Annotated in this window: 56 protein-coding genes and 1 tRNA gene (1 of these 57 running past the window's edge); 39 read left to right on the forward strand and 18 right to left on the reverse strand. The window is 54.2% G+C overall.

The window, feature by feature from the left end; genetic code table 11:
- The 4 genes in view from ABLU67_RS08795 to ABLU67_RS08810 are tightly spaced (each overlapping or abutting the next) and all read left to right on the forward strand, a layout consistent with a single transcriptional unit that may run on beyond the window.
- A protein-coding gene (locus ABLU67_RS08795; RefSeq protein ID WP_014226821.1) for an ECF transporter S component crosses the window boundary here: on the forward strand, positions 1 to 476 show its 3' portion. 103 nt of this gene lie to the left of the window's left edge; 476 of the gene's 579 nt are visible here — the last part of the coding sequence; its start codon lies beyond the left edge, outside the window; it ends in the stop codon at positions 474 to 476.
- Positions 476 to 1183 (forward strand): energy-coupling factor transporter transmembrane component T, encoded by a 708-nt coding sequence (locus tag ABLU67_RS08800; RefSeq protein ID WP_014226822.1) that lies wholly within the window; start codon positions 476 to 478, stop codon positions 1181 to 1183. Before ABLU67_RS08795 ends, ABLU67_RS08800 begins: the two co-directional genes overlap by 1 nt.
- Positions 1171 to 1848, forward strand: coding sequence for an energy-coupling factor ABC transporter ATP-binding protein (locus tag ABLU67_RS08805; RefSeq protein ID WP_348852254.1), 678 nt, complete (start codon positions 1171 to 1173; stop codon positions 1846 to 1848). Before ABLU67_RS08800 ends, ABLU67_RS08805 begins: the two co-directional genes overlap by 13 nt.
- Positions 1842 to 2498: an ATP-binding cassette domain-containing protein gene (locus ABLU67_RS08810; protein WP_348852255.1), complete on the forward strand. Its 657-nt coding sequence runs from the start codon at positions 1842 to 1844 to the stop codon at positions 2496 to 2498. The genes ABLU67_RS08805 and ABLU67_RS08810 overlap by 7 nt, the downstream gene beginning before the upstream one ends.
- A 129-nt stretch (positions 2499 to 2627) precedes the next feature.
- On the opposite strand, the gene tkt is transcribed toward ABLU67_RS08810, so the two are convergent.
- On the reverse strand, positions 2628 to 4619 hold the full coding sequence (gene tkt / locus ABLU67_RS08815) for a transketolase (protein ID WP_049084510.1): 1992 nt from the start codon (positions 4617 to 4619) through the stop codon (positions 2628 to 2630).
- A gap of 278 nt (positions 4620 to 4897) precedes the next feature.
- On the opposite strand from tkt, the gene ABLU67_RS08820 reads away from it, so the two are divergent.
- Positions 4898 to 5656, forward strand: a complete 759-nt coding sequence (locus ABLU67_RS08820) for a M48 family metallopeptidase (RefSeq protein ID WP_014226826.1) — start codon at positions 4898 to 4900, stop codon at positions 5654 to 5656.
- 167 nt (positions 5657 to 5823) lie between these two features.
- Here the strand turns inward: ABLU67_RS08820 and speB are convergent, their stop codons facing one another.
- The 4 genes from speB to ABLU67_RS08840 form a co-directional block, all read right to left on the reverse strand.
- On the reverse strand, positions 5824 to 6744 hold the full coding sequence (speB, locus tag ABLU67_RS08825; protein ID WP_004105690.1) for an agmatinase: 921 nt from the start codon (positions 6742 to 6744) through the stop codon (positions 5824 to 5826).
- A 211-nt stretch (positions 6745 to 6955) separates the two neighbouring features.
- Positions 6956 to 8932 (reverse strand): biosynthetic arginine decarboxylase, encoded by a 1977-nt coding sequence (gene speA / locus ABLU67_RS08830; protein WP_014226827.1) that lies wholly within the window; start codon positions 8930 to 8932, stop codon positions 6956 to 6958.
- Between the two features lie 8 nt (positions 8933 to 8940).
- Positions 8941 to 9072, reverse strand: a complete 132-nt coding sequence (yqgB, locus tag ABLU67_RS08835; protein ID WP_075210876.1) for an acid stress response protein YqgB — start codon at positions 9070 to 9072, stop codon at positions 8941 to 8943.
- An 85-nt stretch (positions 9073 to 9157) separates the two neighbouring features.
- Positions 9158 to 9307 (reverse strand): hypothetical protein, encoded by a 150-nt coding sequence (locus tag ABLU67_RS08840; protein WP_155774231.1) that lies wholly within the window; start codon positions 9305 to 9307, stop codon positions 9158 to 9160.
- A gap of 467 nt (positions 9308 to 9774) precedes the next feature.
- On the opposite strand from ABLU67_RS08840, the gene metK reads away from it, so the two are divergent.
- The 8 genes from metK (at position 9775) to ruvX (ending at position 17026) form a co-directional block, all read left to right on the forward strand.
- Positions 9775 to 10929 carry a methionine adenosyltransferase gene (gene metK / locus ABLU67_RS08845; RefSeq protein WP_014226830.1) on the forward strand — a complete coding sequence of 385 codons (1155 nt, stop codon included), beginning with the start codon at positions 9775 to 9777 and terminating at the stop codon, positions 10927 to 10929.
- A gap of 377 nt (positions 10930 to 11306) precedes the next feature.
- Entirely contained in the window at positions 11307 to 12701 is a 1395-nt protein-coding gene (locus ABLU67_RS08850; protein WP_004854145.1) for a sugar porter family MFS transporter, read from the forward strand.
- Positions 12702 to 12776: 75 nt separating this feature from the next.
- Positions 12777 to 13277: a SprT family zinc-dependent metalloprotease gene (locus ABLU67_RS08855; RefSeq protein WP_024274713.1), complete on the forward strand. Its 501-nt coding sequence runs from the start codon at positions 12777 to 12779 to the stop codon at positions 13275 to 13277.
- A gap of 94 nt (positions 13278 to 13371) precedes the next feature.
- Positions 13372 to 14079 (forward strand): deoxyribonuclease I, encoded by a 708-nt coding sequence (gene endA / locus ABLU67_RS08860; RefSeq protein WP_014226832.1) that lies wholly within the window; start codon positions 13372 to 13374, stop codon positions 14077 to 14079.
- A gap of 91 nt (positions 14080 to 14170) precedes the next feature.
- Complete coding sequence (gene rsmE, locus ABLU67_RS08865; protein ID WP_025105941.1) at positions 14171 to 14902, forward strand: 16S rRNA (uracil(1498)-N(3))-methyltransferase; 732 nt, start codon at positions 14171 to 14173, stop codon at positions 14900 to 14902.
- A 20-nt stretch (positions 14903 to 14922) separates the two neighbouring features.
- Positions 14923 to 15870, forward strand: coding sequence for a glutathione synthase (gene gshB, locus ABLU67_RS08870; RefSeq protein ID WP_014226834.1), 948 nt, complete (start codon positions 14923 to 14925; stop codon positions 15868 to 15870).
- A gap of 176 nt (positions 15871 to 16046) precedes the next feature.
- Positions 16047 to 16610: a YqgE/AlgH family protein gene (locus ABLU67_RS08875; RefSeq protein WP_014226835.1), complete on the forward strand. Its 564-nt coding sequence runs from the start codon at positions 16047 to 16049 to the stop codon at positions 16608 to 16610.
- Positions 16610 to 17026 (forward strand): Holliday junction resolvase RuvX, encoded by a 417-nt coding sequence (ruvX, locus tag ABLU67_RS08880; RefSeq protein WP_014226836.1) that lies wholly within the window; start codon positions 16610 to 16612, stop codon positions 17024 to 17026. Before ABLU67_RS08875 ends, ruvX begins: the two co-directional genes overlap by 1 nt.
- Before the next feature lie 55 nt (positions 17027 to 17081).
- Here ruvX and ABLU67_RS08885 read toward each other — a convergent pair whose 3' ends face one another.
- Positions 17082 to 17735: a LuxR C-terminal-related transcriptional regulator gene (locus ABLU67_RS08885; RefSeq protein ID WP_014226837.1), complete on the reverse strand. Its 654-nt coding sequence runs from the start codon at positions 17733 to 17735 to the stop codon at positions 17082 to 17084.
- Between the two features lie 348 nt (positions 17736 to 18083).
- Positions 18084 to 19064: a type IV pilus twitching motility protein PilT gene (locus tag ABLU67_RS08890; RefSeq protein WP_014839535.1), complete on the reverse strand. Its 981-nt coding sequence runs from the start codon at positions 19062 to 19064 to the stop codon at positions 18084 to 18086.
- 16 nt (positions 19065 to 19080) lie between these two features.
- On the opposite strand from ABLU67_RS08890, the gene ABLU67_RS08895 reads away from it, so the two are divergent.
- The 8 genes from ABLU67_RS08895 to ABLU67_RS08930 all read left to right on the forward strand — a co-directional run bounded on the left by ABLU67_RS08895 (position 19081) and on the right by ABLU67_RS08930 (position 25533).
- The gene (locus ABLU67_RS08895) at positions 19081 to 19785 is read left to right on the forward strand and encodes a YggS family pyridoxal phosphate-dependent enzyme (protein WP_046877685.1); all 705 of its coding nucleotides are present in this window, start codon (positions 19081 to 19083) and stop codon (positions 19783 to 19785) included.
- Positions 19786 to 19802: 17 nt separating this feature from the next.
- Complete coding sequence (locus ABLU67_RS08900; protein ID WP_004105714.1) at positions 19803 to 20369, forward strand: YggT family protein; 567 nt, start codon at positions 19803 to 19805, stop codon at positions 20367 to 20369.
- Positions 20366 to 20656, forward strand: coding sequence for a DUF167 family protein YggU (gene yggU, locus ABLU67_RS08905; RefSeq protein WP_004854155.1), 291 nt, complete (start codon positions 20366 to 20368; stop codon positions 20654 to 20656). Before ABLU67_RS08900 ends, yggU begins: the two co-directional genes overlap by 4 nt.
- A gap of 12 nt (positions 20657 to 20668) precedes the next feature.
- A complete protein-coding gene (locus ABLU67_RS08910) occupies positions 20669 to 21262 on the forward strand; it encodes an XTP/dITP diphosphatase (RefSeq protein WP_004854157.1) in 594 nt (197 codons plus the stop codon).
- Complete coding sequence (gene hemW, locus ABLU67_RS08915) at positions 21255 to 22391, forward strand: radical SAM family heme chaperone HemW (RefSeq protein ID WP_348852256.1); 1137 nt, start codon at positions 21255 to 21257, stop codon at positions 22389 to 22391. Before ABLU67_RS08910 ends, hemW begins: the two co-directional genes overlap by 8 nt.
- A gap of 304 nt (positions 22392 to 22695) precedes the next feature.
- Entirely contained in the window at positions 22696 to 23682 is a 987-nt protein-coding gene (locus tag ABLU67_RS08920; RefSeq protein ID WP_048260421.1) for a TRAP transporter substrate-binding protein, read from the forward strand.
- A gap of 46 nt (positions 23683 to 23728) precedes the next feature.
- Positions 23729 to 24232 (forward strand): TRAP transporter small permease, encoded by a 504-nt coding sequence (locus tag ABLU67_RS08925; protein WP_348852275.1) that lies wholly within the window; start codon positions 23729 to 23731, stop codon positions 24230 to 24232.
- Positions 24232 to 25533 (forward strand): TRAP transporter large permease subunit, encoded by a 1302-nt coding sequence (locus ABLU67_RS08930; protein ID WP_004105725.1) that lies wholly within the window; start codon positions 24232 to 24234, stop codon positions 25531 to 25533. The genes ABLU67_RS08925 and ABLU67_RS08930 overlap by 1 nt, the downstream gene beginning before the upstream one ends.
- Positions 25534 to 25581: 48 nt before the next feature.
- Here the strand turns inward: ABLU67_RS08930 and ABLU67_RS08935 are convergent, their stop codons facing one another.
- Genes ABLU67_RS08935 through trmB form a run of 3 tightly spaced genes read right to left on the reverse strand, consistent with a single transcriptional unit; the run spans position 25582 to position 27397 of the window.
- Complete coding sequence (locus ABLU67_RS08935; protein ID WP_009651812.1) at positions 25582 to 26301, reverse strand: DUF2884 domain-containing protein; 720 nt, start codon at positions 26299 to 26301, stop codon at positions 25582 to 25584.
- A gap of 50 nt (positions 26302 to 26351) precedes the next feature.
- Positions 26352 to 26678 carry a YggL family protein gene (locus tag ABLU67_RS08940; protein ID WP_004854168.1) on the reverse strand — a complete coding sequence of 109 codons (327 nt, stop codon included), beginning with the start codon at positions 26676 to 26678 and terminating at the stop codon, positions 26352 to 26354.
- Entirely contained in the window at positions 26678 to 27397 is a 720-nt protein-coding gene (gene trmB, locus ABLU67_RS08945) for a tRNA (guanosine(46)-N7)-methyltransferase TrmB (RefSeq protein ID WP_004854170.1), read from the reverse strand. Before trmB ends, ABLU67_RS08940 begins: the two co-directional genes overlap by 1 nt.
- Positions 27398 to 27533: 136 nt before the next feature.
- Here trmB and mutY point away from each other — a divergent pair, with 136 nt between their 5' ends.
- The 4 genes from mutY to ABLU67_RS08965 all read left to right on the forward strand — a co-directional run bounded on the left by mutY (position 27534) and on the right by ABLU67_RS08965 (position 31478).
- Complete coding sequence (gene mutY / locus ABLU67_RS08950; protein WP_109240613.1) at positions 27534 to 28592, forward strand: A/G-specific adenine glycosylase; 1059 nt, start codon at positions 27534 to 27536, stop codon at positions 28590 to 28592.
- Positions 28593 to 28619: 27 nt separating this feature from the next.
- Positions 28620 to 28895 carry an oxidative damage protection protein gene (locus ABLU67_RS08955; protein ID WP_004854175.1) on the forward strand — a complete coding sequence of 92 codons (276 nt, stop codon included), beginning with the start codon at positions 28620 to 28622 and terminating at the stop codon, positions 28893 to 28895.
- Positions 28896 to 28945: 50 nt separating this feature from the next.
- Positions 28946 to 30028 (forward strand): membrane-bound lytic murein transglycosylase MltC, encoded by a 1083-nt coding sequence (mltC, locus tag ABLU67_RS08960; protein ID WP_014226844.1) that lies wholly within the window; start codon positions 28946 to 28948, stop codon positions 30026 to 30028.
- Between the two features lie 193 nt (positions 30029 to 30221).
- A complete protein-coding gene (locus ABLU67_RS08965; protein WP_049101233.1) occupies positions 30222 to 31478 on the forward strand; it encodes a nucleoside permease in 1257 nt (418 codons plus the stop codon).
- 67 nt (positions 31479 to 31545) lie between these two features.
- On the opposite strand, the gene ABLU67_RS08970 is transcribed toward ABLU67_RS08965, so the two are convergent.
- On the reverse strand, positions 31546 to 33684 hold the full coding sequence (locus ABLU67_RS08970) for an ornithine decarboxylase (RefSeq protein ID WP_014226846.1): 2139 nt from the start codon (positions 33682 to 33684) through the stop codon (positions 31546 to 31548).
- A 437-nt stretch (positions 33685 to 34121) separates the two neighbouring features.
- On the opposite strand from ABLU67_RS08970, the gene ABLU67_RS08975 reads away from it, so the two are divergent.
- The 3 genes from ABLU67_RS08975 to ABLU67_RS08985 all read left to right on the forward strand — a co-directional run bounded on the left by ABLU67_RS08975 (position 34122) and on the right by ABLU67_RS08985 (position 36476).
- The gene (locus ABLU67_RS08975; protein WP_004135818.1) at positions 34122 to 34838 is read left to right on the forward strand and encodes a DUF554 domain-containing protein; all 717 of its coding nucleotides are present in this window, start codon (positions 34122 to 34124) and stop codon (positions 34836 to 34838) included.
- Between the two features lie 105 nt (positions 34839 to 34943).
- A tRNA-Phe gene (locus ABLU67_RS08980) sits at positions 34944 to 35019 on the forward strand.
- 545 nt (positions 35020 to 35564) lie between these two features.
- Entirely contained in the window at positions 35565 to 36476 is a 912-nt protein-coding gene (locus tag ABLU67_RS08985) for an alpha/beta hydrolase (RefSeq protein WP_348852257.1), read from the forward strand.
- Between the two features lie 212 nt (positions 36477 to 36688).
- On the opposite strand, the gene ABLU67_RS08990 is transcribed toward ABLU67_RS08985, so the two are convergent.
- Positions 36689 to 37582 (reverse strand): PHP domain-containing protein, encoded by an 894-nt coding sequence (locus tag ABLU67_RS08990; protein ID WP_348852258.1) that lies wholly within the window; start codon positions 37580 to 37582, stop codon positions 36689 to 36691.
- A gap of 153 nt (positions 37583 to 37735) precedes the next feature.
- Complete coding sequence (locus tag ABLU67_RS08995) at positions 37736 to 38602, reverse strand: nucleoside deaminase (RefSeq protein ID WP_348852259.1); 867 nt, start codon at positions 38600 to 38602, stop codon at positions 37736 to 37738.
- 389 nt (positions 38603 to 38991) lie between these two features.
- Between ABLU67_RS08995 and ABLU67_RS09000 the strand changes: the two genes are divergently transcribed.
- Positions 38992 to 39540 (forward strand): LuxR C-terminal-related transcriptional regulator, encoded by a 549-nt coding sequence (locus tag ABLU67_RS09000; RefSeq protein WP_004105759.1) that lies wholly within the window; start codon positions 38992 to 38994, stop codon positions 39538 to 39540.
- A 39-nt stretch (positions 39541 to 39579) separates the two neighbouring features.
- Here ABLU67_RS09000 and ABLU67_RS09005 read toward each other — a convergent pair whose 3' ends face one another.
- Complete coding sequence (locus ABLU67_RS09005) at positions 39580 to 40053, reverse strand: hypothetical protein (protein ID WP_348852260.1); 474 nt, start codon at positions 40051 to 40053, stop codon at positions 39580 to 39582.
- Positions 40046 to 40870, reverse strand: a complete 825-nt coding sequence (locus ABLU67_RS09010; protein WP_348852261.1) for a transcriptional regulator — start codon at positions 40868 to 40870, stop codon at positions 40046 to 40048. Before ABLU67_RS09010 ends, ABLU67_RS09005 begins: the two co-directional genes overlap by 8 nt.
- A 636-nt stretch (positions 40871 to 41506) precedes the next feature.
- Here ABLU67_RS09010 and ABLU67_RS09015 point away from each other — a divergent pair.
- Positions 41507 to 41911, forward strand: a complete 405-nt coding sequence (locus tag ABLU67_RS09015; protein WP_004105765.1) for a VOC family protein — start codon at positions 41507 to 41509, stop codon at positions 41909 to 41911.
- A gap of 143 nt (positions 41912 to 42054) precedes the next feature.
- Here the strand turns inward: ABLU67_RS09015 and ABLU67_RS09020 are convergent, their stop codons facing one another.
- Positions 42055 to 42420, reverse strand: a complete 366-nt coding sequence (locus ABLU67_RS09020; protein WP_224227548.1) for a RidA family protein — start codon at positions 42418 to 42420, stop codon at positions 42055 to 42057.
- A 791-nt stretch (positions 42421 to 43211) separates the two neighbouring features.
- Here ABLU67_RS09020 and ABLU67_RS09025 point away from each other — a divergent pair.
- Genes ABLU67_RS09025 through ABLU67_RS09040 form a run of 4 tightly spaced genes read left to right on the forward strand, consistent with a single transcriptional unit; the run spans position 43212 to position 48254 of the window.
- Complete coding sequence (locus ABLU67_RS09025; protein WP_046877680.1) at positions 43212 to 43730, forward strand: fimbrial protein; 519 nt, start codon at positions 43212 to 43214, stop codon at positions 43728 to 43730.
- A 48-nt stretch (positions 43731 to 43778) separates the two neighbouring features.
- Positions 43779 to 44477 carry a molecular chaperone gene (locus tag ABLU67_RS09030; protein WP_348852262.1) on the forward strand — a complete coding sequence of 233 codons (699 nt, stop codon included), beginning with the start codon at positions 43779 to 43781 and terminating at the stop codon, positions 44475 to 44477.
- Between the two features lie 37 nt (positions 44478 to 44514).
- Entirely contained in the window at positions 44515 to 47040 is a 2526-nt protein-coding gene (locus tag ABLU67_RS09035; protein WP_348852263.1) for a fimbria/pilus outer membrane usher protein, read from the forward strand.
- Between the two features lie 50 nt (positions 47041 to 47090).
- Complete coding sequence (locus ABLU67_RS09040) at positions 47091 to 48254, forward strand: hypothetical protein (RefSeq protein WP_348852264.1); 1164 nt, start codon at positions 47091 to 47093, stop codon at positions 48252 to 48254.
- A gap of 137 nt (positions 48255 to 48391) precedes the next feature.
- On the opposite strand, the gene ABLU67_RS09045 is transcribed toward ABLU67_RS09040, so the two are convergent.
- Complete coding sequence (locus ABLU67_RS09045) at positions 48392 to 49780, reverse strand: DASS family sodium-coupled anion symporter (RefSeq protein WP_064375105.1); 1389 nt, start codon at positions 49778 to 49780, stop codon at positions 48392 to 48394.
- A gap of 545 nt (positions 49781 to 50325) precedes the next feature.
- Between ABLU67_RS09045 and ABLU67_RS09050 the strand changes: the two genes are divergently transcribed.
- Together ABLU67_RS09050 and ABLU67_RS09055 are read left to right on the forward strand one after the other, a co-directional pair.
- Positions 50326 to 51696: a cystathionine beta-synthase gene (locus ABLU67_RS09050; RefSeq protein ID WP_025105933.1), complete on the forward strand. Its 1371-nt coding sequence runs from the start codon at positions 50326 to 50328 to the stop codon at positions 51694 to 51696.
- 10 nt (positions 51697 to 51706) lie between these two features.
- Positions 51707 to 52852, forward strand: a complete 1146-nt coding sequence (locus ABLU67_RS09055) for a PLP-dependent aspartate aminotransferase family protein (RefSeq protein WP_023330036.1) — start codon at positions 51707 to 51709, stop codon at positions 52850 to 52852.
- 79 nt (positions 52853 to 52931) lie between these two features.
- Here ABLU67_RS09055 and ABLU67_RS09060 read toward each other — a convergent pair whose 3' ends face one another.
- Positions 52932 to 53831, reverse strand: coding sequence for a LysR family transcriptional regulator (locus ABLU67_RS09060; protein ID WP_348852265.1), 900 nt, complete (start codon positions 53829 to 53831; stop codon positions 52932 to 52934).
- A gap of 98 nt (positions 53832 to 53929) precedes the next feature.
- Between ABLU67_RS09060 and ABLU67_RS09065 the strand changes: the two genes are divergently transcribed.
- From ABLU67_RS09065 to ABLU67_RS09075, 3 genes are all read left to right on the forward strand, one after another.
- Complete coding sequence (locus ABLU67_RS09065; RefSeq protein WP_047722909.1) at positions 53930 to 54532, forward strand: short chain dehydrogenase; 603 nt, start codon at positions 53930 to 53932, stop codon at positions 54530 to 54532.
- A gap of 106 nt (positions 54533 to 54638) precedes the next feature.
- Positions 54639 to 54977 carry a hypothetical protein gene (locus tag ABLU67_RS09070; protein ID WP_014839557.1) on the forward strand — a complete coding sequence of 113 codons (339 nt, stop codon included), beginning with the start codon at positions 54639 to 54641 and terminating at the stop codon, positions 54975 to 54977.
- 263 nt (positions 54978 to 55240) lie between these two features.
- Positions 55241 to 57160, forward strand: a complete 1920-nt coding sequence (locus ABLU67_RS09075; protein ID WP_348852266.1) for a tyrosine-protein phosphatase — start codon at positions 55241 to 55243, stop codon at positions 57158 to 57160.
- The last annotated feature ends 51 nt before the right edge of the window (positions 57161 to 57211 follow it).

Below are 57211 nucleotides of genomic sequence, written 5' to 3' on the forward strand. Positions count from 1 at the left end.
TCTTTCTCGATTCGATCGGCACCTTAATCAGCGCGGTTTTACTCGGCCCGGTCATTGGCATGTTGACCGGGTTACTGACCAACCTCCTGTGGGGGCTGCTGACCGATCCGATTGCCGCCGCCTTTGCGCCGGTGGCGATGGTGATTGGTCTGGTCGCCGGATGGCTGGCGCGCGCGGGATGGTTCCGCACCTTACCGAAGGTGGTCATTAGCGGCGTTGTCATTACCCTCGCCGTGACCGCGGTCGCCGTACCGCTGCGTACGGCGCTGTTCGGCGGCGTGACGGGCAGCGGCGCGGATCTGTTCGTCGCCTGGATCCATTCGGCAGGTCAGAATCTGCTGGAATCGGTGGCGATTACCGTCTTAGGCGCTAATCTGGTGGATAAAATCCTTACCGCGATTATCGTCTGGATCCTGCTGCGCCAGCTGCCGCTGCGCACGCTGCGTCAGTTTCCTGCGATGTCTGCCGTACGCTAATGCACCCTTTTACGTCATTAACCCTCTGGGCGCTGGCGGCGGCGACTACGCTGCTGCTGCCCGCAGAGACGGCGCTGCCGGTTTATAGCGCAGCGGCGTTTCTCAGCTTGCTGCTGTTCAGGGCGACGCGGCGGCGGGCAAAATACGTCGCCTGGCTCCTCTTCTCGCTGGGCATTGGCCTGTGGCTGGTCCACGGCGGCTGGTTTACCCAGTGGCTGAGCGGCCACCCCCGCGACCCGCAGCGCTGGGCCAGCGCCATCACGCTCTGGCTGAGAATTCTGGCGATTGTTTCAACGTCACAGCTGTGGATGGAGTACGTACCGGTACAGCGCTTTATTCGCGCCCTGTTTGCTTCACGCCTGCCGCCGGGCGTCGCTTATCTGTTCGCTGGCCCGCTGCTGGTTGTCGAACAGCTAAAGCGCCAGCTGACGATTATCCACGAGGCCCAACGCGCCCGCGGCGTACCGCTGGACGAGAACGGCTATCAGCGGCTGCGCGCTATGCCTGCGCTCATTATCCCTCTGACCCACAACGCGCTTAACGATCTGGCGATACGCGGAGCGGCGCTGGATATGCGGGCATTTCGTTTACATCGTCGGCGCACCACGCTTTGGGCGCCGAAAGACAGCGCCTTACAACGTCTGGCGCGTTACGGCATGCTGCTGGCGATGGTCGCTGAAGCTGGAGCCTGGCTATGGTTACGTTAGAACAATTCCGCTATCACCCGACCCAGGCGGCGCAATCTGCGGCATGCTTTGATTTTCATTATTCGCAGCCCGGCATTGTGGCGATTTTTGGCGATAGCGGCAGCGGGAAAAGCACTCTGGCGCAGATTATGGCGGGCTGGTATCCGGATTTTCTGCCCGGCGATATCGAAGGTAAAGGCACCCTGCTTGGTATCCCCATCGGCCAGCAATCGCTGGTCGAACGGGCGCAGACCATCCAGCTGGTCCAGCAATCACCCTATCTCCAGCTTTCCGGCTGTACCTTCAGCGTCGAAGAAGAGGTCGCTTTTGGCCCTGAAAATCTCTGCCTCAGCGAAGAGGAGATTATGCGCCGTATTGACGAAGCGCTGACGCTGACGGCGTGCCAGGCGTTACGACATCGCCACCCCTCCACCCTATCCGGGGGAGAAACCCAGCGGGTGGCGATCGCCTGCGCGCTGGCTATGCGGCCAACGCTACTGATCCTTGACGAAGCCTTTAGCCGCCTGACGACGCAGGCAAGCGCTATGCTTCTGGAGCGCCTGGGGCACTGGGCGCTGGCGCAGCGTTCATTGATTATCCTTTTTGAACGCCCCCCTTCGCCTTTTCTTGCCTGGTGTCAGCAGGGATGGCGACTGCACGATGGAGCGCTTTCCCCACTATGCTAACGTTGAATCAGGTGACCTGGCGCTGGCCCGGCGCGACGGCTGACTGTTTGCAAAATATCTCGCTGACGCTCGGCCAGGGGGAATGGCTGGCGCTCACCGGCGATAACGGCGCGGGAAAATCCACCCTGCTGCGGGTGATGGCCGGACTGCTACCCGCCACGTCCGGTACCGTCAATTTGCTGGATAAGCCGATTGCGCAATACAAAAACCGTCAACGCGCCAATATCATCGGCGTGCTGTTTCAGGAGGCCGAAAACCAGCTCTTCCACAGCAAAGTCGCGGAAGAGCTCGCCTTTGGGCTGCGGCTCCAGAAATTGCCTCCTGCGGAGGTTGCGCAACGCACCGCGGCGGCGCTGAAATTATGCCGGCTGGAGAGCGTAGCCGACGCGCATCCGCTGGATTTACATACCGCCCAACGCAGGATGGTCGCCGTCGCCACTCTGGAAGCCATGGCGCCAGAAATACTGCTGCTTGACGAACCCAGCCGCGATTTTGACCAGCACTGGCTGGCAATATTTGAAGCGTGGCTGGCGGTTTGCCGCAAAAGAGGGACCAGCGTAGTGGCCATCAGCCACGATGAGGCGTTTACACGGCGGCACTTTTCCCGCCGGGTGCTTCTGGAAAAAGGCAGAGTGCTGAGGATGGTCTGAAAAAGAAACGGGCCGCCAGAGCGACCCGTTTTTTACGGCGGCAGCCAGAGTTTTTACACGGAGGCGGCGCTGCGCACCTGTCCGGGCTACCCGACCGCGCTGGCCCGTAGCCCGGAGGCGGTAAAAGAACTACAGCAGTGCTTTCGCTTTCGCGACCACGTTATCCACGGTGAAGCCAAACTCTTCAAACAGCTGCTCCGCCGGCGCAGACTCACCGAAGGTGGTCATGCCAACGATCGCGCCGTTCAGGCCCACGTATTTGAACCAGTAGTCGGCGATACCCGCTTCGATGGCCACGCGCGCAGAGACGGCTTTCGGCAGCACGGCTTCACGGTAAGCGGCATCCTGCTTGTCAAACGCGTCGGTGGACGGCATGGAAACCACGCGCGCCTTCACGCCTTCGGCAGTCAGTTTTTCGTAAGCGGCAACCGCCAGCTCCACTTCAGAACCGGTGGCGATGAAGATCAGCTCCGGCTGTCCCGCGCAGTCTTTCAGCACGTAGCCGCCGCGGGCGACGTTCGCCAGCTGCTCTTCGGTACGCTCCTGCTGCGCCAGGTTCTGACGGGAGAGGATCAGCGCGGTCGGGCCGTCCTGACGCTCTACGCCGTATTTCCACGCGATGGCGGATTCTACCTGGTCGCACGGACGCCATGTTGACATGTTCGGGGTGACGCGCAGGGAAGCCACCTGCTCAACCGGCTGGTGCGTCGGGCCGTCTTCGCCCAGACCGATGGAGTCGTGGGTGTAGACCATCACCTGACGCTGCTTCATCAGCGCCGCCATACGTACCGCGTTACGCGCGTACTCGACGAACATCAGGAAGGTGGAGGTGTACGGCAGGAAACCACCGTGCAGGGCGATGCCGTTGGCAATCGCGGTCATACCGAATTCACGCACGCCGTAGTGGATATAGTTACCGGCAGCGTCTTCGTTGATGGCCTTAGAGCCGGACCACAGGGTCAGGTTACTTGGCGCCAGGTCAGCGGAGCCGCCGAGGAACTCAGGCAGCAGCGGGCCGAAAGCTTCAATGGCGTTCTGGGACGCTTTACGGCTGGCGATTTTCGCCGGGTTAGCCTGCAGCTTCGCGATGAATTCGTTCGCTTTCGCGTCGAAATCAGCCGGCATCTCGCCTTTCATACGGCGGGTAAACTCGGCAGCTTCCTGCGGGAAGGCTTTGGCGTAGGCAGCGAATTTCTCGTTCCACGCGGACTCTTTCGCCTGGCCGGCTTCTTTGGCATCCCACTGGGCATAGATTTCAGACGGGATTTCAAACGCCGGGTGTTTCCAGCCGAGCGCTTCGCGGGTCAGCGCGATTTCCGCGTCGCCCAGCGGCGCGCCGTGGGAGTCGTGGGTACCGGCTTTGTTCGGCGAACCGAAACCGATGATGGTTTTGCACATCAGCAGGGACGGTTTGTCGGTGACCGCACGCGCTTCTTCTACCGCGCGTTTAATCGAGTCAGCATCGTGACCGTCAACGCCGCGCACCACGTGCCAGCCGTAGGCTTCAAAACGCTTCGCGGTGTCATCGGTGAACCAGCCTTCCACGTGACCGTCGATAGAGATGCCGTTGTCGTCATAGAACGCCACCAGCTTGCCCAGTTTCAGGGTACCGGCCAGAGAACATACCTCGTGAGAGATACCTTCCATCATGCAGCCGTCGCCCATGAACGCGTAGGTGAAGTGGTCAACAATGTCGTGGCCCGGGCGGTTGAACTGCGCCGCCAGAGTTTTCTCCGCGATGGCCATACCAACCGCATTCGCAATACCCTGCCCCAGCGGACCGGTGGTGGTTTCCACGCCCGCGGTGTAGCCGACTTCCGGGTGACCCGGGGTTTTAGAGTGCAGCTGACGGAAGTTCTTCAGCTCTTCAATCGGCAGATCATAACCGGTGAGGTGCAGCAGGCTGTAAATCAGCATGGAACCGTGGCCGTTGGACAGGACAAAACGGTCGCGGTCGGCCCAGGACGGGTTCTGCGGGTTATGATTCAGGAAATCACGCCACAGGACTTCGGCAATGTCAGCCATACCCATCGGGGCACCCGGGTGGCCGGATTTGGCTTTCTGTACTGCGTCCATGCTCAGCGCACGAATAGCGTTAGCAAGCTCTTTACGTGAGGACATTTTGACTCCAGATCGGATAATGAAGGCCATGCCCGCAACGACTTGACGACAGCGCGTTTTGGGCTACGCCGGAAAAAAGTGTGAACAATGTAACCTAAGCGGCAAAGCATGTACATGGAGCATCCTTTTGCCGTTTAAGAAATCTCTGGAACACGTTGTGCTACGGCGTAATCCTCTCGCCCGCATTCTCATATAGTATTTATAATTTGCACAGGATACGGCAGGCAGCCATCGCCGTTTTTTCGGATAAATAACCATAAGATTGTGGAAGATAAAAAATGAAAATTCGCTCAGCTCTTCTTGCCCTTGGGATCGCAGCCACGCTTACCGGATGCCAGAACATGGATTCCAACGGCCTGCTTAGCTCCGGCGCGGAGGCTTTTCAGGCTTATTCGCTCAGCGACGAGCAGGTGAAAGCCTTAAGCGACAAAGCCTGTCAGGAGATGGATGCGAAAGCGACTATCGCGCCTGCCAGCAGTGAATACAGCAAACGCCTGAGTAAAATCGCCGCCGCGCTGGGGGACAACATCAACGGCCAGCCGGTGAACTACAAGGTGTATCAAACTAAAGACGTTAACGCCTTCGCCATGGCTAACGGCTGCATCCGCGTTTACAGCGGACTGATGGATTTGATGAATGATAATGAAGTCGAAGCGGTTATCGGCCACGAAATGGGTCACGTCGCGCTGGGCCACGTGAAGAAAGGGATGCAGGTAGCGCTGGGCACCAACGCGGTACGCGCGGCGGCGGCCTCCGCGGGCGGCATCGTCGGCAGCCTGTCGCAGTCGCAGCTGGGCGATCTGGGCGAGAAGCTGGTGAACTCGCAGTTCTCCCAACGTCAGGAATCGGAAGCGGACGACTACTCGTACGATCTGCTGCGCAAGCGCGGCATTAATCCGGCAGGACTTGCCACCAGCTTCGAGAAACTGGCGCAGCTGGAAGCCGGACGCCAAAGCTCCATGTTTGATGACCACCCGGCATCGGAAGCCCGCGCTCAGCATATCCGCGATCGCATGAAGGCCGACGGGATTAAGTAAGCCCCGGCTCCCCAAGTGGCATAACAAACAGAATTGGGGGAGCTTATCGGTATGCCGGGTAGCGGCTCACACCTTACCCGGCAACACAATCTGCACTTATTCTTAGGCCGGAGCAAGCACTGCGCCTCCAGGTCGTTCGAGGAAAACGCACGCTGTGAGCGACCTGATTACTCGCCTTTTTTCGCCGCCTGAATGTAGAGCATTTCCAGCGCCAGCGTCGCCGCCGCCAGGGCGGTGATTTCGGACTGGTCGTAGGCCGGCGCGACTTCCACCACGTCCATGCCGACGATGTTCAGATCCTTCAGGCCGCGCACCAGCTTGATCGCCCGATCGGAAGTCAGCCCGCCGATCACCGGCGTACCGGTACCCGGGGCAAACGCCGGATCCAGGCAGTCGATATCAAAGGTCAGGTACACCGGCATATCGCCGACGATCTGTTTCACCTGAGCGATCACGTCGTCGACGCTGCGGTCGTTAACCTGACCCGCATCCAGCACGGTAAACCCGTTGTCCTTATCAAACTCGGTGCGAATGCCGATTTGCACTGAATGGTGCGGGTCGATCAGGCCTTCGTTCGGCGCGGTATAGAACATGGTGCCGTGGTCAAATTCGCAGCCATTGGCGTAGGTATCGGTATGGGCGTCGAAATGCACCAGCGCCATTTTGCCAAAGTGCTTCGCATGAGCGCGCAGCAGCGGCAGCGTCACAAAGTGGTCGCCGCCAAAAGAGAGCATGCGTTTTCCTGCCGCCAGCAGTTTTTCCGCGTGGGCCTGCAGCTTTTCACTCATTTCACGCGCGTCGCCAAAGGCGTAAACCAGATCGCCGCAGTCCACGACGTTCAGGCGCTCGCGCATGTCAAAATTCCACGGGAAGCGGTTGTGCTCCCACGCAAGGTTCGTCGACACCTGGCGGATCGCCGCCGGGCCATGACGGCCGCCCGCGCGTCCGGAGGTCGCCATATCAAACGGTACGCCGGTGATGACCCAGTCCGCATCGCTGTCGTACGGCATGAAATTCATCGGTAGACGCAGAAAACCAAATGCGTTGGATACCAGGGAGTTATCGTATTGATGACCTAAGGTGCTCATGGGTATGACCTCTTTTACAGTCGTTGTATTGAAATACAAATATAAAAAAACCCTTCCGCGTCGTTAGGCCCGACGAGGAAGGGTTTGAATGAGTTTACTGCTTAGTTGGCCGAATTATCGCCGTAAATGTCTACGCGTTCAAGTGAGTCTGGCAAGTGGCGAACCAGGCTTCTCTCTCCCTCTTTCCTCTCCGCTACGGAGAGGGCATAGATCACTCGTCTTCCAGATAAGTGTAGCCGTATAAACCGGCCTCGAACTCTTCAAGGAACTGCTGCTGCAGGTCAGCGTCGAGATCGGTCTTTTTCACCTGATCGCGGAACTGGGTCAACAGCGTGTTCGGATCGAGCTGCACGTACTGCAGCATATCCGCGACGGTATCCCCTTCATCAGACAGCTCCACTTCGACGCTGCCGTCAGGGAAGACAAACACGTCGACGGCTTCCGTATCGCCGAACAGGTTGTGCATATTGCCGAGGATCTCCTGGTAGGCGCCTACCATAAAGAAGCCCAGCATCGGCGGGTTATCCGGATCGTATTCCGGCATCGGCATGGTGGTCGCAATACCGTCGCCATCCACATAGTGGTCAATCGCGCCGTCGGAGTCGCAGGTGATATCCAGCAGCACCGCGCGGCGTTCCGGCACCATATTCAGCCCTTCCAGCGGCATCACCGGGAATAGCTGATCGATACCCCAGGCGTCCGGCATCGACTGGAACAGGGAGAAGTTGACGTAGATCTTATCCGCCATACGCTCCTGCAGTTCGTCGATAATTGGGCGATGCGCGCGGTTGCTGGGATCGAGCTGTTTCTGCACTTCATGGCACATATTGAGATACAGCTGCTCGGCCCAGGCGCGCTCCTGAAGATTAAAGGTGCCGGAGGAGTAGCCGATATGAATATCGTGCAGATCCATCTGGCTGTCGTGCAGCCATTCGCGCAGCGAGCGGCGATTGCCGGTTTCCTGCATCTCCTGCCAGGTTTCCCACATGCTTTGCAGCGGACGCGCGGCGTCTTCCGCGGGCGGGGTCGCCTCGGTATATTCGTTACGCTCAACGCCGATAATATTCGATACCAGCACGGTGTGGTGCGCCGTGACCGCGCGGCCGGATTCGGTGATCACCGTCGGATGCGGCAGGCCGTTCTCTTCACAGGCATCGCCAATCGCCCAGATGATGTTGTTGGCGTATTCGTTCAGGCCGTAGTTCACCGAGCAGTCGGACTGCGAACGGGTCCCTTCATAGTCGACGCCGAGACCGCCGCCAACGTCGAAGCACTGAATATTCACGCCCAGCTTGTGCAGCTCAACGTAGAAACGCGACGATTCACGCACGCCGGTGGCGATATCGCGAATATTGGCCATCTGCGAGCCAAGGTGGAAGTGCAGCAGCTGCAGGCTGTCCAGATGCCCGGCTGAGCGCAGAATTTCAACCAGCTGCAAAACCTGGGTCGCCGCGAGGCCAAATTTGGATTTTTCGCCGCCGGAGGACTGCCACTTACCGGAGCCCTGCGAAGCCAGACGCGCGCGCACGCCGAGACGCGGCACCACGTTCAGCCGCTCGGCCTCTTCCAGCACGATGGCGATTTCGGACATTTTCTCGATGACCAGATAGACCTTGTGGCCCATCTTTTCGCCCACCAGCGCCAGGCGGATATATTCACGGTCTTTATAACCGTTACAGACAATCACGCTGCGGGTCATACCGGCGTGCGCCAGTACCGCCATCAGCTCGGCCTTAGAGCCCGCTTCCAGACCCAGCGGCTCGCCGGAGTGGATCAGCGATTCAATCACGCGGCGATGCTGGTTAACCTTGATCGGATAAACCAGGAAGTAGTCACCGTTATAGCCATAAGATTCGCGCGCGCGTTTAAAGGCGGCGTTAATCGAACGCAGGCGGTGCTGCAAAATCTGCGGGAAGCAGAACAGTGCAGGCAGGCGCTGCCCCTGAGCTTCACGCGCTTTCACCAGCTCGGCAAGGTCAACGCGCGCTTCCGGGACGTCAGGATCCGGGCAGACGCTAATATGGCCCAGTTCGTTAACGTCGTAGTAGTTATTACCCCACCAGGCAATATTGTAAGTACGTAGCATCTTGCTGGCTTCCTGGGAGCTCATCGCAACCTCCTGCATGGAACGTAGTACACCGTGATCGCCTGCTGACGAAGGCGAAGATAAAGACATGTCGTCAGACATAGCGAACCTCAAATTTTAGTAACAAGTGTAAAACAGTTGACTACTATCGCAATCCGAAGAAGCGATAACAACCCATAAACAGTCCGAAATCCCAGTAGATAGTGCTGGTCTTGCGGCTGAGCGACCGGTTTCTTATTCATATCATCGTAAAACACGTACCCGAACGGAGTATGACAGTCCGGAGAAACCACGAGAAAACCCTTGCTATCGCAAGAGCGCCCTTGTTCAGTTTTCCAGCAGCCTGCCGGCCCGGGAATCCTGAGAAGCGCCGAGATGGGTAGAACATCGGCTGGTTTGCATGAGAGAGATGCGGATTGAGGAGTAGTGACGCGCGACGGAACGACGCGACGAATCAGGCGAAAAACGTGGGTTCATTATCTGGTATCACCTCCACACTGCCCCGAGTCGGGCCAGCGACAAGCCAAAGCTATAGGTTCCGGACAGCCAGCGAAAACGCCGCTGCGGGACTCTGTCAATAGAGACTGCTTAACCCGGCTGGAAGTGGCGTCACGAGGTGAGTGCTCGTGCGCTGTTTTAATGAGCCGCGCGCGGCGTTTTATACCGAGAAGCGGGGTAAAAAGCAAAATAAAAATATGCGCGTTGCCGGGTATTGTCAGGAAAAATTGCCACTGCCCTTTTTCTATAAATGCGACGAATATCAAAAAAGGCTGGAAATGGGGTCAAGAACTGCCCTAAAATAGCCGTCCAGAAGTTAATCCATCTATACTGATTAACACTCAGACTGCTCGTGTCACTACCTGCAAGCTTTGGTAGAGTCATCCGTCAAAGCCATTCTACACAACAGTATGAGCTACCCGAATCGTCCACAGGTGAAATAAAACATGGCAAAACACCTCTTTACGTCAGAGTCCGTATCAGAAGGGCATCCCGACAAAATTGCTGACCAAATCTCCGACGCCGTGCTGGATGCGATCCTCGAACAGGATCCGAAAGCGCGCGTAGCATGTGAAACCTACGTCAAAACCGGTATGGTTCTGGTCGGTGGTGAAATCACCACCAGCGCATGGGTTGATATCGAAGAGATCACCCGCAACACGGTCCGTGAAATTGGCTACGTGCATTCCGATATGGGCTTTGACGCCAACTCCTGCGCGGTGCTGAGCGCCATCGGTAAACAGTCTCCGGACATCAACCAGGGCGTTGACCGTGCCGATCCGCTGGAACAGGGCGCGGGCGACCAGGGCCTGATGTTTGGCTACGCCACTAACGAAACCGACGTGCTGATGCCGGCGCCGATCACCTATGCGCATCGTCTGGTGCAGCGTCAGGCTGAAGTGCGTAAAAACGGCACCCTGCCGTGGCTGCGCCCGGATGCGAAAAGCCAGGTCACCTTCCAGTACGACGACGGCAAAGTTGTCGGTATTGATGCGGTCGTTCTCTCCACACAGCACGCCGAAAGCATCGATCAGAAATCGCTGCAGGAAGCGGTGATGGAAGAGATCATCAAACCGGTTCTGCCGACCGAGTGGCTGAACAGCGCGACCAAATTCTTTATCAACCCAACCGGCCGTTTTGTTATCGGCGGCCCCATGGGCGACTGCGGCCTGACCGGGCGTAAAATCATCGTTGATACCTACGGCGGCATGGCTCGTCACGGTGGCGGCGCGTTCTCCGGTAAAGATCCGTCTAAAGTGGACCGTTCTGCGGCCTATGCGGCGCGCTATGTGGCGAAAAACATCGTTGCCGCTGGCCTGGCCGATCGTTGCGAAATCCAGGTTTCCTACGCCATCGGCGTGGCGGAGCCAACTTCAATCATGGTTGAAACCTTCGGTACCGAAAAAGTGCCTTCTGAGCAGCTGACCCTGCTGGTGCGCGAGTTCTTTGACCTGCGTCCGTATGGCCTGATTCAGATGCTGGATCTGCTGCACCCGATCTACAAAGAGACGGCGGCATACGGCCACTTTGGCCGCGAGCATTTCCCGTGGGAAAAAACCGACAAAGCGGCCCAGCTGCGCGAAGCGTCCGGTCTGAAATAAGACGCCGCTCTCCTCGCTTTCAAGGCCAGCCTCGCGCTGGCCTTTTTATTTTACGCCCCTCAGCCGCCCGGCATACCGCCTGCAACTCCCTTTTATGGAAGCGATTACATCATATGCAGAGCAAACCTTTTCCGTTATTGCATGCAAAATGTAATAAGACTTCACTTTGTTACACAATATTTCAGTAAAGTCCGATTAGCGCTTTTAATTTCTTGAGCTAAACTTAACTAATATACTGATTTAAATGCGTTTATAGTCATTACGTTTCTTTACTCTAGTGTAACCGATTACACAGCCGTGATTACTATCACATTTTTTTACGACGTATTTACCTACCCTACGCATCGACAAGATCAATAACTCAACCGGAGGGCGTTATGCCTGACAACAAAAAACAAGGGCGTTCCAACAAGACGATGACGTTCTTTGTCTGTTTCCTCGCCGCACTGGCTGGCCTGCTGTTCGGCCTTGATATCGGTGTTATTGCGGGTGCCTTACCCTTTATTGCCAACGAGTTCCAGATAAGCGCTCACACTCAGGAGTGGGTGGTCAGCTCCATGATGTTCGGCGCCGCCGTCGGCGCGGTGGGCAGCGGCTGGCTCTCCTTCAAACTCGGGCGTAAAAAAAGCCTGATGATTGGCGCCATCCTGTTCGTTGCCGGCTCGCTGTTCTCCGCCGCCGCACCGAACGTGGAAGTGCTGCTGCTCTCCCGCGTGCTGCTCGGCCTGGCCGTGGGCGTCGCCTCCTACACCGCCCCGCTGTATCTGTCTGAAATCGCCCCGGAAAAAATCCGCGGCAGCATGATTTCGATGTATCAACTGATGATTACCATTGGTATTCTCGGCGCCTATCTTTCCGATACGGCATTCAGCTACAGCGGCGCCTGGCGCTGGATGCTCGGGGTGATTATTATCCCGGCGGTGCTGTTGCTGATTGGCGTGGTTTTCCTGCCTGACAGCCCGCGCTGGTTTGCCGCTAAGCGCCGCTTTGTCGACGCCGAACGCGTCCTGCTGCGCCTGCGCGACACCAGCGCTGAAGCGAAACGCGAGCTGGATGAGATCCGCGAAAGCCTGAAGGTAAAACAGTCCGGCTGGTCGCTGTTTAAAGAAAACAGCAACTTCCGCCGTGCGGTATTCCTCGGCGTCCTGCTGCAGGTGATGCAACAGTTCACCGGTATGAACGTCATCATGTACTACGCGCCGAAGATTTTTGAACTGGCGGGCTATACCAACACCACCGAACAGATGTGGGGAACCGTCATCGTGGGTCTGACCAACGTTCTGGCGACCTTTATCGCCATCGGACTGGTTGATCGCTGGGGCCGTAAGCCGACGCTGATCCTCGGCTTTATCGTTATGGCGCTCGGCATGGGCGTACTGGGCAGCATGATGCATATCGGCATCCACTCCGCCACGGCGCAGTACTTTGCCGTCCTGATGCTGCTGATGTTTATCGTTGGCTTTGCGATGAGCGCCGGCCCGCTGATTTGGGTGCTGTGCTCCGAAATCCAGCCGCTGAAAGGGCGTGATTTCGGTATCACCTGCTCAACGGCCACCAACTGGATTGCCAACATGATCGTCGGCGCGACCTTCCTGACCATGCTGAACTCGCTGGGCAGCGCCAACACCTTCTGGGTCTATGGCGGCCTGAACATCCTGTTCATCTTCCTGACCCTGTGGCTGATCCCGGAAACCAAAAACGTTTCGCTGGAACATATCGAACGTAACCTGATGAAAGGCCGTAAGCTGCGCGAAATCGGCGCGCGCGACTAGACTAACCCGCTTCCTCCCTCCCGGGAGGAAGCTTCTTCTTGCTCTCCTCATCCCGCCGCACTATCCTCTGGCGCTATGAAAACACCCCGAATTCCCATTGCCCTTCAACAGGCCGTTATGCGCAGCCTGCGGGAAAATCTTGCCAAAGCGAACCTCAAGCTGGGACGACATTATCCTGAACCGGTGCTGGTTTATCAGCAGCGGGGAACCTCCGCCGGTACCGCCTGGCTGGAGAAAAATGAAATCCGCCTTAACCCGGTGCTGCTGCTGGAAAACCAGCAGGCGTTTATTGATGAAGTCGTGCCGCACGAGCTGGCCCACCTGCTGGTGTGGAAGCACTTTGGCCGCGTGGCGCCGCACGGCAAAGAGTGGAAATGGATGATGGAAAGCGTGCTGGGCGTTCCGGCTCTGCGCACCCATCGTTTCGAACTCGATTCAGTGCGTAAAAATACCTTCCCCTACCGCTGCCAGTGCCAGCAGCACCAGCTTACCGTCCGCCGCCACAATCGCGTGATGCGCGGGGAGGCCACCTATCGCTGCGTGCGCTGCGGAGATGTTCTGGTAGCGGAAAAGTAATCTCCGGAAATAACTGGAAATTTTCTGATCTGACTGATTGCGTCTGGCAATCACATTCGATACGTTGCGGGCTCGTTTTGACACGGAGTTAACGATGTCCCGTATTCATATTTTTGCTGCCGCGTTTCTCAGCGCGGCGGTATGCGCACCGCTTGCAGCGGAAGGAATCAACAGTTTTTCTCAGGCCAAGACCGCTGGGGTCAAGGTCAATGCCGACGCCCCCGGCGATTTCTACTGCGGCTGTAAAATCAACTGGCAGGGAAAAAAGGGGGTTATCGACCTGGAATCTTGTGGCTATAAAGTGCGTAAAAATGAAAATCGCGCCAGCCGGGTCGAGTGGGAGCATGTGGTTCCCGCGTGGCAGTTTGGCCATCAGCGTCAATGCTGGCAGGACGGCGGGCGTAAAAACTGCGCTAAAGATCCGGAATACCGCAAGATGGAAAGCGACATGCATAACCTGCAGCCGGCGGTCGGTGAGGTCAACGGCGACCGCGCCAACTTTATGTACAGCCAGTGGAACGGCGGCGAAGGCCAGTACGGCCAGTGCGCGATGAAGGTTGATTTTAAAGATAAAGTTGCCGAGCCGCCGGCTCGCGCCCGGGGCGCTATCGCCAGAACCTACTTCTATATGCGCGACCGCTACCAGCTCAATCTTTCCCGCCAGCAAACCCAGCTGTTTACCGCCTGGGATAAGCTGTACCCGGTAACAACCTGGGAGTGCGAACGCGACGCGCGTATTGCAAAAGTTCAGGGCAACCATAATCCTTACGTCCTGCAGGCTTGCCAGGCGCAAAAGAGCTAACCTACACTAGCGGCAATTGTTAATTTGCAGCTTCACTCCTTCCCCTGCCACGGGGGAGGAGAATATCTGCGCAAAGAACGGAATATCAAGCATGCGCATTCCTCGCATCCATCACCCGGAACCGATTACCACGGGTAGCCAGATAGCCCTTTCCGACGACGCGGCCAACCACGTCGGTCGCGTTTTACGCATGGGTAAAGGCCAGACAATTGAGCTTTTTGACGGCAGCAATCAGGTCTTCGAGGCGGTCATTGTCGAGGCAGGTAAGAAAAACGTTCTGGTTGACGTTCAGAGCAGCAAAATGGATAACCGTGAATCCCCGCTGCATATCCATTTAGGCCAGGTGATGTCCCGCGGCGAAAAAATGGAATTCACCATCCAGAAATCGATCGAACTTGGCGTAAGCCTCATAACGCCACTGTTTTCCGAGCGCTGTGGCGTTAAACTGGACGCCGAACGTTTGCAGAAGAAGATCCAGCAGTGGCAAAAAATCGCCATTGCCGCCTGCGAGCAAAGCGGCCGCAACGTGGTGCCGGAGATCCGCCCCGCCATGCAGCTTGAAGCCTGGTGCGCGGAGCAGGACGAGGGCCTGAAGCTTAATTTGCACCCTCGCGCCAGCGCCAGCATTAATACGCTGCCGCTGCCGGTCGAACGTATCCGGCTGCTGATTGGCCCGGAAGGCGGGCTTTCGGCAGAAGAGATAGCGATGACCGCTCGCTACCAGTTTACTGATATCCTGTTGGGACCGCGCGTTCTGCGTACAGAGACAACTGCGCTCACTGCCATTACCGCCCTGCAGGTGCGTTTTGGCGACTTAGGTTGAAGCGTTAACGGAGAAGAACAATGATTAAGCTCGGCATCGTGATGGACCCCATCGCAACCATCAACATCAAGAAAGACACCAGCTTCGCCATGTTGCTGGAGGCGCAGCGTCGCGGCTATGAACTCCATTATATGGAGATGAACGATCTGTACTTAATCAACGGCGAAGCCCGCGCCCGTACGCGTAAGCTGAGCGTCGAGCAGAACTACGATAAATGGTACGCGTTCAACGGCGAACAGGATCTGCCTCTGGCGGACCTTGACGTCATTCTGATGCGTAAAGATCCGCCGTTCGATACCGAGTTTATCTACGCGACCTACATCCTCGAACGCGCCGAAGAGCAAGGCACGCTGATCGTCAATAAGCCGCAGAGCCTGCGCGACTGTAACGAAAAGCTGTTTACCGCCTGGTTCTCCGAGCTGACCCCGGAAACGCTGGTCACCCGTAATAAAGCCCAGCTGAAAGCCTTCTGGGAAAAACATGGCGATGTCATTCTCAAACCGCTGGACGGTATGGGCGGCACCTCCATTTTCCGCGTTAAAGAGGGTGACCCCAACCTCGGCGTGATTACCGAGACGCTAACCGAGCTGGGCAGCCGCTACTGCATGGCGCAGAACTATCTGCCGGCCATTAAAGATGGCGATAAGCGCGTGCTGGTGGTTGACGGCGAGCCGGTTCCTTACTGCCTGGCCCGTATCCCACAGGGCGGCGAAACCCGCGGTAACCTTGCGGCCGGTGGTCGTGGCGAAGCGCGCCCGCTGACCGAAAGCGACTGGGCCATCGCCCGCCGCGTGGGCCCGACGCTGAAGGCCAAAGGCTTAATCTTCGTCGGTCTGGATATCATTGGCGATCGCCTGACGGAGATTAACGTCACCAGCCCCACCTGCGTACGTGAAATCGAAGCCGCCTTCCCGATTTCCATTACCGGGATGCTGATGGATGCCATCGAGAAGCGCCTCAATAAATAAAGCGCTTATTCAGGCTACAGGCCAGCGCCTGTAGCCTGGAGCCAGCTCAGGAGATTCACGCTCAGGTTCATACCGGCAACGCGCCTTGAGCCTGCAAGATAAAGTGAATCGACACTCCCTTGCTTTACCCGCATACTGGGTGCTGCTTTTTTGAACCAGGAACAGAACCTCTGACAATGAATTTACAGCATCACTTTCTAATTGCCATGCCTGCTCTCCAGGACCCGATGTTCCGTCGCTCCGTAGTCTATATCTGCGAGTATAACGATGACGGTGCCATGGGCATCATCATCAATAAGCCGATGGAAAATCTGCAGGTTGAAGGGATCCTGGAGAAGTTAAAAATCACGCCTGAACCGCGCAATCCCGAGATTCGCCTGGATAAACCGGTGATGGTTGGCGGCCCGCTGGCCGAGGATCGGGGTTTTATACTGCATTCGCCGCCTTCCGACTTTTCTTCCAGCATTCGTATTTCCGATAACACGGTGATCACCACCTCCCGCGACGTGCTCGAAACGCTGGGTACGGATAAACAGCCGGACAACGTGCTGGTTGCGCTGGGCTATGCCTCCTGGGAGAAAGGCCAGCTGGAGCAAGAGATTCTGGATAACGCCTGGCTCACCGCGCCGGCCGATCGGAATATTTTGTTCAGCACGCCGATAGCTGACCGCTGGCGCGATGCTGCGAAGCTCATTGGCATCGATATCGTGACGATGCCAGCCGAAGCGGGGCATGCGTAATGAGCGGCACTTTTTTAGGCTTTGATTTTGGCACCAAAAGCATTGGCGTCGCCGTAGGGCAGCGCATCACAGGCACTGCCCGCCCCCTTCCCGCGTTGAAAGCGCAGGACGGTAAGCCTGACTGGAATATTATCGAAAAGCTGCTGAAAGAGTGGCAGCCCGAAGCCGTGATTGTCGGCCTGCCGCTGAATATGGACGGCACGGAACAGCCCCTCACCGCGCGCGCACGCAACTTCGCGAATAAAATCCACGGCCGCTTCGGCGTGCAAATAACCCTGCATGATGAACGTCTGAGCACGGTTGAAGCCAGAGCCGGGCTATTCGAACACGGTGGATTCCGGGCGCTCAATAAAGGCAGCGTGGATTCCGCTTCTGCAGTCATTATTCTGGAAAGCTACTTCGAGCAAAGTTTCTGAACATCAATGATGGCGCCCTACCGCAGCGGCAGGCGCCATCATCCTGATTTCATTTTTAGTGGCGCAAATGCTCATTCGCCCAGCTGACCGCCTGAGTCCGGTTCTTCACGCTTAGCTTACGGAACACGTTGTACAGATGGGTACGCACCGTGTTTTCACTGATAAACAGCGCGCGGGCAATATCCAGATTGGTCGCCCCGCAGCGAAGTTCATTCAGGATTTCACATTCACGCTCGGTCAGCGGTGAATTTTCCGCAGGCGCCGATACATGATCCGCAGCATACATCGCCGGGTGCATCACGCTCAATTCAGCCGTCTGTTCGCCGTTCAGCACAGCCTTAACGCCCTCAATTAAGCGCGATTCATCATCGTCATGACGGAAAACGCCGTACAGCGCTGGCCACTGCGCCATTTCGTAGAGCTCATACTTTTGCGCGCTATTGATAATCAATAAACGGGGGTTATCCGCCTGCAGACGAATAATGTCACGCCATACGCTATTCAACTTTTTATTTGAAACTGCAATATCAAATAATATTACAGAATCTTTCAAAAGACGCTGCGCGAGGGGTTTGTTAATATTTTGCAGAACGACTGATGCAGATAACTTCTCAGCCAGCCAGGTTGCGAATGCTTTGCTTTGAATAGAGGGGTGAGTAATAAAAGTAACCTGGTGAGAAAAAGCCGAATTCTCAGATAAATTAATCACTTAAAACTCTCCTTAGTTGATTCCCGCCTTCATAGCGGTTAAATGAATTAACAAGAATACGATCGCTGGTGTATTTATAAATTCAAACCAAACTTACACCTTGAAACATTATTCCATGGGAATTTTCCTATCCCTGTAAACAGCATAAATCGAATGCCTTAAGAGAGTCAAAAGATTATCAAACTTTTTTCCTGGTTATGGGAGGTTTATGTCAATTCGTTTTTCATAGCGTGCATTATTCGGCTTAATTTTAGGTACTTATTTGTAATATAAAATAATGATACCAAACATTAATAAAACATTATCATAACAAGCCATTGGTATGATGTCTGAATATAAAAGATGCAGCTATAAAAGACCCGCAGCCGTACGTTGCTGAAAGCTTTGCGTAAAAGTTTGCATCCCGAATTGCTGCCCGGTTTGCATCACGCCGGGCAGCTGATGCGTTTTCCCCTCGCGGATCAAATTCGCCACCGCCGGGGTATTAACCAAAAGCTCGTATAGCGCAACTCTTCCGCCAGCAGTATCCGGAAACAATTTTTGTGCCAGCACCGCGCATAAACTTCCCGCCAGCTGGCTACGAACCTGCTCTTTCTCCTGGGCAGGAAAAACATCCACCAGCCTTTCAACCGCCTGTGCCGCGCCGCGCGTATGCAGCGTCGCCATAACCAGATGTCCGGTCTCCGCCGCGGTCAATGCCAGGCGGATCGTTTCGCTGTCACGCAGTTCCCCTAGCAGAATGACATCCGGATCCTGACGCAGCGCAGCGCGCAGGGCCGCGGCAAATGAGGGGCAGTGGCGACCGATTTCCCGCTGCTGGATCAGGCAGCGCTCGCTGCGGTGAATAAACTCAACCGGATCTTCCAGCGTCAGGATATGGCCATTGAGGCGCTGATTAAGATAGCCCACCATCGCCGCCAGGGTGGTGGATTTCCCGCTACCGGTGGCGCCCGTGACCAGGATAAGCCCGCTCTCCTCATTGAGCAGCTCCGTTAAGGCGGCCGGCGCGCCGAGATCCGCCAGCTGCGGACAGGTTTCCGCCAGCAGACGCAGGGCCAGCGACAGACCGCGGTTGTGGACAAATGCGCTGGCGCGCAGGCGCGGTCCGCCGGCCGGAGCCAGCGCGAAATCAACCTGTCCGCAGGCCTGCCACTGGGCGAGCTGCTCGGCGTTGAGCCAATCAGCGAGTATCTTGCCAATATCCGGAGAGGTAAACGGCGCGGGCTCAAGCTTGCCCTGGCGACGCCAGCGCGGTGTTGAAGCATTGCACAGGTGTAGATCGGAGACGTTATGCTTTACACTAAGGGCCACTATTTCTTCCAGTTCCATAACTCATCCTCGGTATATGAACGATATTGCGCATAACCTGGCACAGGTCCGGGACAAAATCTCAGCCGCTGCCGCACGCTGCGGCCGTGCTCCAGAAGAAGTTACATTGCTTGCAGTCAGTAAAACGAAACCTGCGGGCGCTATCGAAGAAGCGATGGCCGCAGGCCAGGTCGCGTTTGGCGAAAATTATGTTCAGGAAGGGGTGGAGAAAATCCGCTACTTTCAGGAAAAGGGCGCAACCGGGCTACAGTGGCACTTTATCGGGCCGCTGCAGTCCAATAAAAGCCGTCTGGTGGCCGAGCATTTTGACTGGTGCCATACCGTCGATCGCCTGAAGATCGCCATGCGCCTTAGCGAACAGCGACCTGCGCAAATGACGCCGCTTAACGTACTGATTCAAATAAATATTAGCGATGAGCAGAGCAAGTCGGGCATTCCCGTTGACGAGCTGGACGCGCTGGCGGCAGAGATCGCGAAACTGCCGAATCTGCAGCTGCGCGGTTTAATGGCCATTCCCGCGCCAGAGTCAGAATATGTAAGGCAGTTTGCCGTCGCCCAACAAATGGCGGTAGCATTTGCGCGGCTAAAAACGCACTACCCTACCGTCGATACGTTGTCGCTGGGAATGTCGGATGATATGGAAGCCGCCATCGCGGCGGGAAGCACTATGGTGCGCATCGGAACCGCAATTTTCGGCGCGCGCGACTACAGCAAAAAATAAGGAATCTGAGGAACGCCATGAAGACGTTGACTTTCCTGCTCTCAACGGTCATTGAGCTTTACACAATGGTCGTGTTGTTACGCGTCTGGATGCAGTGGGCGCGCTGCGACTTTTATAACCCGTTTTCGCAGTTCGTGGTCAAGGCTACGCAGCCTGTCGTTGGGCCGCTGCGCCGCATTATCCCGGCGATGGGGCCGCTCGACAGCGCCTCCCTGCTGGTCGCCTTTATTCTCTGCGTCGTGAAAGCTATCGTGCTGTTTATGGTCGTCACCTTCCAGCCGATTATCTGGATCTCCGCGCTGCTGATCCTCATTAAAACCGTCGGCTCGCTGATTTTCTGGGTTCTCCTGCTCATGGCAATCATGAGCTGGGTAAGCCAGGGACGCAGCCCGGTGGAATATGTCCTGATGCAGTTGGCCGATCCGCTGCTGCGTCCGATCCGCAGACTGCTGCCATCGATGGGCGGCATTGATTTCTCGCCGATGGTGCTGGTTCTGCTGCTGTACGTGATCAACATGGGTATCGCCGAACTGTTGCAGGCTACCGGCAACGTTCTGCTTCCGGGGCTGTGGATGGCGCTATGAGTGCCGTCGAAGCCTGCGCTGATGGGTTGGTCTTACGGCTGTATATTCAGCCTAAGGCCAGCCGCGACAGCATCGTTGGTTTACATGGCGACGAGCTTAAAGTCGCCATTACCGCGCCTCCCGTTGACGGCCAGGCCAACGCCCATCTGGTAAAATTCCTCGCCAAACAGTTTCGCGTAGCGAAAAGCCAGGTGCTTATTGAGAAAGGCGAACTGGGCCGCCACAAACAGATAAAAATCATTCATCCGCAGCAGATCCCCGATGGGGTCGCCGCCCTGAAAGAATAAACAGGATCTCATATGCAAAAAGTTGTTCTCGCCACCGGCAACCCCGGGAAAGTGCGCGAGCTGGCCTCGCTGCTGGCAGATTTTGGCCTCGATATCGTGGCGCAAACCGAACTGGGCGTGGATTCCGCAGAGGAAACCGGCCTGACCTTTATCGAAAACGCCATTCTGAAAGCGCGTCATGCCGCGCAGATTACCGGCCTCCCGGCCATCGCCGATGACTCAGGTCTGGCCGTTGATGCGTTAGGCGGCGCGCCCGGCATCTATTCCGCTCGCTATTCCGGCGAAGACGCGACCGACCAGCGCAATCTCGAAAAGCTGCTCGATGCGCTGCGCGACGTGCCTGACGATCGGCGCCAGGCGCAATTCCACTGCGTGCTGGTCTATCTGCGCCATGCGGAAGATCCCACCCCGCTGGTTTGCCACGGCAGCTGGCCGGGCATCATCGCTCGCGAAGCCGCAGGCAGCGGCGGCTTTGGTTACGACCCGATATTCTTTGTTCCGACGGAAGGTAAAACCGCAGCGGAGCTGAGCCGTGAAGAAAAGAGCGCCATTTCCCACCGCGGACGCGCGCTCAAACTGTTACTGGAAGCCTTACGTAATGGCTAATTTGCCGCCCCTGAGCCTCTATATTCACATCCCGTGGTGCGTGCAAAAATGCCCGTACTGCGATTTCAACTCGCATGCGTTGAAGGGCGAGGTACCGCACGACGACTACGTTCAGCATCTGCTGAACGATCTGCGGGCCGACGCCCACTATGCGCAGGGACGTGAAATCGGCACTATTTTCATCGGCGGCGGTACGCCGAGCCTGCTCTCAGGCCCGGCGATGCAAACCCTGCTCGACGGCGTGCGGGAAGCTCTTCCCCTGGCGGACAACGCGGAAATCACGATGGAAGCCAACCCCGGCACCGTAGAAGCGGATCGTTTTGTCGAGTATCAGCGCGCGGGTATTAATCGCATCTCCATCGGCGTACAGAGCTTTAGCGAACAGAAGCTCCAGCGTCTCGGGCGCATCCACGGGCCACAGGAAGCCAAACGCGCGGCAAACCTGGCAAGCGGTCTGGGACTGCGCAGCTTTAACCTCGATTTAATGCACGGTCTGCCGGATCAGTCTCTGGAAGAGGCGCTGGACGACCTGCGTCAGGCGATTGCGCTCAATCCGCCGCATCTCTCCTGGTATCAGCTGACCATTGAGCCAAACACCCTGTTTGGCTCGCGTCCGCCGCCCCTGCCGGACGACGATGCGCTGTGGGATATTTATGAGCAGGGGCACAGCCTGCTCAGCGCGGCGGGCTATCAACAATATGAAACCTCCGCCTACGCTAAGCCGGGGTATCAGTGCCAGCATAACCTGAACTACTGGCGCTTTGGCGACTACCTGGGCATTGGCTGCGGCGCGCACGGCAAAGTGACCTTCCCGGACGGGCGCATTCTGCGGACGGCGAAAACCCGCCACCCGCGCGGCTATATGGCAGGCCGTTATCTGGAGCGCCAGCATGATGTGGAAGATGCGGATAAGCCGTTCGAGTTCTTTATGAACCGTTTCCGCCTGCTGGAAGCGGCGCCGCGAGATGAATTCAGCCGCTACACCGGGCTTGATGAGCGTACAATCCGTCCGCAAATCGATGCCGCCATTGCTGAGGGCTATCTGACGGAAGATGAGCGCTGCTGGCAGATTACCGAGCACGGTAAGCTCTTTTTGAACTCCCTTCTCGAATTATTCCTCAGCGAATAAACCTCGCTATGCTTATCCCGTTATAAAAATAACGGGATAATTAATTATTCATTTTTTCCGAAATATCAATATCCCTATTTCCGAATCATCTCAGTTCAACATTTCCAATAAAAATAAATTCACATTCATTTATTAAAAATAAATATAACCTACCGCACAAAAATACGTATTTGATCGCCTGATTGCGAAAAAGTGTGAGTCAGACAGCTTAAAGATGTACGACAACAAGGATAATATGTCATACAGAAACAAAGAATACCCCTTAAGATATTGACCAATTACCCTAAGTGCATGGAGCCGACTCATGAAAAAACTCTCTTTTTCTCGTTCTCTGGCGTGTGTATCTCTGCTTGCCCTGCTCGCTTCCGGCGCCAGCGCAGCTGAAAAAGTCACGTTAAAACTGGCACATAACCTCGAACGTAGCCACGTTGTCCATCAGGCCTTTGAGGCGATGTCCAAAGAGGTTAACCAACTTTCCAACGGTGATATGAAGATTCGTATATATCCCAGTAGCCAGATGGGCAGCGCGCGCGAAACGATGGAGCTATTACAAAACGGCGCGCTGGATATGACCAAAGGTTCCGCCAGCGATCTGGAATCATTCGATAACGTCTACGCGATATATAATTTACCGTTCCTGTTTAAAGATCAGAATCACTTCAATAAAGTCGTCTTTGGTGACGTGGGCAAGGAAATTATGGAGTCCACGAAAGATAAAGGATTCTTTGCGCTTTCCGCCTATGTTGCCGGGACCCGCAGTTTTTACGCCAAAAAGCCCATCACTAAACCGGAAGATTTAAAAGGATTGAAGATCCGCGTCCAGGCCAGCCCGACAACCTTAAAAATGGTCGAATTAATGGGCGGTTCGCCAACCCCTATTTCCTTTGGTGAAGTTTATACTGCCATGCAGCAGGGCGTGGTGGATGGCGCGGAGAACAACGTGCCTTCCTGGGTGCAAACGCGCCATATCGAAATCGCGAAAGTGTTCTCAGAAGATGAACATGCCTCCATCCCGGATTTCCTCGTTATCTCCAGTAAAACCTGGGACAAACTGACGCCGGATCAGCAGCAAATCCTGATCAAGGCGGCGAAAGCTTCCGAAGCGTATCAGCAAAAACTGTGGGACAAGATCGACGCCGACACCCGCGCGCAGGCCAAAGCCATGGGCGGCGAAATTATCAAAGTGGATAAAGCGCCGTTCCGCGCCGCCGTGCAGCCACTGTTTGATGACTTCAAAAAAGATCCGAAGCAGGCCTCTCTACTGGCCAAATTTGAAGCTGCCGCCGAATAACACTTAGCGGGCCAGCCGCTGGCCCGCTTTCATCGGGAAAACAATGATGATACTTAACCGCATAAAGCTGGCGGTGGACCGCACGATCGCCGCATTCTCCGTCGCCGTTATGATTGCGCTGGTTGTTTGCGTCGTCTGGCAGGTGTTCAGCCGCTACATACTCAACCAGCCCAGCACCCTGACCGACGAGCTGGCGCGCTTTTTGATGATCTGGGTCGGGCTACTGGGTGCGGCATATACCGTCGGCGCCCAGCGTCATCTGGCTATCGACTTACTGGCGATGACGCTCCCTCCCCGCAGGCAGGCGCTGCTCAGCGTCATCATTAATCTGCTGATCTTTATTTTTGCCGGATCGGTGATTGTGACCGGCGGCGTGAAGCTGATTGAAAAAACGCTGTCGACCTCCCAGGTCTCAGCGGCAATGCAGATCCCCATGGGCTACGTCTATCTGATCCTGCCGTTAACCGGCCTCATTATGATGTTTTACGCAGTATGTTTTATCAGCAACGGGCTAAAAAACATGAAGCACGCTGAAGCGGGGGCAAATTAATGGACAGCTATATCGCACTGATGCTATTTGGCTCTTTCTTTATTCTGGTTTTTATTGGCGTACCTATCTCCTTCTCCATCGGCATCGCCACCGTCGGTTCAATGCTGCTGATGTTCCCGTGGGATATCGCGGTGATTACCGTTTCTCAGCGCCTCGCGAACGGCCTCGATAACTTCGCCCTGCTGGCCATTCCCTTCTTTATCTTTGCCGGTACGCTGATGAACAGCGGCGGGATTGCCATACGCTTAATCAATCTGGCTCAGGTGATGGTCGGACGCGTACCGGGCTCTCTGGGCCACGTCAACGTGCTGGCAAACATGATGTTCGGCTCGATTTCAGGCTCGGCGGTCGCCGCCGCCGCCGCGGTAGGGGGCACGCTGAACCCCATTCAGACCCAGAAAGGCTACGATCCGGCTTTCTCCACGGCGGTGAACGTCTCGTCGTGCATCACGGGCCTGCTTATTCCGCCGTCAAACGTGCTGATCGTCTTTTCCCTGACGGCGGGCGGCGTGTCGGTCGCGTCGCTGTTTATGGCCGGCTATCTGCCGGGCATTCTGATGGGCCTGGCTATTATGGTGGTCTGTGCCGTCATTGCTAAACGTCGCGGCTATCCGGTTTCTGAACGCCCCACCTGCGCCCAGGCGGCAAAAGCGTTTTTCGACGCCCTGCCCAGCCTGCTGCTGGTGATTATTGTGATGGGCGGGATCCTCGGCGGCATTTTTACCGCTACCGAAGCGTCGGCTATCGCCGTGGTCTACACCTTTATCCTGTCGGTGCTCATTTATCGGGAAGTGAAATGGCGCGATCTGCCGAAGCTGATCCTTGAATCGGTGGTGATGACCTCTATCGTGCTGCTGCTGATCGGCTTTTCCGTCGGCATGTCGTGGGCGATGACCAACGCCGACATTCCCTACATGATAAGCGATGCGCTAATGGGGGTGTCAGAAAACCCGGTGGTGATTCTGCTGCTGATTAATATCGTGCTGTTAATCGTTGGGATCTTTATGGACATGACCCCGGCGGTGCTGATTTTCACGCCGATATTCCTGCCCATCGCGCAGGATTTAGGGATGGACCCGGTGCATTTCGGCATCATGATGGTCGCCAACCTGTGCATCGGTCTGCTGACGCCGCCGGTAGGCAGCGCGCTGTTCGTTGGCTGCTCCATTTCCGGCGTTAAAATTCAGCAGCTCATCAAACCGCTGCTACCGTTCTACGCCGCCCTGCTGATCGCGCTGATGATGATTGTCTATATCCCGCAGATCTCGCTGTTTATTCCGCAGCTGCTGGGGCTTATGTGATCGACTGACCATAATCGCTACCTGCGGGCGCAGGTAGCGAAATAAAACTTACTTTAACGACCCCACCAGCGCTTTGCGGCTCTCCTCAAGGGAGACCACGCGGCTGCAGACATCCTTACCAAACTGCTGGAAATCGGCTTCCTGGTTTTTCCATTCATCCTGAATGGCCGTTTGCAGGCCGCCAAGGCTGCCGAGGATCCCCTGCAGCGGGTTACCGCCGCCTTTAAGAACCGCCTTCGCCCCCATCTCGTTGATGCTATCCTGCAGAATGCCGCCCATCGCCTGATTTACCAGCTGCTGGCCGTCGGCGCGCACCTGATCGATGGCTTTATAGTGGAAGGTCAGGCCATCGTTACGATGTTCAATTATGCGGCTCATTTGCGCTTTCAGCTGCGCATCAAGCTTGGTCAGGCGGCTATGCATGCTGCTGCTGGCCCCCACCTGTTCGGTAATAATTTTATCCAGCGCGGCGCGGCCTTTTTCTACCCGCGTGCGGGCGCCTTCATCAATCCACGGCAGGCTGCTGCGCAGGCCAGCCTGATAGTCCTGAGCCTGCTCGCGCTGAGCGGCGTTCAGGGAATACGCTTTACCGTTAAAGGTCAGGTTGCCGTCCGGCTTAATCACCAGATCGCCGTTTTCGCCTTTTACCTGCACCTGCTGCGGGCTGAGGATGACATCGTCACGCGGCGTGACGCTACACTGGTAGTCCGCATGCGCGGACAAAGCGGTGACGGAAAGCGCCAATGCCAACAGCGTTTTGCGCATCATTTAACTCCCTTCAGACAAAACGGGCCGGCAGTTGCCGACCCTTGTCAAACTTAGTCCCACCAGATATCAAAAAGTTCGCTGGTGCGTACATCGGCAAGCCCGCGGTCTTCCAGCCATTTACGTACGATGGCCTGGTGTTCCTCGGTGCATTTGCCGATTTCCTGCAGGCAGATCAGGCCTTCCCAGGAAAGATAACCGCTGCCGTCAAAGGCCAGCTTATTAGGCTCAATCACTTCATCAATCAGATCGTTAACGGTCTGGTCGATCTGCTCTTCGCTGGTTCCATCCGCGAAACGCCACGCGACGGAAAAACCCACTTCCTGAAACTCGTCGATATGCATTTTTTTACGCAGACGACGGCTACGATTCGTTGCCATTATTTCACCCTCTCGAACATTAAGTCCCATACGCCGTGGCCAAGACGATGGCCACGCTGTTCAAATTTGGTTACCGGGCGCGATTCCGGGCGCGGCACATAGTCGTTGCTTTCAGACCGGTTACGATACCCTTCAAGCGAGGACATCACTTCCAACATATGCTCGGCATATTGCTCCCAGTCGGTCGCCATATGGAAGACGCCGCCCAGCTTCAGTTTACTTTTCACCAGTTCGGCAAAAGGCGGCTGAACGATACGGCGCTTATTATGACGCGCTTTGTGCCACGGGTCAGGGAAAAACAGCTGCACCATGCTTAGGGAGTTATCCGGAATCATCGTATGCAGCACTTCCACCGCATCGTGGCACATGACGCGCAGGTTCTGCACGCCCTCTTCTTCGGCGGACGCCAGGCAGGCGCCGACGCCCGGCGAGTGCACTTCAATGCCGAGGAAATTCTGCTGCGGCTTCTCTTTCGCCATCGCCACCAGCGAAGCGCCCATACCGAAACCGATCTCCAGCGTGACCGGCGCCTCACGGCCAAACAGCGCGGCGAAATCGAGCGGCGCATCGTTAAATTCAACGCCCATCACCGGCCAAATATTGTCCAGCGCGTGCTGCTGACCTTTGGTCAGGCGGCCCTGACGACGGACGAAGCTGCGAATACGGCGCAGCGGACGGCCGTTTTCATCGAATTCCGGAGATATGACGTCGTTTTTCATAAAAGTTAAGTCTGCTTGTGAGAGTGTTCGGAAAACGGGCATTATCCAAAGTTACCCGGCGGATGCAAGGGTTTACAGCCTCTCGCCCTTGTGCTGCAATCTGCCACCTTATAATCGCTATCCCGGAGCCGTAGCTTTGACTTTTCCCGCCGCGCAATTTTCAGCCCAGGTGCTGGACTGGTACGACAAATACGGGCGTAAAACCCTGCCCTGGCAAATCGGCAAGACGCCCTACAAAGTATGGCTCTCCGAGGTGATGTTGCAACAAACACAAGTGGCGACAGTCATCCCCTATTTTGAACGCTTTATGGCGCGTTTCCCAACGATTACCGACCTGGCGAACGCGCCCCTCGATGAAGTCCTGCATCTGTGGACCGGACTTGGCTATTACGCCCGCGCGCGCAATTTACATAAAGCGGCGCAGCAGGTGGCCACCCTGCACGACGGCAAATTCCCGCAGACCTTCGATGAAGTCGCCGCGCTGCCGGGCGTGGGCCGCTCTACCGCCGGCGCGATTTTATCCCTTTCTCTCGGTCAGCATTATCCGATTCTCGACGGTAACGTGAAGCGCGTGCTCGCGCGCTGCTATGCTGTCAGCGGTTGGCCGGGGAAAAAAGAGGTTGAGAAACGCCTGTGGGAGATCGCCGAGGACGTCACGCCGGCCAAAGGCGTCGAGCGTTTTAACCAGGCCATGATGGACCTCGGGGCGATGGTGTGTACCCGCTCGAAACCAAAATGCGAGCTCTGTCCGCTGAATAACGGCTGCGTGGCCTACGCAAATCATTCATGGGCTCAATACCCAAGCAAAAAACCGAAACAGACGATCCCCGAGCGTACCGGCTATTTCCTGCTGATGCAGCACGGCGACGAGGTGTTCCTCTCCCAGCGCCCGCCGGTGGGCTTATGGGGCGGTTTGTTCTGCTTCCCGCAGTTTGAGGATGAAGATGCGCTGCGGGCGTGGCTGGCCCAGCGTCAGATTAAGACCGATAATCTGACGCAATTAACCGCGTTCCGCCACACTTTCAGCCATTTCCATCTGGATATTGTGCCGATGTGGCTTACAGTGCACTCATCCGGCGCATGCATGGATGAAGGGGGCGCACTCTGGTATAACTTAGCGCAGCCGCCGTCCGTCGGTCTGGCGGCTCCCGTGGAGCGCTTGTTGCAACAGTTAAAAGCCGGAGCACCGGTTTAGCTTTCTGGCGATTAAAGAGGATTAAGAATGAGCAGAACGATTTTTTGTACTTTCCTGCAGCGTGAAGCCGAGGGCCAGGATTTTCAGCTGTACCCGGGCGAGCTGGGCAAACGCATCTATAACGAAATCTCCAAAGAAGCCTGGGCCCAGTGGCAGCATAAGCAGACGATGCTGATCAACGAGAAAAAACTCAGCATGATGAACCCGGAGCATCGCAAACTGCTGGAGCAGGAGATGGTTCAGTTCCTGTTTGAAGGTAAAGACGTGCACATCGAAGGCTACACGCCGCCAGAAAAACAGTAAGGGCCTGACGGCCCTTTACAACAATAAACACAACACGCACTCCCGGAATGATGAAAAAATACTTAGCGCTAGCGCTGATTGCGCCTTTGCTCGTTTCGTGTTCCAGCTCAACCAAAAAAGGCGCCGAGTACAACGAGGCGTGGGTAAAGGACACCAACGGCTTTGACATTCTGATGGGCCAGTTCGCCCATAACATCGAGAATATTTGGGGTTATAACGAAGTTCTGCTCGCCGGGCCGAAGGACTACGTCAAATACACCGACCAGTATCAGACCCGTAGCCATATCAACTTTGATGCGGGGACGATTACCGTCGAAACCATCGCCGGCACCGACCCGGCCGGGCGCCTGCGCCAGGCGATTATTAAAACCCTGCTGATGGGCGACGACCCGAACTCCATCGACCTCTATTCCGACGTCGATGATATTCAGATTTCAAAAGAGCCGTTCCTGTACGGTCAGGTGGTGGATAACACCGGCGAGTCGATTCGCTGGGAGTGGCGCGCCTCGCGCTTCGCCGACTATCTGCTGCAAACGCGCCTGAAAAGCCGCAGCAACGGCCCGCGCATGATCTACAGCATCACCATCAACCTGGTGCCGAACCACCTCGACAAACGCGCGCATAAATACATTGGCATGGTCCGTCAGGCATCGCGCAAATACGGCGTTGATGAATCGCTGATCCTGGCAATTATGCAAACCGAATCTTCCTTTAACCCCTATGCGGTCAGCCACGCCGACGCGCTGGGGCTGATGCAGGTGGTGCAGCACAGCGCCGGGAAGGACGTGTTCCGTTCGCAGGGCAAATCAGGCCTGCCGAGCCGCAGCTATCTGTTCGATCCGGTCAATAACATCGACACCGGCACCGCCTATCTGGCGATGCTGAACAACGTCTATTTGTCCGGCATCACCAACCCGACCTCGCGTCGCTATGCGGTCATCACCGCCTATAACGGCGGCGCGGGCAGCGTGCTGCGGGTCTTCTCCAGCGATAAGGTTCAGGCAGCGAATATCATCAACAACATGACGCCGGGAGATGTTTATCAGACCATCACCAGCCGTCACCCCTCCGCCGAGTCGCGTCGTTATCTGTATAAGGTTAACTCGGCGCAGAAAGGCTACCGCCGCAGGTAATCCCCCTTCAGCGCCCCTGTTTCCTCCGGGGCGCCTTCCTTCTGCTATACACAATAGAGTTGCGCAACTGTTTTGCGATTTTCTGCGGCAGTTAACAAAAGCATCCATCGCATAAATGATAGAATCCAACCAAAATAACGCCATAAATGTTATTTAAAACACAAAACAATTCTATATCCGTGAGGATCAAAACATGAATCTTAAGCTGCAGCTCAAAGTACTGTCGTTCCTGCAGTTCTGCCTCTGGGGAAGCTGGCTGACCACGCTCGGCTCGTATATGTTCGTCACCCTCAAGTTCGACGGTGCGGCCATCGGAGCGGTCTATAGCTCACTCGGTATCGCCGCGGTGTTTATGCCGACGCTGCTCGGTATCGTTGCCGATAAATGGATCAGCGCCAAGTGGGTTTATGCCATTTGCCATCTGGTCGGCGCGCTGACGCTGTGGCTCGCCGCCCAGGTCACCACGCCGGGGGAAATGTTCCTCGTCATCCTGCTCAACTCGCTGGCCTATATGCCAACGCTGGGGCTGATTAACACCATTTCGTACTACCGCCTGCAGTCTGCGGATATGGATATCGTGACCGATTTCCCGCCGATTCGTATCTGGGGCACCATTGGTTTTATCCTCGCCATGTGGGGCGTCAGCTTCTCCGGCTTTGAACTGAGCCATATGCAGCTCTATATCGGCGCGGCGCTCTCCTTGCTGCTGGTGCTCTTCACCCTGACGCTGCCGCATATTCCGGTGGCCAATCAGCAGAAAAACCAGAGCTGGACCGCCATGCTGGGCCTTGATGCCTTCGCGCTGTTTAAAAACAAACGTATGGCGATCTTCTTTATTTTCTCGATGATGCTGGGCGCCGAACTGCAAATCACCAATATGTTCGGCAACACCTTCCTGCACAGCTTTGATAAAGATCCGCTGTTCGCCAGCAGCTTTATCGTGCAGCACGCCTCGGTGATGATGTCGATTTCGCAGATCTCGGAAACCCTGTTCATCCTGACCATCCCGTTCTTCCTCAGCCGCTACGGCATCAAAAACGTGATGCTGATTAGTATCGTGGCGTGGATGCTGCGCTTCGGCCTGTTCGCTTACGGCGACCCGACCCCGTTCGGCACCGTGCTACTGGTGCTGTCGATGATCGTTTATGGCTGCGCCTTCGACTTCTTCAACATCTCGGGTTCGGTGTTTGTGGAAAAAGAGGTTCGCCCGGAAATCCGCGCCAGCGCGCAGGGGATGTTCCTGATGATGACCAACGGCTTCGGCTGCATACTTGGCGGGATGGTAAGCGGCAAAGTGGTGGAGCACTTCACCCTCGAAGGGATTACCGACTGGCAAACCGTGTGGCTGATTTTCGCCGGCTATTCGCTGGTTCTGGCTTTTGCCTTTGTGGCGCTGTTTAAGTACAAGCACGTCCGCGTACCAACCGGGGCGCAGACCGTCGCACATTAAATAAACGGCTTACCCCAGATTTACGAATAAAAAAACGCGCCCCGGTGTTATCAACGGGGCGCGTTTTTTATGCTTTCAGCACATAGCCATATAGCCGCTTAATGCCGTCAGGGTCCGTTTCGCTGTAGACCCCCTGGAGCTCCGGCGAGAAGCCCGGCAGCATATTGACGCCTTCCTCCAGCGCCAGAAAATAGCGCAGCACCGCCCCGCCCCAGATTTCGCCAGGCACGACGCACAGCACGCCCGGTGGATACGGCAGCGCGCCCTCCGCCGCAATGCGCCCTTCGGCTTCGCTTAAGCGCACCAGTTCAACGTTACCGCGAATAAACTCGCGGTTGGCGTCCTGCGGGTTCATCACCGCGCGCGGGAAGCTCCTCTTGCGGAACATCTCTTTTTGCAAATCCTTCACGTCAAAGCTGACGTACAGGTTATGCATTTCCTGGCACAGCTCGCGGATGGTGTAATCCCGATAGCGCACCGGATATTTATTAAAGATGGTCGGCAGAACGTCGGCCAGCGGGGTGTCGGATTCAATATGCTGCTCAAACTGGGCGAGCATCGCCACCAGCTGCGCCAGCTTCTCGGCGCTCTCTGCGGGCGTCAGCAGGAACAGAATGGAGTTCAGATCGCACTTCTCCGGCACGATGCCGTTTTCGCGCAGGTAGTGGGCCAGAATGGTCGCCGGGATACCAAAATCGGTATATTTTCCGCTCTCCGCATCGATCCCCGGCGTCGTCAGCAGCAGTTTACAGGGGTCAACGAAATACTGATCGCTGGCATAGCCTTCGAAGCCGTGCCAGCGCGCGCCCGGCTCAAAGCTAAAGAAGCGCCGTTCGCGGGCGATGGCTTCAGTGGGGTGATCCTGCCACGGACGCCCCGCCACCACCGGTGGAATAAACGGCTGGATCATTTTGCAGTTGGCGATAATCGCCTTGCGCGCTTCGATACCCAGCGCCACGCACTCCGCCCACAGGCGGCGCCCGCTCTCTCCTTCGTGAATTTTGGCATTCACGTCCAGAGCGGCGAACAGCGGATAAAACGGGCTGGTCGAGGCGTGCAGCATAAAGGCGTTGTTGAGCCGCTTATGCGGGCAAAAACGTTCCTGTCCGCGCAGGTGGTTATCTTTTTTATGGATCTGCGACGTTTGCGAAAAACCGGCCTGCTGTTTGTGCACCGACTGAGTGACAAAAATGCCCGGGTCGTCCGGCGTCAGGTCCAGCAGCAGCGGCGAACAGTCGGCCATCATCGGGATAAACTGCTCGTAGCCGACCCAGGCCGAGTCAAACAGGATGTAGTCGCACAGACCGCCGATTTTATCGACCACCTGGCGGGCGTTGTACACCGTCCCATCATAAGTACCGAGCTGAATCACCGCCAGGCGGAACGGGCGCGGCGCATCGGCTTTTTCCGGCGCCGTCTCGCGTATCAGTTCGCGCAGGTATTTCTCATCGAAGCAGCGATCGTCGATACCGCCAATAAAACCGAACGGATTGCGCGACGCTTCGAGATAAACCGGCGTTGCGCCGGCCTGAATCAGCGCGCCATGATGATTGGATTTATGGTTGTTACGGTCAAACAGTACCAGATCGCCGCGCGTCAGCAGCGCGTTGGTCACCACTTTGTTCGCCGCAGAGGTGCCGTTAAGGACGAAGTAGGTTTTATCGGCGTTGAAGACCTTCGCCGCAAACTTCTGCGCGTGTTTGGCAGACCCTTCATGAATCAGCAGATCGCCAAGCTTAACGTCGGCGTTGCACATGTCGGCGCGAAAGACGTTTTCACCAAAGAAGTCGAAAAACTGCCGTCCCGCCGGATGCTTCTTAAAGAAGGCGCCGTGCTGATGGCCCGGGCACGCGAAGGTGCTGTTATCCATCTCAACGTATTGGGTCAGCGTATCGAAGAACGGCGGCAGCAGGTTCTCTTCATAGCCGCAGGCGGCGGCTTCCAGTTCGAGCCACTCCTGCTCTTTGCCGCTAACGATGGCCGTCACGCCTTCTGGTTTTTCGTGGTCAGCGTCACTGAACAGATAAACCGGCAGGTTGAACCCGGTGCGTTTCAGTAACGCAAGGATGCCGCTGCGGCTGTCCGCTACGGTAATGACGACTGCCGCCACATCGGTAAAATCTGTACTGTCCAGGGCCACCACGCGACGGTGGGTGGACAGGCGGGATACCAGCTCGCGGCTGGCGGCAATGTGCATTGATTTCATGAGCGCGAATACCCGTTTCCGGAGAGTAAAAGGCTTCGGCCAGGGCGTCTGGGCTCTGGCCAACGAAATGTCAGGGTCTGGCTGGATCCCAGCTCCGACCGCCAGACATCAGTAAAAGCAGACCGCGTCCGATCTTACTGTTGTCCTGCAGTGAGCCTGCGTTACGCTCACCGCATGGTGGGCAGAAGTTGCAGTGTAAGGGTAGCAAGACGAGGCTGCCTGCGCATCTGTACGCAGCGGCAACGGCGATGTAGCGGCGATGTCGTCATCACGGCGGCCTCATTCAGGAGAGGAGAAAATTCGCGCAATCATGTCACCTTTAAATCTACCGCGCAAGATGAATTACGTATGCAGCCATACCACGGATGCGCAAGCCTTTTGGCCCGTTTAGCGTCATAATAATGCAGTCATTAGGGATAATTAACAGGAGTCATGCTGTGGTTACAGGGCCATTTATTAACGCCGGCGCGGTCCTTTTGGGCGGCGTACTCGGCGCACTCTTAAGTCAAAGATTGCCGGAACGGATTCGTACATCAATGACCTCTATTTTTGGCCTCGCGTCGCTGGGCATCGGCATTCTGCTGGTGATCAAATGCGCCAACCTGCCGGTGATGGTGCTTTCAACGCTGGTGGGCGCGCTGCTCGGCGAAGTGTGCAACATGGAGAAAGGCATTAATACGCTGGTCAGTAAGCTCCAGCAGCTGCTTTCGCCCAAAAAGGGGCAGAAAAAGGTCTCAGCGCATGAGTCCTATATTCAAAGCTACGTCGCGATAATCGTGCTGTTCTGCGCCAGCGGAACCGGGATTTTCGGCGCGATGCGCGAAGGAATGACCGGCGACGCCAGCATTCTTATTGCCAAAGCGTTTCTCGACTTCTTTACCGCCACTATCTTCGCCTGCACCCTGGGGCTGGCCGTCTCGGCCATTTGCGTACCGATGCTGGCCATCCAGCTGGCGCTGGCGGCCTGCGCGTCGCTAATTATGCCGTTAACCACGCCGATGATGATGGCGGATTTCACCGCCGTCGGCGGTATGCTGCTGGTCGCGACCGGTCTGCGCATCTGCGGAATTAAAATGTTCGCCGTGGTGAATATGCTGCCGGCCCTGGTGCTGGCGATGCCGATTTCAGTGGCCTGGACGGCGTTTTTCGCCTGAAGATGCGTGCTTTTGACGCAATGTGGTGATAGATTGTTCAGTCTGCTGCGAAACAGATAAATTTCGTTGACGAGGTGCGGTGAATCAGGTTTAATGCGCCCCGTTGCCCGGATAGCTCAGTCGGTAGAGCAGGGGATTGAAAATCCCCGTGTCCTTGGTTCGATTCCGAGTCCGGGCACCACTATTTAAAGAACCCGCCCAAAAGGCGGGTTTTTGCTTTTCTGCGACCGGACTCTCAATCGAACTGCGTTCGATTATTCGCCGCACGGCGGCTCACCCCTTCGGGGCCAGCGCGACAAGCGCGCTGTTCAACGCCTGCGGCGTTAGTCCGAGTCCGGGCACCACTATTTAAAGAACCCGCCCAAAAGGCGGGTTTTTGCTTTTGGGGAACTAGCACTAGCTTCCCGTCAAAGTCCCCTTCCCCTCTCCGCCAGAAAAAATTCATTGCCAGGGATTTTGCCTGCCCCACGCCCTCTCGTATCAATTGCCCGATCGCAGGTCCGCTTGTTTTGCGGGAAAACCCTTATCACCAGCGTCGTTGAAAAAGTAAGCTATTTGTCAGTTAGTAGATAAAGATAAAAAAAAACTGAACAATTTTAATAAACTTATAATGTGGCGTATTTCTCAGATTGTTTATGAATGAGTAAATAAATTAATGCCAATTAAAATGCAAAAAAGCACTACCGACAATTATTATTTCTGGCGTAAGCAGCAAAAGGAATGAACATGCTGAGTAACGGAGCAAAAGATTATAAAGCGAAACTGTTTGAAAATCATGATGAGAATATTCATTTTCTTTTGCATACTCCACTCTCCATTCAGCGCCAGGTCTGGGAGTCTGCAGCCATAAAGGCAACGCTACCTGCGGGTGTATGTATCGAAACTGTTAACGATACAGAGGTGACCGCGGAGTGGATTTCATATCCCGATTCGATAAATACCAGGATTATTCTCTATTTCCACGGAGGTGGAAATTCTCAGGGTTCGTGTCTGACTCACAGAAAACTCGCTGCCTATCTCGCACAATATTCTGGTTGCCGAACTCTGGTACTGGAATATCCTCTGGCGCCAGAAAATCGATTTCCTGCGGCCTTATTAAATTGTCATCAGGCCTATTTATGGCTGCTTGCTAATGGTTATTCAGCAGAGGACATTATCCTCGCGGGAGACTCCAGTGGTGGTGGTCTGGTCATGTCGCTTTTACTCTTGTTAAAACAGCATCAAGATCCTTTGCCGGACTCGTCTGTTCTGCTATCACCCATGTTGGATTTCACACTTTCAGGTAAGAGCATAACGCTGTGTAAGGATCTTGATCCGCTGCTTTGCATAGAAGACCTGATAATGACCGTGAAATACTACTGTTCGGACAGTGAACGAAGCGATCCTCTTGTCTCTCCCCTGTTTGGTGATTTGTCTGGACTTCCTCCCGTATTTATTCAGGTGGGAAGCGAGGAGTTATTGCGCGATGATGCATTACGCCTCTCCCGATATGCTAAAAAGGCTGGGATGCAAGTTGAGCTTGAGATATGGGACGGGCTCTGGCATGTATTTCAGTCATCGGTGGGAAAGATACCTGAAGCGGATGAGGCCTTACAAGCCGTAGCTAAATTTATCCGAAGCAGAGAGTCATTGCCGTGAAACGTGGCTCTCAACGATACTATGCGCCCCCATAAAATATACGCGATTTTGTGACTCTCTATTTAGAGGCACAACGAAAGTGGTCCATCTCTTTCTCTGACTGACAGCAGATACCTCTTCCTGTGCCTCTTTTCCTGCCCGATAATACCTCTATGCATAATCAATTGTCCTTGTTATTTAATAACTCGCCCAGAGCCGGTAGATTTCAGGCGTCAATAAAGATCAGCCTGCTCGAGGATTTCCAGGGTTTTCGGTAGCGCGTCACGCCATGGTCTACAGTCGCCAGGCTTAATGTTGGGTTTGTTTTTACCATGAAAGTCACTGCCGCAGGTCGCCAGCAGCGATTTATCCAGCGTGTAGTGATAAAGTTCGCGACATAGCTCCTCATCATGATAGCTGGAGAACACTTCCACGCCGCGTACGCCAAGCGGCAACATCTGTTCAATCACCGCCAGCGGCTTTTCCTTCACGTTAGCGCCGATATGCGCAATGACCGGAATGCCGCCGTTGTCGATTATCAGCGCCGCCATCTCCGCCATCGGCGGCAATTCCACCGTCACCTGGCAGGGTTTGCCTCGGCCAAAAAAGTCCCAGAAAAAATTAATTAACGGCATATCGCTGCGCGCATTCCCCGCGCGGTAAGGCAGTAGCAGATCATGATTCAGGTTGCGCGCATCCTCTAAAATAAGTTCTGCCATCTCCTCTTCCTGCGGGACCCGATCGCCGGCTATGGTATACAGGCGATCTTCATCAAGCTGGAACCCCAGCGCCCGCAGTTTCTCCAGCTTTAGCGGCGTCGCGGCAGTTTCCAGACGATGGAAGTTGTGTTCGACGGCGTCAAAATCCCGGCTGTCTCGACGAAAACCGTAGCCCAGCAGATGATAATTATTGCCCGCAAACGCGCAGTCGATTTCAATCCCGGTCATCACGCTTACGCTATTTGCTCTGCCATAGCGAATAGACTCCTCAACGGATCGCGCCGAGTTGTGATCGGTTATCGCCAGGGCCGCAAGATTCGCCGCTTTAGCTATGGTAAGCAGATCGCTGACCGGGAAATCGGCATCGTTGCTATATGCCGAATGCATGTGCAAGTCGATTAATTTCATGACTTCTCCTTAAAGAGTTTTAACATTACGCCGCTAATCGCCTGCTTTGCCCTGTTGAATCGCCGATGGTTAACGGATAGCTTTGCTTTCAAAAAGCTAAAGTCCGTTAACGGCCCCGGAACAATCAGGCACATCGTTTATGGCAACACACGTTCAATCCTCAATAGAAATAGATTCTTCGCAGAAAGAGGAATATGGTCTGAGGTTATTATAATTTCGAGAGAAGCGAAGTCGGCTATCTATCTTTTTCACTAACATATCGGTGGACTCTTCATTCAGGAGTTTGCAAACGTGCCGGGTATCGAGGCGCAGAATTCTGCATGCCTCAAGCGTTGGACAGAAATTCATAGAGTGGAAAGTAATTTGCTTCTCAGTTCTGTTCACCACGGGCATTTCAACCTCTGCAGCGTGGAATCGCGTTATAAGTAAGCGGTGTGCGGTGTCTAATAAATGGCTATCGCCAATATTGAACTCGGCTTTATTTTGGTAGAACCATGCAGTTCGGCGGGCAATGGAATCCGCGTTCAGCGCCTTAAGGTCCTCATCGGTTGCGTTGCGCAGATGATTAATTTCGCTGCGAACGTCAGCACGATAGAGAATTGCGCATTCCCACTGCAAAATACCTTTATGAACAATAACCTCTGTGCCCGCCTTATCAAAAGCCTCGACGCACTGAACTGCAATCCGCCGCCGCCCTTGAGCAAGTGCATCCTGAATAGAAAAACCAAAAGCTATTTCGCTTATCCCGGACCAGGCGACGGCAAATGCGCACATAGGACAAGGCTCACTGGTGGATATCAGTATGCACCCGTTTAAATTTTTGCCAATTTTTTGGCTGGCAATTTTAATCGCGTTGATTTCAGCATGTGAGGTTGCGTCGCCCTCTGTTTCCTCATAGTCATGCGCCGCCGCAACCATCTCCCCATCCTTGGTGATAACGGCGCCAAAACCTTTATTCCCCTCACGCAAACTCTCTTCAGCTTCACCAATGGCAACACGCATCCAGAATTCAAGTTCCATAACCCCATTCATAAAACCACATCCCGCAAGTGAATTTATTTATGGCACCTGGTGACAAGTGCTATACGCTGCGTAAAAAGATAAGATGATTAATACGCATGAGATTAGTAAAACACTAATCACGACCACGATATAATGACGCAAATCAACGTTAAGATTATTCCAAGCACATTAAAAGACGATTATTATTTAATAAGGAATTTTCTAAATGTTATTTATATCTTATCAGACACCTCAAGAAAATCATACAACTCCTTGTTTACTTTAAGTTTTACCATTTAATATGAGTAAATAAGGAAATTTAAGACGAGATAAGTTTGAATTTCTGAACAATCAGATATAGTCATTTAATACGACACATCATGAGTGAAATGCTTACGGGAGTTATCATGGCTATCTTCATCATCAGCAATAACCAGTATCTTCGAGATGGCATTATCTGTGTCGGACAATATAACGCGATGGAAATCAAAAGCTGTCAGTGTGACGACCCGCAACTCGATCGTTTAAACTATGAAGATATTGTTATCCTGCATCTAAGTTTAGAAAACAAATGCAACGCCAGCAAACTTTCCTCGTTAAACCAGCGATGCAAAGTATTACTGATTCTGAGTTCGTCGCAGCATGCACTCATCTGTGATGCAGATACCGTGATAAATGCTAAAGCGCCACCGGAAGTAATAATGAAAGCGCTCCGCTGCCTGATCAGACGGGTTAAGTGTAAACCGACCAAAAACCAGCGCTTAAGCAAAATTGAAAAAATCATTCTCAACAAAAGCCTTGAAGGTAAAGATACGCATGTTATCGCTGAATCTCTATCGCTCACCAGTAAGATCGTCAGCAATTACAGATATGTGGCCTGTCGAAAAATTGGCGCAGGGAAGCTAACTGATTTACTCATTATAAAAGACCATTTAAAGGACGATTATGCCAGATAATTGTGGATGATAAGCAAGCCTGACTCATCATCCGTACCGTTAATTAGCACAATACAGTAGCGGTCGTGACCCAATTTTTATCAGAAAGCTATGCTCATTTTGCTTTGAGATAATATAGCTTATTTTTTCATCCGGATAAACGTAAAAGTCTGGCAGAATGGTAGCCAGAAACTCATCCGATACAGAGTCAATGTTACCGTATCGGTTTATTTCTCTGGAAAGGAAATGGTGAGTTTCATGATTTTTGACCATATCATAAATGACGTCTCTTCTGATATGGCCCTGCAGTTTCCCACCATCCAGATAGCTACCGCTGACCGCAACGGTACCCTTACCTTCAGCAAGTGAATACATGAAATTTAACGTCAGATTAGTTTGTGTATTATCCTTGAAGACCACGAGCGATGCCGTACACTCTTCCTTATGATGTATTTTATCGTTCACAAAATTATAGCCCCCCCCTGCCAGAGCGCCAGAAATAAAAAAGCCAATCGCAATTTTTATCCTATTCATGTGCAATTCCACGAAAAGAGAGAGTAACACATCCGGCAGAAGCCTTCGCGGTGTAACTTTTCCTGCAAATAAACACTATAAAACTGGGATACATCTGTGACATGGAAAAATAAACAAAGGGATACTTCTTACAGTCCAGTCCGGATTTGAAAATCAGTGACTTATAACTATTAAATTTATCAATGCTGGCATGATTATCATCTATAGTATAAAAATGGCAACCGCGATCGCTTTCAACTAATGTATAGCTGCTAAAAAAGGGTTTTTCATCATTAAAGTGCCAGAGGTAATGAAGAGAAAAAAAGCCCGCCAGTAAACTCAATGCCGTAATCAAGAGTGTGACAGCCTTTGAGCGGGTGTTTTTCTTATTAGCCGTATGCACGGTAGCTACAGATTCAGTGGTTGCTTTTTTTTCCGCAACGCTATCCTGCACCGCGAGAGCTTCATCAGCAGAACCTTCTGAATCTAAAGATATTTTTTCACGTTTTTCAATGTTAACGTTGGCATTGATATGAAAACCTTTACGCGGCACCGTCACGACTAATGAGTTATCCGTTTCTCCGACATCGCGCAGTCCGCGCCTGACAATCGATATGTTTTGATACAAGGTATTTGCAGGAACCAGGATCCCTTCATCTTCCCAAACTTTTTTAAAAAAAGTCTGCTGGCTGACCAGCTCCGGTGAGGCTTCCAGTAAAAGAACAAGACAGTGGCTTGCCGGAGCCGTCAATGTGACGCTCAGCGCCGGGTTTTTCAACGAGATTAACCGCTTATTTTCAGGCCAAAATTCTATATTTTTGTTTATGATCCAATACATATGCTATTCGCGGCTGATGTGTTAAAAGAGGTTAAAAGGGTAAGGAGGTGATCAGTGTAGCTGGAATTACATGCATTATAGCTAATTATATGATTGAAAAAACATATGTGACGCTTTAATTTTTAATGCTGAGTCTTTTCGGCTGTCGAACTTCCCCAAAAACATCCGCGCCCATAAACGTATTAGCCGGGTCATGGTTAAAAATTTACGGAACATCGTGATTAAAAAAGTGGGTTTAAAACGAATAAACCCTGCAACTACAATCAGTTATTGCCCAGCGAAGGTTTTTTTTATCAGTCCCGTCGGCGTGTTAGCGCTAATGGTCAACGCTATCCTTAGCGTCAAAAGAACCTAGCGCCCGGGCGTCGATCTTTTTATCCCCGTTAAGTCTATTGTTTTTTACTGACGGGAGCCCGTGGTTCCCTTCCGACTTGATATAACAAATATTTATCATTCCAGCCTGCCACGCTGAGGGGAAGCGTCAGCACAGCATAAGTTAAGCACGATCCTTATCTCTGCTTTATTCATTATCGCCAACCTTATCCGGGAATTTTTCATGTAATATCTGAATTCACGCCCGGTAAATATTCGTTATATCTTAGCTATGTTATGCTCTATTTTTAAAAAGGAGATGCTATGTTTTCTTATATTATGCTGGGAACCAATGACCCTCAAGCTTCCTATAAATTTTATGCGCCTTTGATGCGCGTGCTTGGCCATCCTCTCGATGGGCGTAGCGAAAAAGGCGCCGCATGGGGAACGTTCAAAGATAATCATACTACCGGATTATGCGTTGGAATGCCGTTTGATAATCTCCCCGCCACCCGAGGTAATGGCGTCATGGTTGCATTGAATGCGGTATCCGTTGAAATGATCCAGGAACTTTATAGATTAGCGATTGAGAATGGTGGCGAAGATGAAGGCCCACCGGCTTTTCGTCCGCACTACGGCGCTGATTTTTACAGTGCCTACGTTCGCGATCCTGACAAAAACAAAATCGCTTTTGTTTTTTACGACCCGGCAAAAAAAGCGATGGTTTAAAATCAGTTCATCCGAATAAAATGCCTATTCGTGTGATAGCGATTTATTTTAGCGGGTCAGCAAGCCGGGAGGTCGATGCAATGGCTTCCCGGTTGAACAGCGAAACGGCGCGCCCCTGTCAATTACAGAAGAGGCGACATCGATTAACGACAGGCAATCGCATCAAGCTGAAAGAGCATACCTGTGGCCCCGCCAGCATGGGCAAACTCGGTTTGAATTGATTTTCTGGCGGGATAATGGCCGTTGAATCGCTGACGCATGACTTTTTCCATTAATGGGATATTCCATACGTCGCGAAACAGAGCATCAATTTTTACGACTGACTCCAGCGTCAGGCCGATAGCGTTAAGCCTTTCGCTCAAATTATCGAAAGCGCCATTTATCTGTTCCTCGATGGGCTTCCCGATGTTACCAATACAGTAACTCACAAAGACCAAACCACAGGATTCGACCACTCCGGATATTGCCCAGCTTTCATTAATTTCGTGCCTTATAATCTTACTCATCATTGATCCTTTTAAATTTTATATGACTGAAAGCCAAAATCAGGTCACGATTTGTGAGTGCATGGCAAAAACGCGCGTCCCGTGACGTATCATAAAAAAAGCCATAGCGTAATATCCTGGTTTTCCTGTGTCAGGGATAAACCCGCGACATGAAGGTAAAATACACTTTTCTCAAGGAAATCATCTCATTTAATGCTAAAAACTGTCACGTGCTGCTACATGAAATGCCCTTAAAAAACCTTAAAGGTTCTTAAATACATTTAAAACCCTAAAACAGAACATCACAACCGATTGATTAGAAAGAACATTATCGACTTCATCCCTCGCTATTAAAATAATAACAACAGGTATTATGAAATATTAATAAACAGTCAAGACAAGGCACCTTGTTAATATCTATTTAAATTAAGCGGAATTTTTAAACAAAATCACAACATAAAACCCAGGACAATAACCTTTAATAAAGCCCGCCCTCAACCGCCCCCCCTTTGGTTCGATAATAAAAAACCAGATAAATGAAGAGGTAATGTTATTAAGCATTTTGATAAGTACGCTTTGTGCCGTTTTTAGCCAGCAGCAAAAAGTCATGCTGCAACTTTTATATACCGGGAGAGGGATTTTTCCAGGCGTAAATTATTAACGATCAAACATTCTTAATAAGACGTTTTCAGGTGCATAGAAATAACGGGATCGTTATGTTGTTACCCAAGGCCATTCATGTGATATGGCTCTGTGAAACTTTATAGCAATATGCTCCGAATGACTTCGGTAGCTTATATTAAGGATAATGATGTATGAAAAAATTATCAGCAGTTGCGTTTGCATTTGGTCTGTTATCTGTGTCTGCATCTCAGGCACTGGCTGCAGATGCCACCGTTAACTTCAGCGGAACCATTCTTCAGGAAGCCTGCAGTGTAGACACTTCAGACAGTACGGTGAACGTTCCGCTAGGCACCTACGGTGTTGCTCAATTTCCGACGGTAGGAACAACGACCCTTCCTGTTCCTTTCGCCATCAACTTAACGGGTTGCCCGGTTTCAGGCGGCCCAACAGCTGCACTGGTGACCTTTTCAGGGGCAGCGGATGCGGCAGGCGACCTGGCGCTGACCGGCGGCGGCGCAACCGGCGTATCTATTAATATCAAAAAGGCTGACGGCACCAATATCGATATTAACTCTACCGATTCAGGTATTGCGCTGACTAGCGCCGCGACCCAACAGCTCCGCTTTACGGCTAATTACATCAGTACTGCGGCTTCTGTCACCGCAGGCGTTGCTAACGCCGTAGCCCAGGTAAACATCTCGTATATGTAATTTTTGACATACAGCGGAGGTGGTAACGCCTCCGCTACCGGAGTATTAATGAAAGCGTTACTTGTTTTATCTTTAATGACGTCATGTTTGACTTTTTCAATAAATAGTCATGCGGCGGTTTCGGTCGGCGGGACTCGCCTGGTTTTTCATGGCGATGAAAAAGAAGCATCGATTACTGTAAGCAATACGAACAAGGGCATTCCCGTTCTTATTCAGTCATGGGTGGACGAAGGGGAGAATAGCAAAGCTAAGGCCCCGTTTATGATTACCCCACCATTATTTCGTCTTGAGCCAGGCCAGGACAATACTTTGCGCGCGGTCTTTACAGGTGCAAACCTTGCGCAAGACCGCGAGTCATTATTCTGGCTAAACATTAAGACTATCCCTTCAGTTAAAAAAAATGAGGTACAGGCTAATACATTGCAGCTGGCGATCAAAAAAAGGCTGAAATTTATTTATCGTCCTTCAGCTGTGAAAGGTTTACCTGAAGAAAGCGGGGATAAACTTATCTGGAAAAAAGTCGGTAACCAGATCCAGGTGGCTAACCCAACGCCGTTTTATATGAACTTCAGCGTCATTACGGTGGGAGGAAAGATATTTAAACCCACCTTACCAGAACAGACCTATGTGGCACCAGCAACAGAACGACTATTTACTATTCCCGCAGGAGCAGTCGGTAACACCGTTAGCTGGAAAATAATTAATGATTACGGTACGAGTGGCAAAGAGTTCCACTCAAAATATTAATTTTTACTGATCACATCTGATTAATAGGTATGGGATTTTGCGCCAGTTCAATTTCAATATGAAATACACATGCCTCTTGATTATGTCTGCGCTATTCAATGCTCCAGCCATATCGTTTGCAGATGAGTTTTTTAACCCTGCTTTGCTTGAGGTTCGCGAAGGGGATGGCGCGCCGACGACAGACCTCTCGGTATTTGAAGTCGTCAATGGGCAGCCAGCAGGAAACTACCGTGTAGATATCTACGTCAATAACGAAATGGTGACCGCAGATGCCCGCGATGTGATGTTTTCAAAGAACAAGGATGGAAAGCTGGCTCCCTGCGTCACCCTGGCAGAACTTAGCCAATGGGGAATTGATACCGCCTCATTTCCAGAACTTGCCGTCAATGATAGCGAATGCGCCAATCTTGCAGGTATACCGGATGCATTTGCCGACTTTCAGTTTAACCGCCAAAAGCTGAATCTGAGTATCCCTCATGCGGCAATGAATACGCGCAGCCTGGATGAAGTGCCCGTTGAACGTTGGGATGAAGGTATTCCAGCCCTCCTCCTCAATTACAACATGAATAGCTATCAGAGCCGATTTAAGGGTGCAGAGACTTATGAGAGCACGTATTTGAACCTGCGTCCCGGTCTCAATATCGGTCCCTGGCGTCTGCGCAACTACACCACCTTTGAGCATAGTAATCAGAGTGGAAGTAAATGGGACAACGTCTATAGCTATCTTCAGCGGAATATTATCTCTTTGCGCAGCCAACTGACGTTAGGCGACAGTTCAGCACCGGCTGATGTCTTCGATAGCGTGCCGTTTCGTGGTTTTCAGATGGCCTCGGACGACGACATGCTGCCTTCCAGCGTACGTAACTACGCGCCTGTGATTCGAGGGGTTGCCCGCAGCAACGCCCTGGTCACCATCCGTCAGAACGGCTACGTGGTCTATGAGACCAAAGTGGCGCCGGGGGCGTTTGAGATCTCCGATCTGGCCTCCACCGGGGGAGCAGGCGATCTTGACGTGACCATCAAAGAAGCCGACGGCAGCGAGCAGCACTTGCGCATTCCCTACGCATCTTTGCCTGTTCTACAGCGTGAAGGTAAGTTTCGCTATAGCGTAACGGGCGGTCAATTCCGCTCCTACGATTCTCGCACGGAAAAAAACCTGTTTGTTCAGGGGACCGGAATTTACGGCCTTCCGTGGGGCTTTACGCTCTACGGCGGCGTGCAAAACGCAGGCAATAAATATCAGTCATATGCGTTGGGTGTGGGTAAGAATATCGGTAGCTGGGGCGCCTTTTCCGCCGACGCCATCCATTCCCGATCCATGTCGACCGATACCGGCAGGCAACAGGGCCAGTCGCTCCGGGTGCGCTATAGCAAAAATTTCCTGCAGACGGGAACGAACTTTACCATCGCCGGCTATCGCTACTCCACCTCCGGATTTCGCTCGCTGGAAGAAACGCTGGGGACCTACCGCAGCGATAATAACATTCCTTCTTATATCACCGATCGCCGGCGTAACCGGGCTGAGCTGTCACTGAATCAGGATCTTGGCGATAACTTTGGAGCCTTGAATGCATCCTTAATCAGCGAGGATTACTGGCAGAAAGAACGTAACAGCCTGTCGGCGAACCTGGGGTATTACAAAAATTTCAACGCGATTGGTATCAGTCTGAACTACTCCTGGAACCGGAATACCGGACTGTATGGCCATGCCGAACAGGATAATGTGGTCTCCTTTGAAATCAATGTGCCGCTGGATAAATTCCTCAACCGGACATACGCCTCATACGGGACAACCCATGCGAGTGGAAACGGGACCAGCCACAACCTGCGACTGAATGGTTCATCCTTTGAGGATGCCAGTCTTGACTGGGGGGTAAACGCGACGCACGCCGGGCGCAGCGAACAACAAGTCGTCGGGGGCAACGTCAGCTGGAAGGCAAGCTACGGAACGTTAAATGGTTCCTACAGCCGCAGTCGCGACAGTCAACAGCTGGGGTATGGCATAGCCGGTGGGGTAGTGATTCATGAGAATGGTATCACGCTGTCCCAATCGCTGGGTGAAACCATTGGGTTAGTTAAAGCTCCTGGCGCTGAAGGCATTGGCATCAATAACTACGCCGGTATATCTACGGATAGCCGGGGCTATGCGGTTGTTCCTTATCTGACACCCTATCGCCGCAATGATATTAGCCTGAATAGCAAGACCCTGCGGGACGATACCGATATCACCTATATGACCAATAAAGTTGTTCCCACCCGCGGGGCTATCGTCAGGGCAGAGTATAAAACCGCCATTGGCCACCGTGTCCTGATGACATTAACGCTGCCCGGCGGCAAACCGGTCCCCTTTGGCGCAATGGCGTCACTGCTTAAAAGTGAAGAAAACGCGTCAATTATCGGTGATGGCGGAGAAGTGCTGCTGAGCGGTTTACCGCAAAAAGGGACGCTGCAGGTGAAATGGGGGAATGGCCAGGGGCAGGAAACCGCCTGCCGGGCGGATTATATAGCCCATAAATCTGCTGGCGCGTCCGGTCTCTGGAACGCGACGAGCGTCTGTCAATAATTCTGCGCCCTTGGGCGAAGTAAATAGCCGTCCTTACGAGGAAGAACAGAATGAAGTGGTTTGTTTTTATGTTCGTTGCCATCGCAGCGACGCTGATGGTCACCCCTGAGGCCAATAGCGGATCGTTTGATCCGGTAACCGGCGCTTATACTACGGATCCGATAACCGTCACGCTAACGCCAAAGACCGTTACGGCCAGCGCGTCGGTAATCGCGAATGGTGAAAGGGTTTACTGGACCGGCAATAATTATGCTCAACGTGGAGGACCGTTTTACTGGGGGCCGCATACCCATACAATGAGCAGTGCCGCTATTGCCACAACCGCCGCAACAAAAATTAACGCAACTGGGGTATGCTCGGCAGCCGCCAGCGGTACGTCGCTTACCATAAGCGGATGCTTCTCCTTTATGGAGCCTTACATGATCTACATGGGTAAAAGCGCCTCTTGTAAATCATTTTATAGTAATCTGGTTAATATCAGTTCATTAACCAATTTCGGAGAATTCGTCAATGTGAACTTTAATTTAGGAATTAATCAACAACCATCCACATTGAGCAAGTCAGCAATATCAAGCGTGAATACCACTTCTATTACCTATCCGCGCCAGACGGTCGTACCATATCAAATATCGTCTTCTCCCTATGACGCCGACTTGAAGGCGACGCTTACCGCCAAAACACCACCCTATGTTTATTTTAACTGTTCCGTACCACAAGGTGCGAGCTTAACTCTGAGCACAGCGGGAGTCGTCGCCCAGGCTTTTGAGATGGTAACCACGGTCAACAAACCCGCCTATGCCCCGACGATTAGTTACTCGCCGGCGCTTCCTATAACCAATACTATTACCGTTAATATTCGCAACATTGCCGCGATGGAAATTCTCCCCAGCACGGTATTCAACACCGGGACTATCTCCGCCTGGCGCACAACCTATATGGAACAACCGCTTACCGTAACCGGGCAGGGCAATATAACCCGCAATTTTGGCGCATCCCAGAACTTTAACGTTCTTGAATCATGGACATGCGCGACAACAGGGCAAATCGATTTTCGAATAATGCGCGACAATACCAACGCCAACGTCTGTTCGGGCGCCACCTATACCCACCCCGTGCAGACGCCACAGTCGTTGACGGCGCAGTGGAAAGCGCAAAGCTCGAACGCCTCAGGCGCCTGGAGCGCCAGGGCAACGGTCACCTTTACGCTGCCCTAGAACATTGGCTTAATCGTTAACGCCCGGCATCGCTTTATACTGGCGATGTCGCCGATGGCAAGAGCGCGCCCCGCCTGTCGCTCAAAGAGAGTCACCCCGACACGGCGGCCAGCAATAACCGCCGCGCTGCGTTTAAGTTATACCCAAAACAACATGCTAAATCCGGTCAAAACGACGATACAAGCGACATTCAAAAACAGGCCGGCGCGCATCATCTCCTGCTGCTTGATATGGCCGGTGGCGAAAACGATAGCGTTTGGCGGCGTCGCCACGGGCAGCATAAAAGCGCATGAAGCAGCAATGGCAATCAATACCGACAGAATCACAGGCGACATGCCGAACGCTTCGGCCACTGAGGCAAATACGGGAATGAGCAAAGCGGCGCTGGCCGTATTACTGGCAAACTCGGTCAGAAACACCACGAATGTTGCAATCACCAGGATAATAATAAATATCCCCATATGAGCCACCATCCCGCTAATCTGGTTTGCCAGGAACAGACTGGTGCCCGTCTCTTTCAACACATTACTTAAACAGATACCACCGCCGAATAATAACAGCACGCCCCAGTCAGCCGTTTTTTCTATATCCTTCCAGTGAACCACCCGGGCGAAATTGACTAATATAATGGCGCCTAAAGCCACGATGGTATCGAAGGATTTAAAACCGCCCAGCAGATCGTTAATAGGTCCGCTGAAAATCCAGAAGAATACGGTAAGGCCAAAAATAGCCAGGGTGACTATTTTGCCTTTATCCCAATCGACCTGTTCACTATTCGTTTCGAAGGTCCCCTTAAGTTCCGGCCTGAACACGAGGTAAAGAATCGCAATAGCGACAGGCAGTAAGACGATCATTGCCGGGAAACCGAACTTCATCCAGTCAAAGAAGGAGAGCCCCACCTCGGCGGCGGCAATCGCATTCGGTGGACTGCCGACGATGGTCGCCATTCCGCCAATGCTGGCGCTATAGGCAATACCGAGGAGCACAAACACATAGGTCGAATGGCGGTTTTTGCCATCGACTTTACTCAGGATCCCCAATACCAGCGGCATCATCATTGCGGCCGTCGCCGTATTACTGATCCACATTGACAGCAGCGCCGTCACGCCAAATAGCATAAAGACCGCGAGGCGCATTTTGCCCCTCGCCATCGCTAATACCTTATCGGCAATGACTTTATCCAGCCCCTGCACATGCATCGCCGCCGCCAGAGCAAAGCCGCCGAGGAAAAGGAATATCGTAGAGTTAGCGAAACTGTTTAGCGCCGCCTGGGTATTAAATACCCCCAGCAGCACGGCCATAACGGGAACCATTATTGCCGTAACGGTCACGTGCAACGCTTCCGTTAACCATAATACGGCGATAAAAGCGAGCATACTCAGCCCCATGACCACCTTGGGCTCATAGGGTAGCGTGTTGTAGAGAACGACAAACAGAACAATATCGAGCAAAATGATGATGCTGTTACGATTAAAAAACCACTCATGGGTATTGGTGGGTAAAGGACTCATGTCGTTTTTATTCATAGTAGCTTCCTTGTAACTGGTTACGACTGAATCATTACATGTATATGTCCTTCAGGTATAAATTATGTTCCTGTTCTGTTAACTGGATCGTACCAGACAATTTCCCGGCTGAATGACATCCAGGTCAGGATATTTCCGGAAAGAGGTTCCTGATATAGACGATTTATTGAAGCGAGCAGGCCGACTTTATTAGCTTTAATTTCCTTCATCTGAATTTCTGTCGTTGGCTACCGCGCCGGTATACGCGGCGTTGATAGTTTCACCAACACCTAAAATAGCCTCTGAGATCCATCGATTATTTTCGGCAATCCATTTCTGAAATAGAGATAAAGCAGCGCGTAAAAACGGATAATTCGGTGAAAAACCGGGCAAAAGCGCTATTTTCTGGAAATCGACACGCCCAGGCGGCTAACAACCTTTCCCTCCGGACGGCTAAAAAGCATCTTATATTCCTTTTTGCTCTTAGCGGCAGACAAAAGTTCTTTAAAATGCCAATTTTGCAGCCCTACCATTCAAATCATCTCGATACGAATGGGTAAAATGTTATGTCAGTTTTTCATTCCGTAAGCGACCTGATTGGTCATACTCCCCTGCTGCAGCTCCATAAGCTTGATACCGGCCCCTGCAGCCTGTTTCTAAAACTGGAAAATCAAAATCCCGGCGGCTCGATAAAAGACCGCGTCGCGCTATCCATGATTACGCAGGCAGAGCGCGAAGGAAAATTAAAACCCGGCGGCACGATTATCGAAGCCACCGCCGGCAATACCGGCCTCGGTCTGGCGCTGATCGCCGCGCAGAAAAATTATCGCCTGATTCTGGTGGTGCCGGACAAAATGAGCCGCGAGAAGATTTTCCATCTGCGCGCGCTGGGAGCGCAGGTGCAGCTTACCCGATCGGACGTTAACAAAGGCCATCCCGCCTACTATCAGGACTACGCCCGGCGCCTTGCCGACGAAACGCCAGGCGCCTTTTATATCGACCAGTTTAATAACGAGGCTAACCCGCTGGCGCATGCCACCACCACTGCCCCGGAAATCTTCCAGCAGCTGGATGGCGATATCGACGCGATCGTCGTCGGCGTCGGCTCCGGGGGAACGCTCGGCGGGCTTCAGGCCTGGTTTGCTGAGCACTCCCCTGAAACGGAATTTATCCTCGCCGATCCGGCGGGCTCCATTCTGGCGGACCAGGTCGAAACCGGGCGCTACGGCGAAACCGGCTCCTGGCTGGTGGAAGGGATCGGCGAAGACTTTATTCCGCCGCTGGCCCATCTTGAAGGCGTCCGCAGCGCATACCGCGTCACCGATAGCGAAGCTTTCGCCACCGCCCGCCAGCTGCTGCAGGTTGAAGGCATTCTGGCAGGCTCCTCTACCGGAACGCTGCTCACCGCCGCCCTGCGCTACTGCCGGGCGCAGACATCCCCTAAACGCGTGGTGACCTTCGCCTGCGACAGCGGCAATAAATATTTATCAAAGATGTTTAACGATGACTGGATGCGCCAGCAGGGCTTTTTAAGCCGCCCTTCGCGCGGCGACCTCAGCGATTTCATCGCCCTGCGCCACGACGAAGGGGCAACCGTTACCGCCGCGCCGGACGATACCCTGGCGGCCATCCTCGCGCGTATGCGCCTCTACGACATCTCGCAGCTGCCGGTGCTGGAAAACGGCCGCGTCGTCGGCATCGTCGACGAATGGGATCTGATTAGCCACGTCCAGGGCGACAGTCAGCGCTTTTCTCTGCCGGTCAGGGAAGCGATGACCCGTAACGTGGAGACCCTGGATAAGCACGCGCCGGAAAGCGCGCTGAAGGCCATTTTCGATCGCGGCCTGGTGGCCGTTATCGCCGACAACGATCGTTTTCTTGGCCTCATTACCCGCAGCGATGTGCTGACCACCTGGCGTAACCGACTCGAACAGTAAGGACTTCTCAATGACAAATTTGCATACCCTGAGCGTACATAGCGGCACATTTACCGATGAACACGGCGCGGTGATGCCGCCTATTTATGCCACCTCCACCTTTGCTCAGCCCGCGCCGGGCCAGCATACCGGGTACGAATATTCGCGCAGCGGCAACCCGACCCGTCACGCGCTGGAGACGGCGATTGCCGACCTGGAAAGCGGCACGCGCGGCTACGCCTTTGCTTCCGGCCTTGCGGCCATCTCAACCGTGCTGGAGCTGCTGGATAAAGACAGCCACCTGGTCGCCGTCGACGATGTCTACGGCGGCACATACCGGCTGATTGAAAACGTTCGCCGCCGCAGCGCCGGCCTGCGGGTGAGCTGGGTGAAGCCCGACGATCTGGCGGCCATCGAAGCGGCTATTCAACCCGACACGCGCATGATCTGGGTTGAAACGCCGACCAACCCGCTGCTTAAGCTGGCCGATCTCAGCGCCATCGCCGCCATTGCGCGGCGGCACAATATTATCAGCGTTACCGACAACACCTTCGCCTCGCCGGCCATCCATCGTCCGCTTGAGCTGGGCTTTGATATCGTGGTGCATTCGGCGACCAAGTACCTTAACGGCCACTCCGATGTCGTCGCCGGACTGGCGGTGGTCGGCGACAACACCGCGCTGGCGGAAAAGCTGGGCTATCTACAAAACGCGGTTGGCGGCGTGCTCGATCCGTTCAGCAGTTTCCTGACGCTGCGCGGTATTCGTACCCTGGCGCTGCGTATGGAGCGCCACAGCAGCAATGCGCTGCTGCTTGCCGAGTGGCTGGAGCAGCAGCCGCAGGTCGAAAGGGTCTGGTTCCCGTGGCTGGCCTCGCATCCGCATCATCAGCTGGCGCGCAGGCAGATGGCGCTTCCCGGCGGAATGATCTCCGTGGTGGTCAAAGGCGACGATGGCTACGCCGAGCGGATTATTCGTAAGCTGAAGCTGTTTACCCTCGCGGAGAGCCTCGGCGGCGTGGAAAGCCTGGTGAGCCAGCCGTTTAGCATGACTCACGCGTCGATCCCGCTGGAGCAGCGTTTAGCCAACGGCATTACTCCGCAGCTGATTCGGCTGTCGGTTGGCATTGAGGATCCGCAGGATCTGATCGCCGACTGGCGTCACGCGCTGCGCGACTAAGCAGATTGCCCGGCGGCGGCTAACGCCTTGCCGGGCGACAAGATCCCCCATCACATCAGGCCCGCCGCCCGGCAGAGAATTAAGCAGTCTGCCCGTTCTGGCCCTGCCCCTGCAGAAGATGCTCAACAAAGCGCGTCAGCTTCGGCAGCGGCCGCAGATCCTGCCGCCAGAGCAGGTGAATCGGCCTCGGCTGCGGGGTATACGCCTCGAGCACGCGCACCAGTTTGCCGCACTCGAGCGCATCCGCCAGCAGCACTTCCGGCTGCAGCAGCAGCCCGGCGCCGGCGATCGCCGCCGTTCGCAGCGCATAGCCATCATTACAGCGCAGAACAGCGTCGCGCTTCCAGCGTACGCCCTCCTCCGCGCCCGGCAGCTTCCACTCATTGCGCGCGGTCCACACCGTATGCGACAAACAGAGATGATCGGCCAGGTCCGCAGGCGTTGTCGGCGTACCGTGGCGGGCTAAATACCCGGGCGCGGCGCAGATCGTCATCCGGTAGGACGCGAGATACTTTGCCACCAGATCGTTATTGCGGATCTCGCCGATGCGGATCGCCAGATCGATGCCCTCATCCACCAGATCGACCATCCGGTTGGTCAGATCCAGCTCCACGCGCACGTCGGGCCAGGCCTGCAGAAACGTGGCGGTCAGCGGGGCAATCACGCAGGCGCCAAACGACGTCGGCGCGCTTATCCGCAGCGTGCCCGCGGGCGCGACCCGTAGTCTCTCCACTGAACTTTCGGCGATGGAGACCTGCTCCAGGACGCGTTTCACCTCGTCAAAATAGACCCGCCCGGCGTCGGTCAGGCTCTGGCGGCGGGTATTGCGCTCAAGAAGACGGGTATTAAGCTGCCGCTCGATCAGCGCGATATATTTCCCGACCATCACTGCCGACATCTCGAGCCGCGCCGCGGCGTCGGTAAAGCTGCCGCACTCCACGACCGCAATAAAGGTCTCCATCGCCCGTAGCTTATCCATATTACAAACCTCTGGTTAGTAATCATTTAACTTTTAGCCAGTTTATCCGATATTTGTTTTATTAAAGAATAGCCTCTCACCCGAGAGAGGAACCTGCTATGAAAATCATCATTATTGGCGCCAGCGGTACCGTTGGCCGCGCGGTTGCGCAAGAATTAAACCAGCGTCATGAAGTCATTCTGGTCGGCCGCACTCAGGGCGACTATCAGGTCGATATCACCTCACAGCAGAGCGTGCAGAACCTGTTTGCGAAAACCGGTCGGGTAGACGCGATTGTTTCCGCCACCGGCAATCTCTTCTTTGGCCCGCTGGCGACCATGACCGACGGCGATTTCAACCAGGGCCTACAGGATAAACTATTGGGGCAGATTCGCCTGGCGCTGACCGGCCAGCATTATCTGAACGACGGCGGTTCTATTACGCTGATTAGCGGGATCGTCGCCCATGAGCCCATCGCTCAGGGCGTCAATGCCACCACCGTCAACGCCGGGCTGGAAGGATTCGTTCGCGCCGCCGCCTGCGAACTGCCGCGCGGAATACGTATTAACCTGATTAGCCCCACCGTATTAACGGAATCGGCGGCAGCCTACGACGGTTTCTTCCCCGGTTTTACCAGCGTCCCCGCCGCCAGCGTGGCTCAGGCCTACCGCCGCAGCGTAGAAGGCGTTCAGAGCGGACGGATCTATAAGGTCGGCTACTGACCGGCGCCGCTGCGGGCCGGAATTAGGCTGCCGGCCCGCGACGGCGCTTACATCCTGTTTCATCAACGGCTACACTGATCCTTCAATTTGCCTTTTTGAATGACTCATGTTGAAGAAACTCGCTTTTATTGCCCCGCTTTTGGCGCTTATCGCTCTACTTATCTGGTGGTTCACGCCCCGCTACGCCGAAGAAGACGTCGCGTACTACCGCTCCGTCTTCTGCGTTATTGACCATCAGGATAGCCGTGCGTTTCTGCGCGATATGGAAAATATGATTGAAGGCGGCAATTCGGATTATGCGCTGCATAAGACCCACTACGTGCCCGCTCTGGGCCAACGGATGCTGGACACGTGGCAGCAGTTAACGCCGGAAGAGCAGAAAAGTATCAGCCAGGACCAGCAGCGCTGTCGCCAGCTGATGAGCGAAAAGCAGCGCCCGGATTAAGGCGTATTACTGCGCAAAATGACTCGCTGACAATAATAGAAAATAACATTCTGCTGCGACGAGCGGAATGTTAAACATAAACATGGCGAATGAATAACAGTATTTAGCGCGCGAAAAAGTTATATTTAATCGATATCCTGAAGTTATTATCACCCTATTTATTTTAAAAAAATCGTTCTGGAAATAATTCCGTCACAATCTCCTCTTATATTTCCAAGCCTTAATAAACAGTAAATTATAACCAATAATTATCGAGGCTTATTTTGATTCGCTATATTCCCGTTTCGCTCTCTCTGGTCGCCGTCGGCGTTTCCGGCGTGCTCTACGCTGCGCCGATAAATACGCCCGTACTCGCTACGATGGATAATTTCCGCGATATCGCTGGCACGACGTCTGTTTATACCACCAGCCACGACGGCACCCTGCGCACCGGCGTTTTTTATCGTTCTAATGCTCTGGCATTATCCTCCGCGGACCAGGCGACGCTGAGCACGCTCGGTATCAGCGATGTTTATGATTTGCGCACGGCCAGCGAAATCGCCAGCAGCCCGGACGTGATGCCCGACGGGGCGAGGTATACCCATATTGATATCATCGGCAACACCGCTTCGGGCAGCAACATCACCTCAATAACGTTCAGTAGCGCCGCTGAAGCCAAAGCGATGATGCAGCAGACCAACGTCTCCTTCGTCAGCGATGCCGGGATGCGCGCCCGGTTCACCACGCTATTTAACGATCTGGCCAGCGCCGACGGCGCGGCGCTGTTCCATTGTACTGCGGGCAAGGACCGCACCGGCTGGACCGCCGCGATGCTGCTGAGCATTGCCGGCGTCGATGAGGGGACCATTATGGAAAACTACCTCGCCACCAACGACTATACCCGCCAGCGCGTCGAAGCGACCCTGGCGATGATGCCCCCCGCCATGGCGGCGATTTACGAGCCGCTGCTGGGCGTCGATGCCAGCTATCTTCAGGCCGGGCTGGATGAAATCAGCCGCGAGTACGGATCGGTGGATAACTATCTGAAGCAGGGCCTGGGGCTGTCGCAGGAGACGCTCTACGTCCTGCGCGGCAAAATGGTGCAGTACGGCCAGCTGCCGGGACAAAGCGAACTGCGGGGGAATGCGGCGCAGGGCGCTGCGCTGCTTAACGCCCTGCAAAACAGCGAGCTATCGGGCCGCTACACCGACTATAACTATTATCTGCAATCGGCCATTGATGCCGGAACCCTCGGCGGCGTGGAGACTCAGGTCGGCGGGCAGATTTACGCGGACGCCGCCAGCTACCTGCTGCGCAGCGGATCGCGATTAGACAGGGCGTTAACGCCGAATATTGATAGCCGTCAGCTGCGGGATGGGGAAGGAAAACTGTGGCTGACCGGGCTTAGCGGCTATCTTGGCACCGATGGTTCCGCCCGCGCCGCCAGCAGTAATGAGCATACCGCCGGCTCGCTGCTGGGCTATACCTGGCGGTTTAACGCGCAGCTTAGCGGCTACGGCACTCTGGGATATAGCTGGGGCTCGCTGGGCAGCGCCAGCGCCGATGCGGATGCCAACACCACTCTGCTGGGGTTCGGCGGTCGCTATGCTTTTGAGGATTTAAATCATGGCCTCTTTGCCGCCGCCGATCTTAACGCAGGCTGGATCGATTATAGCAGTACGCGCCGGCTGAATGGCGGGCTGGGTACGGCCACCGGCGATACCCATGGCCAGCTGGTTGGCGGCACGCTGCGCCTCGGCTACGTTAGTCCGCTCGATTTTGCCAGCGTTGAGTACGCCGTCGGGACCCGCCTGACCCACCTGCGGATGGACGCTTTCCGCGAAAGCGGCAGCGAGCTGGCGCTCAACGTCGACCGCGTCAGTGAAAATAACGCCAGCGGTATTGCCAATGTGAGTATCGCATTTCATTCGCAAAACGGCGGCGGCTGGCGCTTCACGCCGGCGATAAATATCGGCTATGAACACAGTTTCAGCGGCCCTTCGGTACGCACTCAGGGACAGGTTTATCACTATGAGGTCGTACAGAACGCGGCCTTCGATAGCCGTGACATGGTCAACGCCGGCGCCAGTTTGAGCATCACGCGCGGTGCGCTGAGCCTGAACCTTGGCGGCCAGGCTGACGTCGCCAGCGGCGGCGACAGCCACGGCTACAGCGGCAGCCTTAGCGTGGGCTACGCCTTTTAAACATCCACAGCAGGCCGCCGCGGGCGGCTTGCTCTTAGCCACGAAATTGCA

The sequence above is a fragment of the Klebsiella sp. GN_Kp190 genome, from assembly GCF_040061795.1.
Lineage (GTDB): Bacteria > Pseudomonadota > Gammaproteobacteria > Enterobacterales > Enterobacteriaceae > Klebsiella > Klebsiella michiganensis.

Coding starts and splice junctions, on each gene's coding strand:
- speA (WP_014226827.1), bottom strand. CDS start 8,932: ATGTCTGACGACATGTCTTTATCTTCGCCTTCGTCAGCAGGCGATCAC.
- ABLU67_RS08910 (WP_004854157.1), top strand. CDS start 20,669: ATGCAAAAAGTTGTTCTCGCCACCGGCAACCCCGGGAAAGTGCGCGAG.
- ABLU67_RS08990 (WP_348852258.1), bottom strand. CDS start 37,582: ATGAAATTAATCGACTTGCACATGCATTCGGCATATAGCAACGATGCC.
- ABLU67_RS08935 (WP_009651812.1), bottom strand. CDS start 26,301: ATGATGCGCAAAACGCTGTTGGCATTGGCGCTTTCCGTCACCGCTTTG.
- ABLU67_RS08925 (WP_348852275.1), top strand. CDS start 23,729: ATGATACTTAACCGCATAAAGCTGGCGGTGGACCGCACGATCGCCGCA.
- ABLU67_RS09000 (WP_004105759.1), top strand. CDS start 38,992: ATGGCTATCTTCATCATCAGCAATAACCAGTATCTTCGAGATGGCATT.
- ABLU67_RS08895 (WP_046877685.1), top strand. CDS start 19,081: ATGAACGATATTGCGCATAACCTGGCACAGGTCCGGGACAAAATCTCA.
- speB (WP_004105690.1), bottom strand. CDS start 6,744: ATGAGCACCTTAGGTCATCAATACGATAACTCCCTGGTATCCAACGCA.
- mltC (WP_014226844.1), top strand. CDS start 28,946: ATGAAAAAATACTTAGCGCTAGCGCTGATTGCGCCTTTGCTCGTTTCG.
- ABLU67_RS08855 (WP_024274713.1), top strand. CDS start 12,777: ATGAAAACACCCCGAATTCCCATTGCCCTTCAACAGGCCGTTATGCGC.
- ABLU67_RS09010 (WP_348852261.1), bottom strand. CDS start 40,870: ATGTATTGGATCATAAACAAAAATATAGAATTTTGGCCTGAAAATAAG.
- tkt (WP_049084510.1), bottom strand. CDS start 4,619: ATGTCCTCACGTAAAGAGCTTGCTAACGCTATTCGTGCGCTGAGCATG.
- rsmE (WP_025105941.1), top strand. CDS start 14,171: ATGCGCATTCCTCGCATCCATCACCCGGAACCGATTACCACGGGTAGC.
- ABLU67_RS09005 (WP_348852260.1), bottom strand. CDS start 40,053: ATGAATAGGATAAAAATTGCGATTGGCTTTTTTATTTCTGGCGCTCTG.
- yqgB (WP_075210876.1), bottom strand. CDS start 9,072: ATGAATAAGAAACCGGTCGCTCAGCCGCAAGACCAGCACTATCTACTG.
- ABLU67_RS09025 (WP_046877680.1), top strand. CDS start 43,212: ATGAAAAAATTATCAGCAGTTGCGTTTGCATTTGGTCTGTTATCTGTG.
- gshB (WP_014226834.1), top strand. CDS start 14,923: ATGATTAAGCTCGGCATCGTGATGGACCCCATCGCAACCATCAACATC.
- ABLU67_RS08850 (WP_004854145.1), top strand. CDS start 11,307: ATGCCTGACAACAAAAAACAAGGGCGTTCCAACAAGACGATGACGTTC.
- ABLU67_RS08840 (WP_155774231.1), bottom strand. CDS start 9,307: ATGAACCCACGTTTTTCGCCTGATTCGTCGCGTCGTTCCGTCGCGCGT.
- ABLU67_RS09050 (WP_025105933.1), top strand. CDS start 50,326: ATGTCAGTTTTTCATTCCGTAAGCGACCTGATTGGTCATACTCCCCTG.
- hemW (WP_348852256.1), top strand. CDS start 21,255: ATGGCTAATTTGCCGCCCCTGAGCCTCTATATTCACATCCCGTGGTGC.
- ABLU67_RS09045 (WP_064375105.1), bottom strand. CDS start 49,780: ATGAATAAAAACGACATGAGTCCTTTACCCACCAATACCCATGAGTGG.
- trmB (WP_004854170.1), bottom strand. CDS start 27,397: ATGAAAAACGACGTCATATCTCCGGAATTCGATGAAAACGGCCGTCCG.
- ABLU67_RS09070 (WP_014839557.1), top strand. CDS start 54,639: ATGTTGAAGAAACTCGCTTTTATTGCCCCGCTTTTGGCGCTTATCGCT.
- ABLU67_RS08985 (WP_348852257.1), top strand. CDS start 35,565: ATGCTGAGTAACGGAGCAAAAGATTATAAAGCGAAACTGTTTGAAAAT.
- ruvX (WP_014226836.1), top strand. CDS start 16,610: ATGAGCGGCACTTTTTTAGGCTTTGATTTTGGCACCAAAAGCATTGGC.
- ABLU67_RS09020 (WP_224227548.1), bottom strand. CDS start 42,420: ATGATGAGTAAGATTATAAGGCACGAAATTAATGAAAGCTGGGCAATA.
- ABLU67_RS09055 (WP_023330036.1), top strand. CDS start 51,707: ATGACAAATTTGCATACCCTGAGCGTACATAGCGGCACATTTACCGAT.
- ABLU67_RS08900 (WP_004105714.1), top strand. CDS start 19,803: ATGAAGACGTTGACTTTCCTGCTCTCAACGGTCATTGAGCTTTACACA.
- ABLU67_RS09030 (WP_348852262.1), top strand. CDS start 43,779: ATGAAAGCGTTACTTGTTTTATCTTTAATGACGTCATGTTTGACTTTT.
- ABLU67_RS08970 (WP_014226846.1), bottom strand. CDS start 33,684: ATGAAATCAATGCACATTGCCGCCAGCCGCGAGCTGGTATCCCGCCTG.
- ABLU67_RS09015 (WP_004105765.1), top strand. CDS start 41,507: ATGTTTTCTTATATTATGCTGGGAACCAATGACCCTCAAGCTTCCTAT.
- ABLU67_RS09065 (WP_047722909.1), top strand. CDS start 53,930: ATGAAAATCATCATTATTGGCGCCAGCGGTACCGTTGGCCGCGCGGTT.
- metK (WP_014226830.1), top strand. CDS start 9,775: ATGGCAAAACACCTCTTTACGTCAGAGTCCGTATCAGAAGGGCATCCC.
- ABLU67_RS08995 (WP_348852259.1), bottom strand. CDS start 38,602: ATGGAACTTGAATTCTGGATGCGTGTTGCCATTGGTGAAGCTGAAGAG.
- ABLU67_RS09040 (WP_348852264.1), top strand. CDS start 47,091: ATGAAGTGGTTTGTTTTTATGTTCGTTGCCATCGCAGCGACGCTGATG.
- yggU (WP_004854155.1), top strand. CDS start 20,366: ATGAGTGCCGTCGAAGCCTGCGCTGATGGGTTGGTCTTACGGCTGTAT.
- ABLU67_RS08930 (WP_004105725.1), top strand. CDS start 24,232: ATGGACAGCTATATCGCACTGATGCTATTTGGCTCTTTCTTTATTCTG.
- ABLU67_RS08965 (WP_049101233.1), top strand. CDS start 30,222: ATGAATCTTAAGCTGCAGCTCAAAGTACTGTCGTTCCTGCAGTTCTGC.
- ABLU67_RS08875 (WP_014226835.1), top strand. CDS start 16,047: ATGAATTTACAGCATCACTTTCTAATTGCCATGCCTGCTCTCCAGGAC.
- ABLU67_RS08920 (WP_048260421.1), top strand. CDS start 22,696: ATGAAAAAACTCTCTTTTTCTCGTTCTCTGGCGTGTGTATCTCTGCTT.
- ABLU67_RS08800 (WP_014226822.1), top strand. CDS start 476: ATGCACCCTTTTACGTCATTAACCCTCTGGGCGCTGGCGGCGGCGACT.
- ABLU67_RS08890 (WP_014839535.1), bottom strand. CDS start 19,064: ATGGAACTGGAAGAAATAGTGGCCCTTAGTGTAAAGCATAACGTCTCC.
- ABLU67_RS08820 (WP_014226826.1), top strand. CDS start 4,898: ATGAAAATTCGCTCAGCTCTTCTTGCCCTTGGGATCGCAGCCACGCTT.
- ABLU67_RS08805 (WP_348852254.1), top strand. CDS start 1,171: ATGGTTACGTTAGAACAATTCCGCTATCACCCGACCCAGGCGGCGCAA.
- ABLU67_RS08810 (WP_348852255.1), top strand. CDS start 1,842: ATGCTAACGTTGAATCAGGTGACCTGGCGCTGGCCCGGCGCGACGGCT.
- ABLU67_RS08955 (WP_004854175.1), top strand. CDS start 28,620: ATGAGCAGAACGATTTTTTGTACTTTCCTGCAGCGTGAAGCCGAGGGC.
- ABLU67_RS08940 (WP_004854168.1), bottom strand. CDS start 26,678: ATGGCAACGAATCGTAGCCGTCGTCTGCGTAAAAAAATGCATATCGAC.
- ABLU67_RS09060 (WP_348852265.1), bottom strand. CDS start 53,831: ATGGATAAGCTACGGGCGATGGAGACCTTTATTGCGGTCGTGGAGTGC.
- endA (WP_014226832.1), top strand. CDS start 13,372: ATGTCCCGTATTCATATTTTTGCTGCCGCGTTTCTCAGCGCGGCGGTA.